Below are 57,671 nucleotides of genomic sequence, written 5' to 3' on the forward strand. Positions count from 1 at the left end.
ACGGCATGCCCCCAGTGCATAGGGCCCCAAATGGTAGCATCCGGATTGTGCTGAAAAAATAAATGATAGGTGCCATTATAATATACCATCCCATTTGGGTCGTTCATCCATCCTTTTTTAGGGGTGAAATGTATGCCCGGGCGATGCATTTCTCCATCCTGTGCCAAGGTAAAAACCGGTAATAGTATTGCAATTAAAAAATGCCTTACCCACATAATTTGAGCTTTTTTTCTGATTAATCAATCTGGTATAATTTCAGGTTTTTAACCTGCATGCTGCCATTTACAGCGTAAAATCCCCAATAGTTATTGGACAGTGAATATATCCGCGAAGTCAGCGCCACCTTATCATCTACATACACCGTGCATACAGAACCATCTATTACTGCTTTTATCTGGTACTCTTTGCCGGGGTCAAAAGCAAAATTTATAGTGGCATTCATACGCTGCATATAGATCCCGGAGATACTATTCTTTGTTCCATCAAAGTCGATATGATAATAGTTACCATTCAGGAATGACTTATCCATCCCGAACACAAGGCTGAACTGCGCGTTGATGTCGACACCTGATAGCGTGGCTGTTATCATTTTTTTACCACTTATCTGATCAAAAACTATAACGGCGGGAGTGGCTGCCGCTTTAAAAGCAATGCCTGCCTGATCCTGCCCGATAGCGGCATCTTTATATACGGTATGTGGTGTAACATAATCTGTAAGCCGGCTCTCCATTCCCCCCGGCAGCTTTACGTTTAGCGTACCATCGCTATTTTGAGACAACTGATGGGAAACCAGGTTACCTCCCCAAAGCCGGGCACCGTTATCATTGTTGTCGGTATTGCGGGGCACCCATCCGCTCAGGTAACGCTCCGTTTCATTTCCAGCTGTTTTACCTGCATAAAAATATGCGCCATCCAGCAAGTCATTGGCAGGTTTTGTCCAGGGACCATTGATAGAGCTGCTATAGCGATAGTGCACCATTGGGTGATCTCCGTTTTCGGAGAATACCAGGTACCAGTAGTCACCAAACTTAAATACGTCAGGACATTCCATCATTACATAATTATCTACGTCCGCTGTATAAAATAACCCTTTATAGGTCCAGTTGTCCGCAGCAGGATCTGTAGTGGTATATTTTGTAATGACAGCCCTGTTATTAAACCTGGAAGCTACCAGCATCAGGTACTCGTTTGCTTCTTTGTTATAAATGACCGCTGCATCTCTGAAATTATACAGGTCAGTAAACCCATCCGGCGAATAGATGGTATATCCGTAATGTTTGGTCCAGTTCTTCAGATCTGTACTGGTGGCGTACATAATACACTCCCTCGACTTTCCGAAAGCCCAGTTCCCTTCATCAGAATAAGTATAATACATGTAATATTTGTTCCCAATTTTGATGACTGAGCCGGTTCCTATTTTGGTATCCGGCTGATCGGCATTCCCAAAGGGCATTATCCTTCCATCATATTGGTAGCCCGAAAAATCAATTGTTTCAAATGCATGAATGGGGTGAAATCCGTAGGAGGTCCAATCTCCGTCATGCAGATAAAAAATATGATAAGCGCCGCTATCATAAAATGGCATGGGATCCCCGACAAACCCGGAAGAATAATATGGCTGGGTGCCTGCAGGCTGCATCCACATAGCCGGTGGTGCGGGATACAGGGGTTTGCCAGCTATGGCATCGGGAGTGAGTGTTGCCGTATCGCTTTTCTTACAGGCAAACAAAGTAAGGACCGCACACATGCACCAGAAATGCTTATAAGTGATATACATAATAGTACAGATATTTTTAAGGATGCGTTACAGTAATATTGCTGAAAGTGGCATCGCTGTGATCTACAAAAATCCCCCAGGTGGTATTGGGTGCCCGGTAAATACGATTGGTGAATGCCACCTGGTCGTTGATATATACTACCACCACGGAATGTTCCACTACAATCTGCACCTTATAATTGGTATTAGGTACAAGTGTTACCGGCACATCATTTACAGGGATGCTATCTACCAGGCTCCGGGGTTTCGTTTCAAACCTGAATTTATTAAGGGCTGGTACAAACCTCAGCTGGTACGTATTCTCATAGCCATCGCAGGCCCCGATAAAAAATCCAAAGTCCTTCGATGAGCTGGCGTAAGATACTGTTGTCGTAATCATATATTGATCCCTGTTTACAGGATTATATAATACGTTTGCCACATCAAAATCGGCATTGCTAACAAGCCGGTATGACTCCGTGCCGGGGACTGTGTTTGTTACATTTCCCCATTGGCTGTTTTTGGTAAATGCCTCAGGCGTATTTTCCAGCCAGGATTTTACGGTATGAGGGATGGAAGTAGCAAGATCACCATTGGGCAAAGTATATATCTTATGCGGGACCAGGTTTCCACCCCATTCAGGGGTTCCACTATCTGTATTACCGGATAAAGTATAGCACCAGCCAAATATATACGCATCCCCATATCCATCAGGAATAGCCTTTGCTGCATAAAAGGCGTTTCCGTCGATACGGTCAGGCCCTACCGGCATACTCCAGGGACCATTTAAGGAAGTGCTCTTCCTGTAATGTACATATCTTTTACTGGCATCATTAATGCTCTGATCCGAAAATAGCAGGTAATAATAACTGCCATATTTAAGGATAGACGGACATTCCATGTTAAAATAATTGTCATTTCCACCATCATAGAAAACATCCTGGTAAGTCCAGTTCAACAGGTCAGTGGAAGTATACTTTGCTATTACACCGCGCCATGCACCATTATGATTTTTTCGCGCAGCGATCAGCATCATCCAATTATTATTATCGTTGTCACGGATTACGAATGGATCCCGCCAGTTATCATTCTCGTCATAACCAATGCCTACCGGTGAGTAGATGGTGGTAAAGCTGGTATCTTTCACAAATCCGGCTACAGGATTGGTGGAGCTGGCCAGCATCACCCCCTCTCTTTTTACGCCATTTGTACACCCGGCAATGTCCGGATTATGGCCTGTGTAAAATGCATAATAGGTATTCCCATTTTTTACTACTCCTCCTGCACCAACAGAATTATCCTGGGCACAGGCATCACTGGCTGATGCGATAATAGTACCGGTTTCCGTATAATTATGAAAATCGGATGTCACAAAGCCAAACCAGGGGTGTTTTTGCCCTGCGGCACTCCAGATATTTTTTAAGAAATACAGTTTATAGTTACTGGCAGCAGCATCATAGTAAGGTGTAATATCCCCCACCCGCACATTGTCTGAGCACATGCGGTATATTGAGTAATTGATGTTTTCTGCTTCTGCTGTGCATTGAGGTGCAGTTGTAGTGCTTAACGTTTTGTTTTTTACAGCACTGATAGTTTCATAAGAATGTTTATTACAGGCGGTTGACGCAACTGTAATCATCAACGTGAAATGAACAAGTTGTTTATGCATGCCGGTAAGGTTTATTATTTATTCAGATACTTCAGCACATTTGCTGTCATCTTCTTAACATTGGGCAGGTAGCTGTTTACAGGCTGATTTGCTGCATTTGCAGGATCAGCTTCTGAATACCAGTCATAACAACCCGAACTAATGGTAATAGCTTTACCATGTTCTGCAGTTCTGGGAAACTCAGCCATGGTCACTACCGTATTATGATCGCCGTCCCATTCTGTACTACCCAGGTCAATACCTCCTGTTTGCGCACGCCAGTTGGCGATGGTACCATAGCCTCCCCAATCTGGTATGTACCACTGTGCAGTATGATTGAGCCGGTAGGTACCATTGGAAAGCGTATAGGCAGTGGCATAGGGTTTATCAGGTGTTAGTGTGAGGCCCGCGAATGCAGGATGGTCTTCATGCCCTTTGAAAGATATACCCCAGGCCCAGTTTGGTTCAAGCCATTGTTTGCCGGCCGGATCGCCGAATGAGTTATTGGGTGCCTTTCCTGCCGGTACTATGCCCAGCCCTTCCACATATTTTGCACCATAAGCAGTAAGGAGGAAAGAACCTCCATTGGCATAATATGTTTTTAATGCGGAAATCACAGCAGCATCAAAAGCTATTGCCGGCAGGTCCTGGGTATTATCTTCATGCCACCAGATGGCCCCGTAAGTGCTGAGATCAGCACTGTGATTTTTGATACTGGCGAAAGACATGAACTGTGCCTCCGGGTTGTCATTGATCAACCATGTCCATGCTGCTTTTTCATCGGGATCGGCAATATCATTTGCAGTAGCGGCGGTGCTTAAGAACGCAACTTTTACCGGTGAGGTAATTGTTACTGTATAGTCGATAGTCACCTGGCCTTTGGTAATCTTATAGATCACCGGGTCTGTAAAATCTACCACCTGCCCACTGTCGGGAGTTGCAGTTGCCCCGGTCACAAGTTGTATACCAGGAGTGAGCACTGTAAGATCAGTACCTGATGGCACAGTTGCTTTAATTGTGCGTGCAGTATTGTCTATCTCCGCGTTTACACCTTTTACAACGAATGCATGGATGACCGTTTCTTCTGAGGCCGTCGCTGTATAGTCCTTATAAATATTGCCGTTAATGACCCGAAACCGTACAGCATTTTTCATATTTACCGTGGCGCCGGAAGCTGGTGTTACGGTGGCCCCCGTTGGCAGATCAATTACAGGTGCAACTTTGGTGAGATCGGTACCGAAGGGTAATGTAATATCAATAGTACCTTTTGCCGTATCAATGGTACCCTTCGCTCCATTTACTGAAAAAGAAGTAATAGCAATATTGCCGGAAAGATCCAGTGCTATACCGCCGTTATTCTTCTCACAGGAAGAGAGCAATAATAGCGCTATTATATAAGACAGAATTCTTTTCATAACGTAGCAATCTTAATAGTTGATATTTTGTTTGTATACGCCCCTGCTAAAATTGAGCTGATTCTGAGGAATGGGAAGGTATTCATGCTTGTTTTTTGTGAAATTCCCGCTGTTAAGGAAAGGATGCCGGGTTCTTTCCACACTGAAATAACTGTTTAATGTTTCGGCAGCTACCCCCCAGCGTACCAGGTCGAAGAAGCGTTGATTTTCCTGGCCCAGTTCCAGGCGGCGTTCAAATCGCAGGGCCTTCCGTGCGGTGGCCTGATCCCAGGTGATATTAACTCCGGGTGTATATAGGCCCACTTTATAATTGGCCTCATAACTGCCATCAGCTTTTTTCAATCGACCCGTACTATTGGCAGCACGCTGACGTACAGCATTGATTAACGGCAGGGCATCTGCCTGGCGCCCCAGTTCAATGAGTGCTTCGGCTTTCATCAACAGCACTTCGGCAAAACGCATCAGGATCTTGTTCTTTGAATTGGGGAAGAAGGGCGGGCGGGCTAAAAAGTATTCACCGTCCGGGGATACGTTTTCTTTCATGGAAGCGTAGTCGCCATATACAGCAGGATTACGGTTCCAGGTTTCTTTATACACCCGGGTAGATTCATATTTCCAGTTGAATTCCGGAATACCAACAGTATGATTTAACCTGGGGTCTACATTATCCTGTTTGGGCGCAATGTTAACATCATTAAAATTATCCAAAAGGGGAAGCCCGTTTACATCTGTTCTGAATGCATTTACAAAGTTCTGGCTGGGTTTGTGAAAATCGCAACATCCCAATCCTTGTGGCACACTCAGTGCTTCACCAATATTAAGGTGTCCTGCATCAGTACCGTCATTTTGGGAGAACTGTATTGCAAACATACTCTCCGGGCCGTTTTCATATGTTCCCGGCAAAAAATTATTACCATAATCGTCTTCAAGATGATAAGCTGAATTCATGGCCTGGTCGCATGCATCTACTACCTGTTGCATTTTCTGCATATCTACCCCGGTTACATTATATTGTTCGTCCTGTTTAAATCCCTGGTAGAGCCTTGTTTTGGCCAGGAAGGCATAGGCAGTCGCTTTAGTGGCACGGCCCTTATCTGTTTGTACAACCGGTAAATGGTCAGCTGCGTATTGAAAATCCCCTGCAATATTTTCCCAGATACTGTCGCTGCTGAGTGCAGTATTTGATACCTTTCCATAATCATCCAGTGGCACGTTTTCATCCAGGTAAGGTATCCTGTTAAACAATTCTTTCAGCATGAAATAATAAATGCCTCTTAGCAACCGTACTTCTCCGGTACGTTGTTCTTTTAGCGGAAATGCTGTTTTATCAATTTTATTAAGATAACCCAATGCGGTATTAGCTCTGCCGACTCCCAGATAGATCCGGAACCATTGGCCGTCAAAAGGCCAGAAATCCGCACGGGTATTGGCAAATGTTTCCATAAAATGAAACTCCTGCCCGTCGCCTTCATCGCGGCCACCTTTATACGCATCGTCAGAGCGCACATCGCCATATTCCCATAAGCTATACGATACATTAATGTCCCCACTGGTTAATATAGCGTAAGCAGCGGTTACAAACTGATCTATATTTTCAGGGGTTGCTACCTGTTCGGGGCTCAATACTCCCTGTGGTTCTATATTCAACTGCTTGTTACAACTTACTGTTAAGATGCCTGCTACAATGAGAATATATATTATCCGTTTCATGGTAAAGTTGTTCGTGGTAAAGAATTAAAAGGTTACATTCACACCTCCTGTAAACACGGCAGGATTGGGATATCCGAATCCAGGATTCTCGGGATCAAGACCGGTAAATGATTTGTTCTTATGTATGAGCCAAACATTATCTCCCCCTACATACACCCTTAATTTTTGAATACTGAGACTGTTGAGTAACTGTTTTGAGAAGGTATAACCCAGCTGAATATTTCTGAGCTTCAGGTAATCGCCCTTTTCTACAAAATAGGTAGAGAACCTGGATTCAAAATTGTCGTCTGTAGCTGATAATGCGGGAATAGACGAATTCGGGTTTTGCGGTGACCATGCATTCAGCAACCGGCTTCCTTTATTGGAACCTGTTTCCCGCACACTCCAGAAGTCCGTATTGTATTTTACATCATTTATAACGTGGTTGCCCTGTACTCCCTGGAAGAAAGCCGAAAAATCAAGGTTTCGCCATTGCAGGCCCAGGTTTAGTCCGTAAATAAAATCAGGATGTGGGGTGCCTATCCAGGTACGGTCTTTGTCATTAATGACGCCGTCATTGTTCAGGTCTTTATAGCGGATACGACCCAGTCCTTTGCCCAACTGTGTGGCAGATTCCTCTACTTCATGCTGTGTTCTGAACAACCCATCTGTAACATATCCATAATAGGAATTCAGGGCCCGTCCAAGAATGTTATCATCCAATCCGTTGCCGCCGTAGTTGTTCACCACAGATTCCGGCAGTTTGGTGACTTTATTTTTATACCCTGATATATTTCCGGATACCTGGAATTCAACTTCACCAACATGCCCATGGTATGCAAGCACCAGCTCCCAGCCCCTGTTTTCCATGGAGGCACCGTTTACCCATTGATTGCCAGCTTCGCCCATCACACCGATATAAGGCGGCAATACCAATATATCATTTGTCTTCTTTATAAAGTATTCGAAACTCCCCGTCAGTTGCTGATCCCAGAATCCAAAATCAACTCCGTAATTGCTCATGGTGGTGGCTTCCCATTTGAGCTGATCATTTCCCCGCTGTGTAATATGATATCCTGATGGCAGTGTACCGGTATTGGCCCCTGCTATATCGTAAGATGTACCATTATAATCCGTTACATAAATGGAGTAAGCACCGATATTGCTGATTTCCTGGTTGCCTGTCTGGCCCCAGCCGTAACGGAGTTTCAGATCGCTGATAAAGGAAGGGACATTTTTCCTGAAGTACTCCTCCTGGCTCAAACGCCAGCCCAGTGAAAATGCAGGGAAAGTGCCAAATTTGTGGTGGCTACCGAACCGGGAAGAGCCATCCCGGCGTATGGTAAATGAAGCGAGGTACCTGGAGTCGTAAGTATAGTTTACTTTTCCGAAGTAAGACATCAGCGCATTGATGGCGCCGCCCCCGCCATTATTTTTCTCCCCCGTTCCCGCATCCAGGTAAGTATAGTCCGGATCTTCTATTGCATAATTTTTTCGGCTGGCCCAGAAGGAGAAATCATTTTGTTTATAACTTTCAGTTCCTGCTACCGCGTTTACCAAATGCTTGCCAAAGGTGCGGTTATAATTTAGAGTATTGGTCCATGTAACCCGGGAACTGTTGGAATAATTCATTGTTAACAGGTTTTCATTACCTACCAGGTAGCCTGACTGGTACTTTTTCTGAAAATTGTCAGATAGGTAATTACCATAATCAATACCCGCACTGGTACGCAGGTTCAGCCCTTTGATAATGGACAGGTCCGCGTATACATTTCCGAATATTCTAAGATACTTGTATCCATTTTGCTGATTATCCATCAACAGTCTTACGGGGTTCTGCCGATCGTTCATGCCCCCCCAGGGACCTCCCCAGCCAATACCATCTACCGTATGAACAGGTACAATAGGCAGTGCCTGCAAAGACAGATTTAATACACCCGGGTCCTGCACTTCTTTGGTACGGTTGATCGTAAAATTCTCCCCCACCTGCAGGCGTCCTTTCAGCAATTTGTTATTAGCATTCATTCGTGCAGACAGGCGATTAAACCCCGTGGTTTTTATTACACCTTTATTATCAAAATATCCGACAGAGAACAGGTAGCTGCCTTTCTCCGTCCCATTTGTAATAGACATATCATAAGACTGCACAATACCCGTCTGGGATATGGCATCAAACCAGTCCGTATTGGAAGTACGCATAGTCCTTCTGTCTCCATCGATGTATTCCGGCAAGAGGATCTTATCCAGTACTGGTGTTCCATTATCTACATGCCATAGGAAATTATACCCGATACTATTGGCGTTAGGGTCCCTGCCGGTATTGACAGCCGCCTGCCAGTAGGCCTGGCCGTAACCACCTGCATTCAGCAATTTAGGTTTTGTAGTGTAGGTTTGTACGGCCGTATAAGCATTGGCATTTACCTGCATTCTTCCGGAGCGACCTTGTTTGGTAGTAATAATAATGACACCATTGGCAGCACGCGCTCCATAAATACTGGCAGCTGATGCATCTTTCAGCACCTGCATGGTTTCTATATCACTGGAGTTTAGTTCGTGCAAGCCGGCTTTGGTAGGTACACCGTCGATGATATACAGGGGGTCGTTATCATTCAGTGTGCCTACACCTCTTATACGTACCGTTACCGGTGCACTGGGTGAGCCACTGGATGTAATAAAAACACCCGGTACCTGCCCCTGTAATGCTTTGATTGGACTTGCTACCGCCTGTTTCTTTACGTCTCCTACATTTACAACACTTACAGCCCCGGTAAGATCTGCTTTGCGCTGCGTTTGATAACCGGTTATTACCACCTGGTTCAGGTCTGAAATGTTAGCAGACAATTCCGCAGTCACTTTCCCGGTTGCGGGCACGGCTACCGTGATGGTGTTCATACCCACACATGAAATAGTGATCAGTTCTTTTACATCGGCTTTTAGTGAAAAGTGCCCGGTGCTGTCTGTAATAGCTGTTTGTTTTTGCGAGATGACCGTGGCACCAATAATAGGGGTGTGATTACTCTTGTCTGTTACAGTACCTTCGACCTTCATTTGTTGTGCAAAGCCCTGACTGGCTATACACAAAAAGATCATTGTTAGAATTTTTCTCATAGTCGTGGAACGTTTTACAATAAAATAGTTCGTTTATCAATCGTGGATATTAGCCCGGTCTACTTCACTGACATGATAATCCGGGCAGCCACCTTCCTTTGTGGCTACAAATGCCCCTACTTTGCAGGCAAACGTGAGTGCTGCATCAATATCTTTATTTTCAATAAATTTTGATAGAAATGCTGCGAGGAAACTATCGCCGCTGCCTATGGTATCGGCTACCTGTACTTTAAAGCCTTCATGCAAATAGTACTGATTGTGGTAGCTGACAGCGGCTCCCTTTGCGCCCCGGGTCACGATGAGTGTTTCTATGTTGAACCTGTCCTGCACCAACCGCATTTTTTCTTCAATACCGATATAGTTGCCATACCAACCGGCTACGAGTCCCAGTTCTTCTTCATTCATTTTCACTACCTCTGCTTTCCCAAGCTGATAGGTTATATGCTCCCTGTTAATAAAAGGGGCTCTCAGGTTAATGTCGAGTACTTTCCTGCAGGGCAGTTCCATTAAATCCAGTAAGGTATTCCTTGATGTTTTGCTACGCATGGCCAGGCTGCCAAAAACAAAATAGCGGGCCTGGGAAATGAGGACTTCGTGATCAGGTTGTCGCTCTATATAATCCCAGGCAACATCTTCTACGATATCGTATTTCATATCCCCCGCTTCGTTGGGGTTGGCAAGTACAATACCTGTTTTGCGGTTTCCCCCCATTTGCACAAAGCTGGTATCAATACCCCTGCCTTCAAAGATCTTAATCAGGGCAATACCTCTCTGATCGCCCCCCACCCTGGAAATAAGTGTAGCTTTGCGCCCGAGTTTTGACAGGTGGTAGGTAACATTCATTGGTGCTCCTCCCGGTAGTTCCCGGCCGGGCAATACGTCCCACAGGATCTCACCAAAACAGACAATCTCGTTGTGCTGATTCGTCATAATAATTGGTTCTTATAATTAAAAGGTCTTAAACTGGCTGGGTAATGGTTCCAACACTTTTAGCTTCTAATTTTTTTTCCATCTCTTCCAGCGATACACCTTTCGTTTCCGGCATTTTCAGTAATACCCAAAGCAATTGCCCTATCATCATCACGGTAAAGAACAGGAAGATCTTTGCAGGACCGATGGCAGGGTTATTGGCAAAAAATGGAAATACGCTGGTAATAATGGCCGCCATGACCCAGTGAACAGAACTTCCCAGCGACTGGCCATAAGAGCGCACCTGGTTAGGAAAAATTTCGGAGATAAATACCCATATCACGGCCCCCTGCCCTATAGCATGGGAGGCAATGAAAAGAAATACAAGTGCAGGTACTACCATGCCGCCCAGGTATTGGAAGTAAAATGCGGCGGCGATAGCGCCTAAAGAAATGATGTACCCGACAGAGCCGATCAGCATCAGGCTTCTGCGCCCCAGCTGATCTATCAGCCAGAGTCCCAGCATGGTAAAAATCATGTTTACCAGGCCAACCCCGGCGCTTTGCAGGAAGGCAGCACTTTTGCCCAGACCCGCTAATTCAAATACGCGCGGGGCGAAGTAAATAATGGCATTAATACCTGAAAGCTGGTTAAACATGGCAACGAGTACCGCCATGATAATGGGCCTGATATAGCGCTTTGAAAAGAAACCCGACAAACTGGCCTTTTCCCTGTCTGCACTTTCCTCCTGCCGGATTGCCAGGATAGCGTCATCCACTCCTTCCGGATCTGATATCGCTAATATTTTACGGGCGGCGGCGTAATCATTCCTGTGCACCATCAGCCAGCGTGGGCTTTCGGGCACAAAATAGAGTAGTACTACAAACAGGGCTGCCGGTATAGCCAGTACTCCCAACATCAGACGCCAGGCTTCCGGCCCCTGCGAGGTGAGCAGGAAGTTGGAAAAATAAGCCAATAAAATACCAAACACGATATTGAACTGGAAGGTGGCTACCAGTTTTCCCCGGCTTCGGGCAGGGGCAATTTCTGAAATAAACATAGGTGCCACTACGGAAGAAGCCCCCACACCTAACCCACCGATAAAGCGGAAGATCATAAAAGTAATAACGTCATGTGCCAGGGCGGAACCTAACGAGGATATAAAAAATGAGATCCCAATCCAGAGTAATACTTTTTTACGCCCATACTTTTCTGCAGGAATGCCTCCCAGTAATGCGCCGATAATTGTTCCATATAATGCTGCTGCCAGTGCCTGGCCGTGGACTATATCGCTTAAGTGCCAGATTTGCTGTATTTGTTGTTCGGCCCCTGAGATGACCGCTACATCCATTCCAAAAAGCAAGCCTCCCAGCGCAATTACAATGCTCCAAAATAAAAGTCTGTTTTTCATAACGTCGTGAATCAATCTTTTTTAATTGCTCCGAAAATAGAACCAGGAGGTGCAAGGCATATTTCAATTTTGTTTCAATTACTTGCAAACTTTAAAAATGATTCAAATATATGGTTATCAATATCATAAAATTATCACAACCGATCCTTTTTTAATTTTTGTTTCAGTTCGTTTCAAAATTGTATCACTTTATTATACTTTTGGTCAGGATGATTTCAAAAACAGGTTTCCTTTATCTGGCTATATTATTGCTCCCTGCCTGCCAGGAGAAGCAGGATAAGACATTTGTGATCGGCATATCCCAATTGGGTGATGCAGATACCTGGCGCAGGGAAATGAAAGAGGAGATCGACCGGGAACTGGTATTTAACCCCGATTTAAAAATATTGTACAGGCAAGCCGACTATAACAGTTCGGAACAAGTACAGCAGATCAGGGAGCTGGCTGCCAATAAAATTGACCTGCTGATCGTATCCCCCAATGAAGCAGCGCCGCTCACACCAGTTATAGACAGTTTATATAAGAAAGGAATCCCTGTGGTGGTGGTAGACAGGAACATTTCTTCAGACTCTTATAATTCATTTATAGGTGCGGATAATATTGAAGTGGGCAAACTTGCCGGTCAATATGCCGCCAGTTACCTGAACAAAGCCGGTAATATCATTGAAATTACCGGGCTCTCCTCCTCCTCCCCTGCCTTACAGCGGGAAAAAGGATTTGGCGATGAAATGGCCCGTTATCCACATATAAATCTTACGGTAATAAAAGGAGATTGGCTGGAAGGAAGTGTGCAACAGCAGCTGCCGCGAATGGGAAAAGTGCTGCAAAATACCCGGCTCATTTTTGCACATAACGACGTGATGGCCAATACTGCCGCCACCATTTGTAAACAACTGGGATTTCCCGATATCAAGGTTATTGGAGTGGATGCACAGCCGCGTACCGGCCTGGCCTTTGTGGAAAAGAAGTCACTGCTGGCTTCCGTACTCTACCCCACAGGGGGAGGTGAAGCTATAAGGGCCGCGGCTAAGATCCTTCATGGCCAGCAAGCTCCCAAACGTGACTTCCTGAGAACCATTATTGTGGACAGCACCAATGTGGTGATGTTGCAACAACAGTTCAACCGGGTTATTGCACAGCAAAAGGACATTGTACGGCAGGATGGCCTGTTAAAAGAACAAGCGAGAACTTTTAGGACGCAAAAAAACCTGATCCTGATCTTAATCGGCAACCTGGCGTTGCTATTGATGCTTTCCGGGCTGCTTATTTATTTGAGAAGAAAAAATATAAAGGCTTATAAGCTGCTTCAGTCTCAAAACAGTGAAATACGCTCCCAGAGCGAGCATATCAAAGAAATGGCGCAGCAGGTACAGTTGGCCAGCGATCAAAGGAGCAATTTTTTCACCAATATCTCGCATGAATTAAAAACGCCGCTCACCCTTATTCTTGCGCCGACAGAAGAAGGTCTGCAAAACCCTAAGACACCCTCCCATATCCGTTCGCAGTTTGCCCTGATCAGGAAAAATGCCTCCCGCCTGTCGCTGCTGGTCAATCAGTTAATGGATTTTCGCAAGCTGGAACTAAACAAAACACGGCTGAAGATACAGGAGGTAGACATGCTTCCATTTATCAACGATATTCTCGACGCATTTAAAGGGCTGGCGCAACAACATCATATAGACTGTAGACTGATTACCAGGGAAGCGTCGGTTAAACTATGGATAGATCCGGAGAAGATAGAGAAAGTATTTTTTAACTTACTTTCCAATGCATTTAAGTTCACCGCTGATGGCGGCCATATTTATGTGATGATCGAAAAAAACGACAATGTCACCATAAAAGTGGTCGATTCGGGATATGGGTTGAGTGCCCAGGATAAAGAACGGATATTTGATTTCTTTTACTACGGGGATGTTCACAATCAAAATGGCAGTGGCATTGGCCTGGCATTGTCAAAAGAGTTTATAGAGCTGCATCACGGAACAATTGTTGCGGACAGTGAAAAGGGCAAGGGTACCGAATTTACGATTACGCTCCCTATGGGTAATGCTCATTACAGCGACGAACAAATTGTACCTGTCAAAGACTGGGGCTACAGCAGCGAAACGGATACATGGATTGCTGATTACGATATCGGCACTTCACTGGCGGCTGTTCATCCTCCGCAGGCAGGATCCGGGCCAGCTACCGGCAATACCCTCCTCATTGTTGAAGATAATGATGACCTGAGAACATTCCTCGCCAATCGCCTGAGTGCACAGTTTTCTATAGTGACCGCAAAAAATGGTACGGAAGGTATTCGCATGACTTTTGAAGAAATGCCGGACCTGATTATATCAGATATTATGATGCCGCAAACTGATGGATTGCAGATGGCCAAAATACTGAAAGCAGATATCCGGACATCACATATTCCCATCATCCTGTTAACAGCAAAAATTACCGACGAGCAAAAGGTTGTAGGATTAAAAACTCATGTAGATGCCTATATCACCAAGCCATTCAACAATGAAGTATTAGAAGAAACGATCAAAAACCTGTTGGAAAACCGGCAGCGCCTGAAAACGCATATTGTTGCCGATATTCCCAGAGAGGCGCTGCCGCAGGCCAATAAAAGTGAAAAAGCGTTTCTGGCAAATTTCAATGCGATTATAGAAAAGAATTTATCGAATGAGAATTTTTCCATCCAGGAACTGTGCGATGAAATGGGCTTGTCGAAGATCCAGTTGTACCGGAAAACAAAGCCGCTGCTTGATGTAAGCATTACAGAATACATTCTTATACAACGGGTGCAGAAAGCGAAATATTTAATACAGCATCACGATCTTTCTTTTGCTGAAATAGCGTATGAAACGGGTTTTGCTACGCCTTCTTATTTTTCGACTTCGTTTAAAAAAATAACAGGGGTAACGCCTAAGGCGTATAAGGAGAAGTATGGGGCGAAATCATAGTCGTCTTACCGCATCATCCCCTGGTGATGGCTCCACAATTTCGCATACGCCCTATCCTTCTTCATCAGCTGGTAATGTGTGCCTTCTTCTGCCAGCAGACCATTTTCCAATACAATTATCTTATCTGCATTCACCACAGTGCTCAACCGGTGTGCAATCACAATTACGGTTTTCCCAGCTTCACGCAACTGCTGCATTACCTCCTGTACCATATGATCAGAGATAGGATCCAGCGACGAGGTGGCCTCATCCATGATCAGTACCTGGGGATCGCGGTAAAGCGCCCTTGCAATTGCCAGCCGCTGACGTTGCCCTCCGGACAGATTGGCGCCATGCTCCCCGAGCAGGGTATTGAAACCATCCGGCAGCTGCTCAATAAAGCCGGTAATATCCAGCCACTGTGCCACCTGGATCACGCGTTGCATATCCGGTTCAAATTCACCGACAGCAATATTGGAGGCTACGCTTCCGTGAAAGAGATCGATGTGTTGGGGCACCACGCCTATCCAGCGGCGTAGACTTTCAGGGTGGATGTACCGGATATCCGTTTTCCCAATGGAGATATTTCCTTCCTTCAATGGATAGATATTCTGTAACAACGCCATCAGCGTGGATTTACCCGAACCACTCTCCCCTACTACCGCCGTTATGCTTCCTTTCCTGATGTGCATACTGAACTGCCTGAATACTTCTTTCCGGGTACCATAACTGAAAGAAACATTATTGAAAGTAATATCCCCGCTATGCTGTGGGGAGAGGTCCATTTTATTGGCAGTATCTTCCTGCTGCAGGTCCATGATCTCAAAAAGGCGGTCAGCAGCAATCAGCGCATCCTGCACGCTTTTGTTGGCGCCAATAAGACTGGCGGCAGGCCCGGTAAAGTAATTGATCAGCGCATAAAATGATAACAGGGCGCCAACACTCAGCTGCTGATCCAGTACATAAGTGGAGCCCGTCCACAGGATGATGATCACAAAAAAGTTAGTGATAATACCTGCAAAGCTGCCGATATACATGTTGGCCATAGAAGAATGGTAAGTGGTTTGCAATACCTGAACGAAGCGGCTTTCCGTTTTCATATTGGCGAATTCCTCCAGTGCAAAACGCTTGATTGTGGCCACACTGTTCAGCGATTCTACAAGCTGGCTGCCCAGTTCCGCGTTTTCTTCCATCAGCCTGCGCTGGTATTTCCTGTTAACCCTGTTACTGACCGCATAAATAATGAGGAAGAGGGGAATGATAAGTAGCATGATCAGCGACAATTTCCAATTATAACTGAACATGAGCCCAAAGGAAAATACTACGATGAAGCTGTTCACCACCAACGATATGGATACGTCGTTGATGAAAGCACGGATCTTGATAGCATCGTTAATGCGGGAAGTAATTTCCCCTACCCGCATGGTATCGAAAAACTGCTGGGGCAACAGGAGGAGGTGCTTATAATAGCCTAGTATGAGCCGGGCATCCAGTTGCTGGCCGGTTTTGAAGATGAAGATACTTTTCAGGTTACCGATGAACAGTTGCAATACGAGGATGATCAGCATAGCAACGCTGAGCAGATGGAGTAGGTTTCTGTTCCCATCTACCAATACATTATCTACAATTTTTTGTACATAGATAGATGTAGACAACCCCAGTACAGTATAGATCATGGCGCCAAAGATAGCCTGTATCACCACAGAGCGGTGCGGGCGCATTAGATACCAGAAACGCTGCAGGTGCGATACTTTCCTGTTGCCCGCCTGGAATTCATCTCCGGGCAGCAGCAGTACCAATACGTTCGTCCACATTGCTTTAAATACCTCGTGGGTAAGCCTGTGGTACTGGCCATCGCCGGGGTCCATTACTACCACATGTTTGGCTGTTACCTGGTAGATGACCACAAAATGCTGTAACAACCCGTTCACCACTACATGGGCTATAGCGGGCCTGGGAATGCCGGCCAGGGCTTCGAACGGCCCTTTCACGCCTTTTGCCTGGAAACCCAGCTGCTGGGCAGCGGTAATCACCCCCATCACACTGGTACCCTTTCTATCGGTACCTGCATATTGCCGGATCACCGCCAGGGGGATTTGCAGTTTATACCAGGCTGCCACAGAAGCCAGGCAGGCAGCACCGCAGTCAGTAATATCGTGTTGTTTGATCTTCGCCCCGCGTTTCAGCCGGGCAGAATGATTAGCGTTCATGTGTCAGTAATAAAAGATCAGGTTTTGTTTTCAGCTACAGCCGCAGGACCCTTTCGGGTATTCGGATTGATCCAGTCGTCGGTTTTATCGTATAATAGCTGGAAAAGGCTACGCTGGGTAAGAATGAACCTGGCCTGCAAGGTCATTCCCTTTCTTAACGAGGCGCTCACTCCATTGGTGGTGGTAAGCGTGGTGCCGGCAAACTGGCATCGTACCTTGAATGCAGGCTGGTTGTTGATCAGGACAAAGTCATTATCGATTGACATTATTTCGCCCTTTGCCATTCCCCATTCGTTATAATTGAAGGCATCCACCTGGAACCTGGCTGTCATTCCTTTTTTAAGGTAGCCGATATCGCGGGGGGAAACATAGCATTCTGCGATGATATTGGAGTCCGGGGAAATGATTCCAAGCAGGTCACCAGCCTGGAGATAGCCTCCCGCATACTTTCCTGTAAATTGTTGCAGGGTGCCGCTCACCGGTGCTTTGATGAGGTTCCATTCTTTTTCTTTGGAGAGCTGCTGGTTATCGGCGCGCAGGCGATTATCTTCCAGCCGCAGCTGGTTCAGGTCATTGGCCCAGGTGCTGCGCTGTTGTTGTACAACTGATTCGAAGGCTGCTTTGCTTTTTTCATATTCATATTTCCGGTCCAGGTATTCTTTTCTGGCAATTACCTTTTCCCTGAAGAGCTTTTCATACATTTCCAGGTCGAGCCGCAGTTTTTCCACGGTAGCGGCCTGTTCCTGCAGGGAGGCGCGAAAACGGGCATATTGCTGCTGGTATAGCGGGGATTGAAGCCTGTTGCCGCCTGCTACCAGTGTTTGAAGATCCTTTATCTGGGCTTCCCGCTGGGATAATTCGAAATTATTCTGTGCCAGTTTGCTGTTGTTGATATCTTCCTGTAAGCGCAGAAGTACCTGTCCTTTCTCTACCCTGGCGCCATCGGTTACAAGTACCTGTTCTATCGTACCTGCCACCAGGCTCCGTAACTCCGTTTTTTCGGTAACCGGCCGCACGATCCCGTTGGCGGCGATGGATACATCTACCTTAATTAACGGCAAAGCTGCCAATATACACAGGATGCCTACCAATACGGTTACATAAATTACCTGGGTATGCGCACGTACCCGGGGCAACCAGTTAAATACGGAATGCTGCATGATAGCGGCAGGAAAAAGGGTGGGTTTCATGAATGGGATCAGAATGGTTATGTCTAATATAACCATTTAGCACTCACGGGTACTGGAATGGCAAAACAAAAAACAAACTGAACAATGATCTTCAAAATGAATAAAAATGAACAACCAATCTGAGCGTAAATTCAATCCTGAAGTATTAAATTCGGTAACTGTAGTCATGTTCAGAGAAGCCAGTCTTCAGCAACGTTAGCCATCAATCATACCTTCCCCAACATATTAGAGGTTAATTACGATAAACCCAGTATGACCTTTTTATAATATGCTAAATTTTACAACATGAAAAACATCTATCAACTAGAACCCTTGTCTGAGCAGGAACTGATCAGCACAAACGGAGGTGGTTTACTCGATGGCCTCGGTGGCCTGGGCCTTGGCAGTACCGGTAGCTCAGTAGATTATACTGGCTATACGTATGCAATGGGCACCTCCTACATAGCCACCAACAGTGGCTTTGCCAGTTATATGGCAGCTCTTGGTCTGGGAACAACCTATTTTCTAAGCCAATTGAAGTTTCCGACTTCCTGAGGTAACCCGAACTCAATTATTTACATTTTCTCAAAAAAAACCACATGAAAAATTTCGAACAATTCGAACAGTTTACCGCATTGAATTTGGATGAAGCTACAGAGATTAACGGGGGCAGCCTGTTAGGTCTGGGCGAACTGGGACAAGGTTTAGGCGTTGGTCTGGCTGGTCTGGGCGGTGGTCTTGGCGGCGGACTTCTTAACCTGGGTACTGGCCTGGGTAGCGGCTTTGCTGGTCTTGGTTCCGGCCTACTCCTTACCGGTGCTGGTTTGGGCATCGGTCTCGCCAATATTGGCATCGGCATCAAAAACGTAGGAAGCATTTTAACACCCGGAGCATAGGTATAACAGACTTCAGAGGTTGTTCCGGATTTCGGGACAACCTCTGAAGGTTTTACAAATCGAAACTTCTGGCGGATAGGATGGACGGGGAACTGCGGATATAGGAAGCAGGGCAGCCTATTTGCAATTCACTTTGAATTATTACTTAACTTCAGACAAAGTTAATTTAACCATATATGAGTAAATTCGTTATCACCCAAAGCTCCAACGGAGAATTTCGTTTTAAACTCAATGCCGGCAACGGTGAGCCTATCCTGGCCAGTGAAGGCTATAACGCCAAAGCAGGTTGCACAAACGGTATAGAATCTGTGCGCACCAACTCCCAACATGATGAACGATTCGAGAAGAAAACTGCTGCAAATGGGAAACACTATTTTAACCTGAAGGCTACAAACGGCCAGGTAATTGGCACCAGCGAGATGTATGAAAGCACCTCCGGCCGTGATAATGGCATTGCTTCTGTTAAGAATAATGCCCCTACGGCTACTGTCGATGACCGTACTGTTTAAGACTTTTTATTACATGGCCGGATTATGGGTCCGGTCATGTATGGTATTTAGAAACTACTTTCCTTCCAGCCAAACATAGCAAAGCTTCGCCGCAGTTACAAATACATCTATCTTTTTCGGATCTTTCTGGCTGTACGCTCATTACATCTCTTGCATAAATCAGGTAGGATTTGAAGCTTTTAAGTGACTATTAACAACTCAAAACCAAATACACAAGATGATAAGTAATCATACTTCTTTCTTTTCTACCCCATCAAATGGAATCTGGAAGATTTTTGCGTAAACCTCCATTTGCTCCGGCACAGACTCATTATTATCCAGCCAATCCAGTTGGATCTCTAATGGCTTTCTCCCATCAATAAAGGACAATATCAGGTAAATAAATAAACTGCTTTCACCGACTTCCTTCCTTATAGCATAACTGCGTAAAGACTTCCAGCCATAAGTCTCTTTTTTGTACATGATACCTTCCTGGTTCAGTTCCAGTACCAGGGAATTTCGAATAGCAGTCCAGCTACAGCCGCAGCATGCAATCAGGCCGACAATCAGAAATAACCAACCAAAAAATGAACCAACACTTCCACTTACCAACCAGTAACAGCCCTGGCATGCGGCAAGGAAACCAAAGAGTGCCGCTACTGAATAGGCGAGGCGGTGCCTTCTATATTGTACTGTGGGTAATTCCATATGCGTGCAATTCAGCAATATTACACAATTTCCAGCGGATGGCACCCTGTATGAAGAAGGGGTAAACCGGGTAATCGATTGTTGAATTTAAATAAATTGAAGCCGCTGCACCCCTTGATCAGTATTGTTGACGGCATCAATAATCATATTGAGGTAATGTTCAGTTGTGAATCCCATATCACAGGATTTTACAAGATTAGTTATACCGACAAAATCAAAGGCAAAGTTAAGTACGGGCAAGGTTATTATGATTTTGATGAAGGTGGATTGTTATTCGCTGCCCCCAATCAATTAATGGGTGGCAGCGAACACAATGGCCCTTATTCCGGCTATAGTCTCTTCATACATCCCGACTTCTTATTGGGTTACCCGCTAGCAAAAAAAATAAAACAATATGGTTTCTTTTCTTATGCTACTAATGAAGCATTGCATCTTTCGGATGCAGAGAGGAATACGATCATTGCTATTTTAAAAAGTATCGAAACCGAACTGGCACTACCAATTGATGACTTCACCCAGGAAGTATTGATAACGCAAATAGAGCTGCTACTCAATTACAGCAACCGCTATTACAAGCGCCAGTTCATTACCCGTAAGGCCGTCAATGCAGGTGTGCTGCAAAAAATGGAAGCCATTCTGGATGACTACATCAATAGCGAAAAAGGCATCCCAACCGTTCAATATCTGGCAGAGCAGTTAACGATTTCTCCCAGTTATTTGAGCGATATGCTCCGCATCCTTACCGGCCAAAATGCACAGTATTATATCCATGAAAAGCTGATTGAAAAAGCAAAAGAACAGCTGACAACAACGAACCTGTCGGTTGCAGAAATTGCTTATAAATTGGGCTTTGAGCACTCCCAATCCCTAAGCAGACTATTCAAGATCAAAACTAACATGAGTCCTGTAGCATTCAGGGCCTCATTTCATTAAACCGCAACGCACGCTACGTCAATACTAACCATTTAACAGCAACAAAGCGGTTTGCCACCTATCCCTCGTGGAAATACAGAAAGACAATAGATATCAAACAAAATAATGGATAACGTTAAGATCCGGGGTCGATGATCAGATATCGAACCAAAAAAGGCTTCAAAACAAATAAGTTCTGAAGCCTTTTTATTTCGTGATCCCGTTGGGACTCGAACCCAAGACCCATACATTAAAAGTGTATTGCTCTACCAACTGAGCTACGGAATCTGACCTCGTTTTCTTTCAAACGGAGCGCGAAGATATGGAAATATTTATTCCTGCCAAATAATTTCCATATTTTTGTTTTCATGAGACGTTAGCCAATCTGATAACCCAATGAGTAACTGGAATACCGCTATCTGCAAAACAAACAATATCACCATTCACTATACCAGAACCGGTGGAAATAAACCTCCTCTCATTCTCCTGCACGGATTAATGACGAATGGCCTGTGCTGGACAGACCTGGCACGTACACTGGAAAAGGATTACGATGTGATCATGCCGGACGCAAGAGGACATGGACTATCAAGTGTGCCTGATTATGGTTATCAATATGATGACCTGGCAAATGATGTAGCAGGCCTGATACAGGCGTTAAAACTACCGCCGCCTTTCCTGGTTGGGCATTCAATGGGTGGCATGACGGCTGCAGTGGTAGCAGGTAGTAAACCCAATATACTAAAAGGCGTGATATTGGCCGATCCGCCCTTTATCAGCCCTGAAGTGCAACGCGAAGTGTGGGATAGCGACGTAGCCGAGCAGCATAGAAAGGTGTTGCAGCTATCATTGGAAGAGGTAATAGCAGATGGACGGGCCAGACATCCTCACCGCTCATTGGAAACAATAGAACTGTTTGCAAAGGCCAGATTGCAAACCAGTATGGCCGCTTTTAACGTATTGACACCGCCATATCCTGATTATAAGACATTGGTGAGTAGCATCGATATTCCGGCATTGCTCGTATTTGGCGACAGAGGTGTTGTGACTGCTGAAATTGCAAAGGAGCTGCAGGGACTACAGGTAGAACAAATTGCCAACGCCGGGCATAGTTTGCATATGGACCAGCCGGAACGCTTTGCTGCTATTGTTAAAGCATTTCTGTCATGATAAATGTCTTTGACAGCCAATACTCACTCCCGCAGCCTTTCAATCATTAAAGATGAAAAGCTCCTCACTCCTACCCTTATACTCTCTTCATCCACCTTAAAACCAGGTGCATGGTTCACCACATTAGATCCACCGAGAAAGAAATAAACGCCCGGTACTTTCTGCTGGAAATAAGCGAAATCGTCGTTAAAATATGGAACCTGTCCATAGTCAGGCACGATAATATTATTCCCATAGATCTTTCTTAAAGTATTTACTGCGTTTTTAGTCAGTTCTTCATCATTAACGACTGTTGGATTTTCCTGTATGAAAGAAACGTCTCCCCCCACTAGTTGTTTAATGCCGGGGATGATTTTTTGAAGATTCGCAGCATTGGTTTCGTATAAATAAGTCTCTAAAAAAAGCGAGTCGTTTTGGGTATAGCTATTAAAAGGCTGATCCATGATCAGGTAGTCTTTAAATATCGTATTGGGGTTTATTAATCCCAGATCACGATCACCGATATGTTGTATTTCCCAGGGCTTGCTATTTGCTGGCACACGTGACAATGAACTGTAAATCTTCGCAGATAATTCCTCCGCATCTCCCTCCTTTAATTTAATCCTTACACGTTTCTGGTAGGCAAACATCTCATTTGGCTTTACCATCATTACACCTACGGGTAATACGGTTACATGCAAAGCATATATTTCATCAGGGTGTATTACTGAAAATAATTGATGGTCAATCATACCTCTCGCCCCCTGAAACGTTTCTTCTTCTGATTGAAAAATGAAATACACGGTCCCGGCCAATGAAGCTCTATGTTTTGCAAGTACTTCCGCTATTCCCAGTGCAACGGCCATATGTACATCATGCCCACAACTATGTTGTACACCTTTTATGATAGATTTAAAGGGTACCTCATCAGGAAAGTTATTAGGTAAGGCATCCATCTCTGCCCGCCAGGCGATTTGCTTACCGGGTTTACTGCCTTTTAAAATGCCTACCAGGCTATAACCGTAAATGTCTGTCTGTACTTCAAGTCCCAGGTTGAGTAAATATTGTTTTATGAATGCCTGGGTGTGAATTTCATTTCCTGCCAATTCGGGATTTGCATGAAAGTCTCTTCTGATCCTGATAAGCTTATCATAAATGCTGTCGGTTTCTGACCTGATCTGTTCATGGATGCCCGTTTGCCGCCAGCAGGCAAGGGCTGTTAATAATATAAAACACAGCGTTTTCATGATTCAATTTAGGTCATAATAATGCCGTATAGCTGTAAATGTGATAAAATGTAGCGATCGTGGGATAAAAATTCTTACCTGAGATCAGTGATCCTGCAAGGTATTTCCAAATCTTCTGACAAGTAGTAAATAGAACAAACACGATGATAGCCGTCTGCAACAATCAGCCGGGGAGAACGAACCAGCAATACCGGTGACAGCTTTTTCCCGGACTTGACCTTTTGGATATTCTCCTGCACATGAATGTTATCAGCTGGTAATAAAGGCAGCCTGCTGGCACGTAATATATCTTTCGCTTTCTTTTTTACGGTTTTTTCTTTCCTGAGGGCGGCTACAATCGCCCGGACCTTGTTTCGGGGTAGTAAGAGATCAAGATAATCGGCAGCAGCCGGATAGTTGCTCTCTCTTGGGTTTTTAAGCCATACTTTTGTATCAATGTTCATTTGTTTCATGGGGAGTTATTTTTATTTGTGCAGTTTATTAAGTGCTACTCTCACCGGGTTGCAATAAATCCCATAGATTACCATACAAATCTTCAAATACAGCGACCCAACCATAAGGCTCTTCTTTAGGTGGGCGAACAAACTTCACACCTTTGGCAAGCATGGTATCATAATCCCTCCAAAAGTCATCTGTAAATAAGAACAACGCTACCCTACCTCCGGTTTGATTGCCTACACTTGCCAGCTGTTGATCATTTACTGCCTTAGCAAGCAAAAGGCCACACTCCTTTGCACCTTTTGGTGCAACTAATACCCATCGCTTGTCCTCAGACAACCGCGTGTCTTCCAGCAATTGAAAATCCAACTTTTCTGTATAAAATCGAATTGCATCGTCGTAATCCTTTACGACCAGGGTGATATGGGCGATTCTCCGGTTCATATTGTATAAATATCGACAATGGCAGGGAAATTTCAGAAAATAATCTTATCATTGCTTCCACTTGAGGCATTAATACCCAATGCCCGCCAATTCAACGTTTCGTGAAAATAAACTACCAATTCCACTCATTATGATAAAGGGAATAATCACCTTATCACTTTTACTAGGAGTGATATATGCACGTGGACAGGACCACAGCAACTACCAAACGATTGCCAACGTCAAAGGCCCCACACTGGGTTACTCCACCGCTTCAGGAGTAAAAGTCCTGACCATTGGCAAACTTCATTTCAAAGACCTGAATAAAAATGGGAAACTGGATAAATACGAAGACTGGCGATTGCCTATAGAAGAAAGAGCCAAAGACCTGGTAGCAAAAATGACAGTGGAACAGATGGCAGGGCTAATGTTATACAGCCTTCACCAGGCACTCCCCGCCCATGAAACTGGTTTTGCCAGTGGTACCTATAATGGCCTCCCTTTTAGTAAAAGCGGTGCAGCCCCCTCTGACATCAGCGATCAGCAAAAACAATTCCTGAAAGCGGATAACCTCCGCCATATACTGATAACCACTGTCGCCAATCCGGGTGTTGCGGCGGAATGGAATAATAAGGTTCAGGCTTATGTGGAAGGATTGAGTTTAGGTATCCCGGTCAACAACAGCTCAGATCCCCGGCATGTGACCCAGTCGAATGCTGAATTCAATGCCGGTGCCGGCGGCGCCATTTCTCAATGGCCGGATGGACTGGGTCTTGCAGCCACATTCGATCCCAATATCGTACTACAATTTGGCAGCATTGCAGCCAAAGAATATAGAGCTTTGGGCCTCACCACTGCCCTTTCCCCACAGGTAGACCTGGCGACAGAGCCAAGATGGTACAGGCTCATTTCCACCTTTGGTGAAAGCCCTGCATTGTCTACAGATATGGCCCGGGCTTATATCGATGGATTTCAGACGGCCACAGGTGCCGATGAAATAAAAGACGGCTGGGGATGGACCAGTGTCAATGCGATGGTCAAACACTGGCCCGGCGGTGGCCCGGAAGAAGGCGGCAGAGACGCTCACTTTGCCTATGGGAAGTTTGCAGTTTACCCCGGCAAAAACTTCTCCGCTCACATTGCGCCATTTGTAAACGGCGCCTTACAACTGAATGGTAAAACCAAAGAGGTAGCCGCTGTGATGCCTTATTATACCATCTCTTATGGCATTGACCCCAGTGGTAACAATGTCGGGAATGGCTATAGCAAATACCTGCTCACGGACCTGCTCAGGCAGCAATACCACTTCGATGGTGTAATATGTACTGACTGGATCATCACTGCCAATGAAGGAGCTGCCCCGGAAATTTTTGAAGGAAAGCCCTGGGGGCTGGAAGCCAAAACAGTGGATGAAAGACACTACCAGGCAATAATAGCAGGAGTTGACCAGTTTGGGGGGAATAATGATGTAAAGCCTGTTATAGCAGCTTACCAGATGGGTGTAAAAGAACATGGTGAAGCATTTATGAAAGAAAGGTTCCAGCGCTCTGCAGTACGCCTGCTGAAAAATATCTTTCGTGTAGGATTGTTTGAAAACCCTTACCTGGATATTGAGAAAAGCAAAGCAATTGTGGGCAATCCGGCATTTATGAAAGCGGGTTTTGAAGCACAACTGAAGTCTGTCGTGATGCTGAAAAATCACGCAAATGTGCTGCCGGTAGCCGGCAGAAAAACAGTATATATTCCAAAGATTTATTACCCCATGGTAAAGAACTGGTGGGGCATAGCCACCTTACCACACTTCGACTACCCTGTGGATACGAATACAATAAAGAAATATTATAACATTACTGATGTTCCGGCTCTGGCAGATTTTGCACTGGTATTTGTAACCAGCCCCGTTAGTGCAGACAATGGTTATAGTGCAGAAGACAGAAAGACCGGGGGGAACGGATACCTGCCTATCAGTCTGCAATATGGTATGTACAAGGCCGTGGATGCAAGGGAACAAAGCATTGCTGCTGGTGATCCGGTAGTAGCACCTGCAGTAAAAAACAGATCTTACAAAGGCAAAACTATTACCGCGAATAACTACATGGACTTACAAACCATCCTGGATACCAGGTCTGTAATGAATGGCAAACCTGTTATTGTAGCGGTGAATGCCGGCAAACCGATGGTGTTTAGTGAGTTTGAGAAAAGTGTGGATGGATTGCTCATACATTTTGGTGTGTCTACCAGTGCATTGATGGAAATCATTTCAGGAAAAACGGAGCCTTCCGGTTTGCTGCCATTGCAGATGCCGAAAGATATGGCAACTGTGGAGAAACAAAGTGAAGATGTGCCTTATGATATGGATTGCTACCAGGATAGTGATGGGAATAGTTATGATTTTGGATATGGGTTGGATTGGAAAGGGGTGATACATGATGGCAGGAATGCGAAGTATCATAAAGAATAATCTACTTCTTAAAAATCCCAAATCCGCTTCTATCGCATGATAGAAGCGGATTTTTTTCATACATGCTGCCCCGAAATAATAAATGATTGAACCGCCTTTCCTGAAGGCCATCTAAAAATAATAGCCCACCTTTATGGAAGCTTCCGGATTTATAACCGGCAATGTAAAACTCTTATTATCGACCGGTACGTTTTTATCACCGGCTATCCGAAGGCTTAAGCTCCCCCACGGTGACAGGTAAAAATGCTTATACAGTGTAAAATTATACCCTAAACTTCCGTTGACCAGAAAATTGTTAAATTCTGCCGTTTGCATCCTTGCATCTGTTTGAATCGTACTATTCCAGTAAACGACTCCAGCCCCGATCCACCAGCCCTTCCAGTCCTTTTTCAGGAACCGGTCTAACAGCAACGCATAGGCATGCACCTGATGATTGGAAAAATCCTTAGCAGTGGACCAGTCAGGCTTTTTTACGAAAGCTGTCAGCGCTCTTATTCTCCAAACATCTTTTCCAACCCATCCCGCTCCAAAATAACCACCCGTAGCATAGGGAAGGGCATCCAATTCCAGTCCAAACTGTGTTTTACCAGGTTTATCCTGTGCCTGTATATTCAGGCAAACACAAAGTGAGAGTACCAGAAAGAAAAACTTCAGCATTTTGTTATTGGTTAATCCGTTCCAAAAGTAATGCATTTGAATAACGGGGAGAATGTCCTACCGCAGCCAAATACCTGGAAACCAGCTGATCTTCGTCATGTTACCAGTAGAAAAAATCGCTACTAGCCAGAATTATCAAACAGAATGACCACAATCAGCCACGATGCAAATTTTCTTACCCATCTTCGGACGTTGCTATTCTGGCAAATCAAATGAAAATTTAAAATTTCAAACAGCTATGTTACAATTTGACTGGATTATAGTGCTTCTGTACTTTGTACTGGTATCGCTGTACGGCTATTGGATCTATAAGCGCAAGAAAAAGGCGGAGACCAGCTCAGCCGACTTTTTCCTGGCGGAGGGCTCATTGACCTGGTGGGCGATTGGCGCTTCTCTCATCGCTTCCAATATCTCTGCCGAGCAGATGACCGGCATGAGCGGTTCAGGTTTCCAACTGGGCTTAGCCATTTCATCCTATGAATGGATGGCGGCGCTGACCCTTATCATCGTGGCGGTGTTCTTTATGCCGGTGTACCTAAAGAACAAGATCTTTACGATGCCACAATTTCTGAACCAGCGATATAATGGCAAAGTGGCCATCATCATGGCGGTGTTCTGGCTATTGCTATATATAGTAGTAAACCTGTTATCGATATTGTACCTGGGTGCAGTAGCCATTTCCGGCATCACGGGCTGGGACTTTACCCTGTGTGTTTTCCTGCTGGCAATATTTTCGGTATTCATTGCGTTGGGCGGTATGAAGGTAGTCGGGTATACTTCGGCCATACAGGTATTTTTCCTGGTGGTGAGCGGTTTTATTGCCCTCTATATTTCGCTGAACATGATCGGTAGCGGCGGTGGTATGGTAAAAGGCTTTACCATCCTGCATGCGGAGGCAAAGGACCACTTTCAAATGATATTCGATAAAAAAAGCCCATTTTACTCCGACCTGCCGGGTATCAGCGTACTGATCGGCGGCATGTGGATCGCCAACCTGAACTACTGGGGCTGCAACCAGTATATTACACAACGTGCGCTGGGCGCTAGTTTACCAGTGGCGAGAAGAGGGCTCCTGTTTGCAGCCTTTTTAAAAATGCTGATGCCCGTTATCATCGTTGTTCCCGGTATAGCTATTTATTACCTGTACCAACATAATATGATAGACAACTCACTGATCAATATTACCAAAAACGGACAGGTGATCGCCGACAGCAATAAAGCCTATCCGGCCCTGCTGAAACTGTTGCCTGAAGGTGTAAAAGGTGTAACAGTAGCAGCCTTTGCGGCTACGGTGATCGCTTCGCTGGCTGCCAAGGTAAATAGTATCAGCACCATCTTTACACTGGATATTTATAAAAAAGTATACAACGCAGAAGCCAGCGAGCAAAAGCTGGTGTTCATCGGTAAAGCAGCGATCATTGTGTCTACCATCATCGGCATATTGCTTACCCTGGAATTGGGCGACGCGCTGATGGGTGAAGGTAAACAGGGATTCCAGTACATACAGGAATATACAGGTTTTGTTTCACCGGGTATCTTCGCTATGTTCCTGCTGGGATTTTTCTGGAAGAAAAGCACCTCCAATGCAGCATTGTTTGCGACCATTGGTGGTTTTATATTCTCTGTCATCCTCAAGTTCCTGCCCGGTCTGGTCAATCTCGAAGCATTGTATGCTATCGGCTTTGCGGTGCCCGATGCGCAGGGAGTATACCAAATACCTTTCCTGGATAGGATGGCTATCGTATTCGTGCTGTGCGTTATCGGTATGTTTATCATTAGCATCATCGAAAACAGAAAAGGTGTTCAACCAAACGGCCTGGTCATCGATACTAAAATGTTCAGAACATCCACAGGTTTTGCAGTGGGTTCACTGATCATTATTGGTCTGCTGGTGGCGTTATATATGGCTTTCTGGTAACAGGTTTTTCAGAATTTATAAAAGAAGCTCCCAAACCGTTATGGTTTAGGAGCTTCTTTTATGTTGATAAAGTATACATTTATAATTTGTCGTAAATTGCTCAATTCAATAACATTGATAAAAAGTTAAATTCAATGGGAAGGATAGTATTATTCATGCATACATCGCTCGATGGTTTTGCTGCCGGTAAAAACGGTGAAATGGATTGGATCCATGTAGATCAGGAGATTTTTGATTTTGTAGCGGAAAGGATCAACAAAACCAATACCGCATTATATGGGAGGGTCACCTTCCAGATGATGGAAAGCTATTGGCCAACGGCTGCGGATCAACCGGGGGCAAGCAAGCATGACAGGGAACATGCTGCCTGGTACAAGAGCGTGCACAAAGTAGTATTGTCAAATACGTTGAACCAGGCAACACTCATGAACACGACGGTGATTGGCAAGGACTATGCTGCTGCCCTTCGTAAATTAAAGGAGGAAACAACGGGAGAAATTCTGTTATTTGGAAGTCCGACCACAACGCACACCCTTCTGGCAGAAAATCTGATAGATGAATGCTGGCTTTTCGTCAATCCGACATTGCTGGGTGAAGGAATTCCGGTGTTTAAAGGTATTAAAGAAAAACAGTTATTGAAGCTCCTGAAAACACATGTTTTTAGCTCAGGTGTAGTTTGTCTTTATTACGAAGTGCAGCGTGAAAACTAATTGGTGATGATTGGGATGCAATTTTTGAAATGCTCAAATGCTGGTGGCCGATGCCTTAAAATATTGCTGTAATCATTTGCAAAACTTTCACATTAAATATCAATTTTGTGTGAAATAAAATAAGTTATATTAAATAATTTTTTTGTAGTTTAGTATAACTAGATTAAGACGTAAACGTAAACCCCTCAAAATTACAACCAATGAAAACGCTGTTCTGCTCCGGAATCGGAAAGTGATACCGCTTTAATTCCAACTCAATAAAATTAAAAGACTGAGCTGCTTTGGTAGAGATATATTCTCTATTGAAGAATGTGTACATCTTTTATAAGCCATATCTGGCCTTGCTTCACTGTGTCCGGCCTGGACTAAATTTTACAGATTAATATTACGCTTATGTGAAATTAAAAAACCAAACCCCATGAACACACTTGAACTACTTAATACCCAATTTAAGTACCCCTTCCCAACATTAAAGAATCCCAATGCAGATCAACTGCAGGAAATTACAGAAAATCAATGGATCGACGGAGAATACCTATGGCTTTATGAAAACAACCCTGATCTGCGAAAAAAGTACAAAAAAACCAAAACTGCACATATTGCTGCCCAATGGTTTCCCACAGCACCAGTTGAACGTTTCAAACCCATCTGCAGACTAATGCTCTGGACATTATATAATGATGATCTTTATGAAGAAAGTGACCCCAATGACATTGAAAATGTACGTGCCCAATCTATTGCCATACTGAATGGGGAAATCAGCAGTGCAGGGGCAACAATTCCTTTGGGTGCTATGCTCACATCATTAAGGCAGGAATTGTTACAGTTCATTCCAGAGGAATCGATTTCCCGTTTCACCCAGATGATCAACAAATACTTTCTCGGGCTGCAAACCGAACTAAGGTATAAACAAAATAAAAAGTTCCCAACAATAACGGAATGTATTGCCTTAAGGGAAGATTCCATCTGCCTGTACCCTTTCCTTCAGCTCACAGAAATAGAAACCGGGATCATTCTGCCTCCTGAAATCCATGAGCATCCGGTAATCCGCCGTCTGCAGGCATTAGCATGTCATCTGGTAACTTTTTTCAATGAAGTGCAATCAGTAATGAAAGACGAAGCTACAGGAAGTATCTATTATAATATCGTAAAAGTAATCCAGAACGAACGTCAGATCTCACTGGAAGAAGCCTGCCTGGAAGACCTGCGGCTTCATAATGAAGACCTCCGGGAATTTGTAGCACTACAGGCTTCACTCCCTGATTTCGGAATCTGGCACGAAGCTGTGGTCAACTGGGTACATTATATGAGCATGGTACTGAGCGGCTGGAAAAATATATCCACTAAACTCGACCGTTACAATGCAGTGGAATTTCCAGCAGCAAAAGAATTAAAAGAAACACTAAACCAAATATAATATTATCAGTTAACAGGCTTTTCCAGTTTACTTATTGCAGTGGCCTGGTAAACGACCTTTCATTCATTTTAAATTAAAAACCACATATTATGAGCAAGCAATTTAATGTGCCCAAGCCAGTATATCCCTGGGAAACCCTTCAAAGCCCCTTTGCAGGAGCCTTCTATGAAGAAGAAACCAATTGGTATGATCAGGACTATCAATTCTTATCAAAAGAGGCGATGGCAAGGTACAGAAAGATGCGATTAATCGATGTAGGCCCCTTTATGATACCTGCTGCTACAGAAAAGGACAAAGTTCTCCATGCAACGCGTTTTGCTATTTATATGACGGTCACTGATGATTATGCAGAACTTTTACCAATAAAGGAAATAGCAGCTTTCAGAGACCGGATTTTTGAGGTAATGATGGGAGACGATCCCCGGCAGGAGGAAATAGGAATATTTCGTCAAATGCAAACAAACAGAAAGGAGTGGATTGACCTTGGTATGCCGGACTTCTGGCTTGAGCGGATAGCTAAGAATTATAAATATCGTTTTGTTACTGACGGAATTATGGAAGAATCACCATATAAAATCAGTAAGGACATTCCTCCTATTCCGCTCTTTCATTTAATCCGTGCCAATTCCATAGGAATGATTCCATTTGTTGATTTGATTTGTCCTTCAACTGGTTTTGCTTTACCTGATTATATCTATAATCATACCGTTATCCAACGTATTATTATGCTGCAAGCAATCATTGTTGCGCTTCAGAACGATTTTGCAACTATCGGCAAAGAGCTCGCAATAGAATCAGAAATTTTCAATATCATCAAATTACTACAGCATCATCATAAAATATCTTTTGATGAAGCCTGCGAGGAAGGAATGAAGATTCATGACGAGCTTGTAAACGAACTTGTAACATTATCAAATCATCTGCCTGATTTCAGTCCATACCAAAAGGAAACAGATGAATTTATTTATTACATAAAACAAATGATCAGTGGTTTAAACAATTGGTATTATCAAAGCGGAACAAAACGGTATGAACCTGGTGGATTTGCTGTGCCACCCAACGGAAAGGGTGAGACGATAGAAAGAGTAGAAATTAAGTACTTCTAGCGCTGGCAAACGCCAAATGACGCCCAGGTAAGTCATTTGGCGTTTGCCGCTGTATGGTGGTCCCGTCGAACCAGTTCCCTGCAAATTTAATGCTATTGTGGCTGACCTGCTATCATGCTATTTCAACCTTTCAAACCGATTTTTTCCCGATCGCGTAAATCTTTTTCCGGATACGATCAGGTAAATTTATCATGACACCTGACCTTTGCGGCATATCTGTACATATGAGCAAATTACTGTTCGGGCTGCCTTTCTTTTTACTGCCCGTTATCGCCAGGGGACAGCGATCAACTGATTCAACCAGGATCCATTATCTGAAAAATGTTACAATTAGTGGTATCCGTACCATCCGGGGTACCGGCCATCTCCCGGAAGAAAGAGAAGGAATTATCTATTCCGGAAAGAAAAACGAAGTAATTATTGTAGACAGCCTGGATGCCAATAAGGCCATTAACAATACCCGTCAGATACTGGGTCGGGTTCCAGGCCTGAACATAGCCGAAACCGAAACCGGCGGTTTTACAGCCAATGGTATTGCTACCCGTGGGTTGAATCCCTCCCAGAGCATTGAAATGAATACCCGGCAAAACGGGTATAACATCAGCTCAGATATTTACGGCTATAATGAAGCATATTACCTGCCTCCTATGGAGGCTGTAAGCCGTATCGAAATGGTGAGGGGCGCTGCTGCTCTCCAGTTCGGACCGCAGTTCGGTGGTTTGGTGAATTATGTACTGAACGACCCACCCAAAAATAAACCTTTTGAGTTCACTACCTCTCAGACTGCCGGAAGCTTTGGCTTATTCAATTCTTTCAATTCCTTTGCCGGTACTATCAAAAAATGGAGCTATTACAGTTTTATCCAGTACCGTACCCTGCAAGGTTACCGCCCCAATAGCCATCAACAGCAGCTATCAGGTTTTGGGAGAGTGCAATACAACGCCTCGGACAAACTCACTGTTGGCGTGGAATATACCCTTTTACGTAATCGTATTAAAATGCCAGGAGGCTTAACAGATAGTATGTTCAATGCTGACCCTAAAGCTTCATTCCGTGCGCGAAACTGGCTCAAAAGTCCATGGAATATAGTAACCGGGTATCTGAACTATACTTTTTCTCCTGCTACTTCTTTAAATATAAAATCGTCTTACCTGTTCAGCAGCAGATCACTGGTATGGCGTAATGAAGATGGTGGCCCCGGTGTTTTAGATACTATAGATCCATCAACCGGCGAGTATATTCCGAGGGAGGTAGAAAAAGAAGCCATGCATAATATCACTACCGAAATACGCCTGCTGCATCACTATAAACTGGGTAACACCAGTAATACCCTGGCCGGCGGCCTGCGGCACAGTTACGCCTGGTTTAAAAGGCAAGGCGGCGGCGAAGGAACCACTGGTTCAGACTTTGACCTGAGTATTCAGGGGGAATATGAGTACGACCTGGATTTTACCACTACCAATATTGCTCCCTTTATAGAAAATATTTTCCGGGTCAATAAATATTTTTCTGTCACCCCCGGAGTTCGGTTTGAGCACCTGAGAAGCACTGCAAAGGGATACATCACTGATGACGGAAAGGTTACTACAGATAACAAAAGGAACAGAACCATCTTATTATTTGGTATAGGTACAGAATATAAAACCAGCAGGTATACCAATCTTTACGCCAATATCAGTCAGGCTTACCGGCCTATTGATTATGCCCAGCTAACTCCTATTGGTACGACTTCCAAAATTGATCCTAATCTGAAAGATGCAGATGGATTCAATGCAGACCTGGGCTATAGAGGCACCGTAAGCAATTTCCTGAACTTTGATATAGGATTATTCTACCTGGCTTATAATCGCAGAATAGGTACTGTTTTATTAACAAATCCGGATGGCGAGCCTTATACTTACAGAACTAATGTGGCTAACAGCGTACATAAAGGGCTGGAAAGTTATATAGAATTTAATATTTTAAAATACCTGCATCCTGCTACCAAAAGAGGAATAAGCATATTTGATTCGTTTGGCTACACAGATGCAAAATATACATCCGGTGAATTTAAAAACAATCGGGTAGAAACAGCTGTAAAATACATTAACCGGGTTGGGATCATTTATAACGATCAGCACTTCTCTGCAACCTTCCAGGTGAATAATGTAGGAGATTCCTATGGGGATGCAACCAATGCAAAGTTTAGTACTGACCCGGTAGCTGGATATATACCTGCTTATACTGTATTTGATCTAAGTGCAACTTATAAATTGGGCAGATATGCGTGCAAAGCAGGAATCAATAATATCGGTAATAAAGCATATTTCACCCGTAGAACAGATGAATACCCCGGACCTGGAATCATTCCTTCTGATGGCAGAAGTTTTTATATTGGGATATCTGGCAGGTTTTAAAAAAGGAATATCATAATGTATTAAGGCCGGCTCTGAGGGAAAGCGCTTTCCCTCAGAGCCTGTCCCGGTTATATTGCAACGCCTTGTTAGGATAAGCCGGATAAATTTAGTAAATATGTATATGTATTATTCCTTTTCTCCTTCAACCGACATCAATAAAACAGGTATCTATCCACAAGCCATCAGCGATACCAAACCATTTGAATGGTTATTGCCACCTATGAATGAACAAGTACGGCTCGACAGGTTTTTGACCTTTGAACCTGATTTTGAGATCATCTTAAACCATAACGCTTATTTAACCGATGTGGTGGACAGGGCTTCCTTGTCTTTCGGATTAGTCGTGAACCAAAAAGTAAAAGACATACTTACATCATTCAAACTACCAGATTGCAGGTTTTATCAAATAAAAGTAAAACAGGAAGATTGCTTGTTTGATTACTATTGGTTTCATTTTTATACAGATTTATTCAACTATCTCGATTACAGCGAAACGACATTCGAGATATACCGGATTTCGGACTTTAAAGTAATGGAAACATTTAGCATATCGTCCAGGGAAGAATTACAGGCGAAACGAAAATCTTTGGATTTTCAAAGACATATCCGGTTAAAAAAAATGATTTTGACGGCCGAATTTCCTTCCTATGATGTAATGGTAGATAACGTTTTCAGCTTTAGCACTTTTATATCCAAAAAACTGAAAGACGCGTTTATTGAAAGCGGGGTTACAGGGTATGATATAAAACAATATGATTTGATCCATTGGCGCAGGTTCTAATAAAAAACGCCCGGATAAAACGGTTTTTAACACTTATATACTCCTCTATTATCAAATTACAGCAACCACTTAAGTCATCAATGCAGATAACTATATTATCAGGATCTTTTAATAGCAACTTAATTAAATCCATACCTATAAAGCCGTATTCCCCGGTTACCAGAATTACATCCCCTTACCATTTGACAGATCGTTGTTTCGAATGGTCGTTTTACTCTTTTTAATATTACCCGTCATCTTACCAAAATTGTAATTTACGGTCAACATAATAAGCCGGTAATAAACCCTGTTGTTGGATGTCTGATAAAAATTAGTACCGGTAGTATATGTACGACTGTCTCTGTATTTATTAAATGGATTATTGATACCAGTATCAACAGTTAGCTTACCATTCAATAAATCCTTGCTCAATCCAAATGAAGTAGCCAGCAATCCATTAGATGTGCCCTGGAACCCGGTAGGATTTTTACTGAGCAGATTCCCATCAGCCCTTGCACGCCATCCATGCATGAAACTATAAGATATCGTAAGGTTAACTGCATAAGTTAGCAGTTCATTCTTTATGATAGTACCATTCTCCAGCCCATCAATCCAAAAATAAATAACATTCCCATTTACATCCGTACTAAAATGCCCGGTAACGTTGTAAACCGCATATACAAATGCACTCAACCCTTTTATATTACCAGTATTTGCAAAAGTACTGGTGGTAATATTTGTCAATGAATCGTAGGTAGTGATTGGAAGATCAACTTTACGCAGCCAGGTGTAATCTGCCCCGCCGGTAAAGTTAATCTTCCCGGGGATGTTGTAACCTGCAGACACAGAATTGACTATAACTGGTTTTAATTCGGGATTGCCGGTGAAAACAAAACCAGGGTCCTGACGATCCACAAATGGATTTAGTCGGTTTATACCCGGACGTTTCATTCGCTGGCTAAAGCCCACATTCAAACTATGGTTATTTTTAAATCCTTTATTAATACTTACATTCGGAAAGAAATTGACATAATCCTGTTTTACCTTTTTTGTATCCCCAAGAAAATCAGCATCAATGTTCGTTTTCTCCACTCTAAGTCCTCCCTGAAAGTTCCAGCTCTTCACATTATAAGTGTAAGAATTGTAAGCTGCAAGTACCGTCTGATTGTAATTGAACAGGTCTGACAGATCTGATTGCAACTCAAATCCTTTGCTGGATTCATCATACTCATAGTATTTATATTCGCTTTTATTATCCCTGAAGATCCCTTTCACACCCGCTTCTATTGTCAGGTTGCTCATTGGATATACATAATCGACCTGTGCTGTATGCTCTTTTGTCTGCTGATCATTCTCCTGCATATAATCAGCCATATTGAAGTTGAGCGTGTCACTTATATCTCCCCTATTTTCAGGATAACCATTGGAGGTACTGTACTTGTAAGAGAAGGTCAATCTACGGTCTTTGTTCTTTTTACCACTGATCTGATAGTCGACACCAGCATCCATCCCATTACTGGAATTATTTATTGAATTGGCCAGGTTATATTCCTGTGAAGGAGCACCACCAGTCGTTTGTCTTGATTCAAAATACTTGTTATTCTCCTGTTGATTACCATTGATATTAAATTTACCAGTCACCAGTTGCACACTATCAATCCCGTAGCTTAATTCAACACCTGCGTAACCAGTTCGGCCCTTCCCTTTTTCCTTGCTGCCTTGTGTGAGAACCTTAGGCGTTTCTACCAACGTGTTTCTCTCTGTTACATTATCTGTTGTAGGGGTATTGGAAAAGTTGCCCCCCATAAAAATTGAAAAGCCCCAATTATCCTTCTTCAGGGTAAACGATCCACCAGCGCCGGGGCCTCCTACAGGTCCTTTTTCTGAAATACTGATATTTCCCTTGTATTCATCTTTTACTTTAGGTACAGTGACAATATTAATTACACCACCAGCACCTTCTGCATCAAAACGTGCAGGAGGAATGGTATATACATCGATACGTGCAATGGAGGAAGCAGGCATCGTTCTCAATATATTCTTCAGATCACGCTCAAACATACCTGATGACTTTCCATTGATCAATACCCTAAAATCAGAATTCCCCTTCAATGTGATATTTTCATTCGCATCCAGCGAGAGATAAGGGATCTTCCTTACCATCATTAGCACGTTGCTGGATTTACTGTCAGGATCCGCCTGCATATCGTAGGAGATCATGCCTGCTTTTTGTTTCACAATAGGTTTGTTTGCTACGATGCCTACTTCTTTTAACTGCACATGCTGCAGTTCCAAATAAACGGTATCCATCACCACCTCTACCACACTGCTATCCTCAAACCGGAAGTCAACTGACTTTGCCTGGTAGTTCATGGCAGAGAATGTAACCGCATATTTACCTGTTTTATCTACACCATTGATCAGGAATTTTCCATCAGGCCCGGATACACCTACTTTTGCCACGGTGCCATCTGCCTGCTTTAATCTTATCGCAACAAATGCAGCACCGGCGTGATTATTTGCATCCACGACTATCCCCTTTACAATACCCTGCCCTGGCGCTTGCTGCGCGAACATCATATTACATGGTAGTAATAAAAAAATCAATAAAACAATCTGATTAACTAATTTTTGATTCATATGGGCTAAATTTAAGGGGCTGGGCAAGGCAATGGCTCGCATACCTGTTTTTTTAAAAAAACAAGTAATCCAAACCAGGTCACTACAATAAAATTATTATGGACAGGCTAAAAACCTGGAAAGAGTCAACGTCTTCGCAAAAGGTTTAATGTAAAAAATATTAAGGTTACTTTTTTATCCTGGTAATTAGATGGTAAGTCACTAAACTGATACCGCTAAATAAAAATATCATTGAAATATAACTGGTGTTTTTCTCCACACCATTCTTCCCTAAAATTGCACCGGCCACTGTACCTATTGCTATTCCAATTGCCATCATTCCGTATTTCAGGGATTGTTCCTCCTTTTGAAAAGATTTCGGATCTACGCCCCTTTCCAACATAGTAATACGTTCCCGGTGGCGGGAAATAAAGTATATGTAAGCTATTCCAAATATTGCGGCAAAGGCGGCTATAGAAACGAGGCAATCTCTTGTAATTTCGTCCATATTTTACTAGTTTTACTTCATAAGTAAGAGTCGATTAAGAGAACACTGGTTACAAAATTTAAAGGTTTTTTAAATTTTTTCATCTTACCAAACCGCACAACTATCATAATTAATTGAATTTCTACTATTTACACCAAAAATGAGCTTAAAATAATTTTATCGACAATTTTTGTAACCACTGACGAAAAACTACCCTCTTATAAGAAAACTGCTATATCTGCATGACTCATATAGAAGAGCAGGAATATATCCAAAGAATAATAGATGGCGATTCTAGTGCTTATGCTTTTCTCGTAGATAAGTATAAAAATATGGCTTATACCATCTCTCTAAAAATGATCCGTGACCCTGCCGGGGCAGAAGATGCTGCCCAGGAAAGCTTCATAAAAGCTTATGAAGCCATCAGATCGTTCAGGGGAGGTGCCAAATTTTCTACCTGGCTTTATACAATTGTATATAGAACCTGCCTGGCCCACATCAAGCAAAGAAAAGCACTACCGGTTAGCAAACAGTCTCCTGATGAATATTACAACCGGTTTGACGATCAGCCGCATAAACTGGAAAAAATGCAACAGGAGGAAAAATCAAAATACATTTACAGGGCAATTAATGAACTCCCAGCCAATGAAGCTATACTGGTCACACTGTACTATATGAACGAAAACTCCATCAAAGAGATTAACGAAATTACCGGACAATCAACAGCCAATATCAAAGTACAGTTATTCCGTGCGAGGAAAAAACTTGAACAAAAATTATCAGGTTTAATTTAATCCAGGCTTTATGAACAAGGAAGAACAATTGAAACGACTCATACAATCTATCGGGGCTGATCAGACCCGATCTGATTTTACAATAAAGGTGATGGAAGGTATTGAGGAGCAGGCCGCAGATACGGATACTCTCCTCCATCTGCTGCATAACCTTCCAACCGAGAAAGTTACCCTGCGTTTTACAGAAAAAACAATGGATAGTCTTATTCCAAAGAAAATACAACCTATTATCAGCAAAAAAACCTGGTGGGCCATTGCCGTATGCCTCACTGGTGTAATCTTTTTCGCAGTCATTCAGGATAAATCCAATCACTACCCGCTTAAAAAATCCAGCCACATCAGCCAAACATATGTCACTTTGTTCAATAACATACAAAGTGAATACTTTATTCTTTTACCCATACTTTTCGCCATCTATATGTTCCTGGTGATCGACTTCCTGATAGGCCGTTCCAGGAATGGATTATTTCACCCCGGCCGCTAATTAGTGAAACCTGGTTTAACGCAGCAGAAGTCGTTCTTGATGGAAGAAGGCGGGTTGTAAAGCCCAAAGTAGTTTCTACAGAAGGCTTGCCATTGAGAGTCTTTTTGAAGTGTCCAAACTGTAACCGGAAATAAAAGACCTTCTCAAGGTAGATTTAAAAAAGATATCAAATATTGATCTACTCTATGAAAATGGAGATATAGAAGTAAAGAGAACAATTATAAGTTCGATGTTCCCCGAATTTCTGGAATTTGACGGAACATGACATCGAACCCAAAGATTAAATTCTGCTATAACGCACTATTATCAGAATGCCAAGGGGCTGGAAGGGAAAAAAAAATGGGACAAGCCTTTCTTTTTTAGACTTGCCCCAGAAGGTGATCCCGTTGGGACTCGAACCCAAGACCCATACATTAAAAGTGTATTGCTCTACCAACTGAGCTACGGAATCATTCCCCATTTTCTCTCAAACGGGACGCGAAGATAATAGTTTCTATTTACTATCCAAATATTTTTTTGAATTCTTTGCTACCGACGACCCTCTCACCTTCATCTTCGTCTTCAGCACCACCTCCCTCGGCTCTGCCGAAACCTTCTCTGCATCCAGCCTATCCAACAATAACCCAATCACCTTATGCGCTATCTTTTCTATCGGCTGTGCGATAGCCGTTACCGGTGTTGCAAACAATTCAAAGATGTCGTGATCATCAAAAGAGATCACCGCCAGATCTTCCGGCACCTTCATCTTTAACTGTGTCATGGCTTTGAGTCCACAGGCGCCCGCCTGTATCGCACCAAATAAAATCGCATCCAGCTTAGGATTAGCCACCAAAAAATCACGTACGGTCTGTACCATTACTTTTTCTTCTGGCGTGAAATCAATTTCCAGCACACAGGATTTTAACCCTGCCTCTCGGATCGCATTCTTATATCCCTTCAACCGTCCCTTCATCTGCGTCAGCGAAGATGAAAAGGTAATGAGGCCAATATTGCTATACCCCTGCTTAATCAGGTAATTGGTGGCATTCTCCGCACTCGGCTCATTGTCGATGACTACGTAATCCGTCTTTACCTTAGGTAAATACCGGTCGAACATCACCACCGGCATCCCTGCCTTAATCAGTTCATTAACTTCCTTCTCCACTCCCGGAGGCGGAGAAATAATATAACCATCTACGTTTCTATCCTTCAATACATTGATTAGCTCCTTCGTCTTCTCCGTATCATTGTCCGTACTGCAATAGATAATCCTGTACCCTTCCTTATACGCCTCATTCTCAATCAAACGGGCAATAGTAGCAAAGAATGGGTCAGAGATACTCTCTACCATCAAACCAATAATATGAGACTTCCCCGTTCTCAAACCACGGGCAATAGGACTTGGCCTGTACCCCACCTCCTGTATATATTTCTCTACCCGCTCTACCAGTTCCCCGCTGATCCGCTTTTCCTCTGCTTTTCCATTCAGGATAAAAGAGACCGCTGTCTTGGATATATTCAGACCATCCGCAATATCCTTGATTCTTAATTTCTTCACAAGTGGTTATTTAAGATCAAAAATAGATTAATTTTTACCCAGCCGTGGGTAATTATACCCAAATAATAATATCACGATATAACAAATGACAGGCAGATAGTACGCCGCAGCTACATTGTGGTTAGCGATCAGCCCCATCAAAGGCGGAAAAATTCCACCTCCTACCACTCCCATCACGATGAATGAAGAAGCCTGCTGCGTGCGTTTTCCCAGGTTCTTCAACCCCAGGCTAAAAATGGTCGGGAACATAATGCTGAAAAAGAAATTGATCATTAACAAAGCCACAAACGAGACCCAGCCCCACTGCTGCGCAACAATAATACACATCATTATATTCATACCCGCAAAGAGGGTCAATAATTTATAAGGGGTAATAATACGCATCAAACCCGTACCCACAAAGCGACCTATCATCAGCAGTATCATACTCAGAGAGAAAAAATATCCGGCCTTTTCATCGCTCAACCCCATCACATCATGCCCATAATTGATAAAATATGCCCAGGTCCCCCCCTGTGCCGCTGTATTAAAAAACTGCGCCACCGCCGCAAATACAAAGTGCTTTTGCCGGATCAGGGGCTTTGCTCCCTCCAGGTGTTCATGCGTAGCATACTGCACCGGGGGTACCTTTATAAACAAAAACACGACTGCCAGCACAGCAATCACCCCGCCTATCACCATATACAGATCCCGCACAGCCAGTAAATCATTCGATTCTTTCAGGATCACATAACTCCCCAGCGCAGGGCCGATCACGCCTCCCAGTCCATTGAATGACTGGGCAAAATTGATACGCTGATCACTGGTACGCTGATCTCCCAAGGCCGCTATCAACGGGTGCGCAACCGTTTCCAGAGTGGCCAGCCCACAAGCCAACACAAACAACGCCAGCCGGAAAAAATTAAAAGAAACCGCTTCTGCCGCCGGGATAAACAAAAATGCGCCCGAGGCATACAACAACAAACCCAGTAAAATTCCACGCTTATAACCAAACCGCTTCATGAATATACCCGCCGGTATCCCCATTACCGCATACGCCCCAAAAAGGGATAACTGTACCAACCCGGATCTTGACTTTGAAATGTGCAACACATGCTGAAAATGTCGATTCAATACATCCCCAAGGGTCAGTGCCACTCCCCAGCATAAAAACAGGGAGGTCACAAATAAAAAGATAGTCAGGTATTTTCTTTCCGTGAAATTTGGTCGAGCGCTCATTATTATTCCTTTTTACCGGCAACCGCGACAGCTACTCTCGAATCCGCACAGCCGTAATAAAGGAACCATTTATTCCTGAATAACACAAGTCCTTCTATAAAAACAGTACCCGCCGGGTATTGTCCGCTTTTCTCAAAAGCCTCCTGCGGTACCAGGAAAGGCTGATCCAGCCGGTCTAACAACACATCCGGGGCATTTAGATCAAATAATGCCTGCCCTGCCGCATAGGTGTTTGCTGTATAGCGTTTGTCTCCATTTGTCGCATTGTTCTTTCCATTGTACAACAATACAATTCCCTGGGAAGTCTTTACCGCCGGAGGGCCACATTCTGTGAGGTCACTATCGAAATACCCTTTTCGGGGAGACATCAGCTCTTTCAGTTTACCATCCGGGGTCGTAAGCGGGGTCCATTCATACAGGTTATCGGAAGTTGCAGCATAGACATGATGCTCGCCCCAATACATCCAGTATTTGCCATTTACTTTAGCAATCACCAGCTGGCCATTATCCACTTCTGTAAGGATAGAGGCAGATTTGGAAGCAATATCCCGGAAGGCGCCTTTGAACACAGGGCCTTTCTTCTCCCAATGAACCAGATCTCTGGACAGCGCAGCCCCCAAACGGGGTACTTTATTATTCCATTCTGTATATAATACGAGGTAAGTACCATCTTTTGTCACCGCTACACGGGGATCTTCGCAGCCCCCTTTCCATTCAAATTCCTTTGCATTGTCATTGTCAGGGAATAAAACAGGTGCTTTCAAACGGCTCTGAATATGCAGCCCGTCTTCACTCGTAGCCAGTCCCAAACGGGAGGTACGCATCCCGATCCCTTTGCCGGAACGGTCTTCTGCCCGGTAAAGAATACAGATTTTACCGTCTTTTAAAACAGCTGCAGGATTAAATGTATCATTGGATTCCCAGCCTACCTGCTCCCCCGTCATAGGATCGCGAAAGGCGGTGGTCGTATCAGGGCTTATTAATGGATTTACGCCCGCAGGGCGGGTAAATGGACCAAGTACCCAGGAACCGGAAGAAGTGAGCGAAAATGGCCTGTCTGCCGGTTTTATTCCTCTTTTAAAGTTAGGCTCAGGCCCCATTACAAGGTGCAACACCCCTCCATTCATAATAGCCGTATGGGTGATATAGTTATGCTCATAAGGCACCCCATTCAATGTCGCTGACTGGATGTATACATTTTGCGGACTGTTATTCTCCGCCTCTACAATAAATTCCCGTCCATTTTCGAGTGTGATCGTCATTTTTGGAAACAAAGGACTACCTATCACATACTGATCTGTTCCCGGGCATACACTATAGAATCCCGCAGCACTCAACACATACCAACTTGACATCTGCCCCTGATCTTCATCGCCGGGGTAACCATTCTCAGTTGCATTGTACATGTTCTGCATAATCTGCCTTACATGCCACTGGGTTTTCCATGGCTGCCCCGCATAATTATACAGGTACACCAAGTGGTGAATCGGCTCATTCCCCTGTGCATACTGCCCCATTTTGAAAGCCGCCATCTCTGTCATTTCATGAATCACCTGACCATAACCACCTACTTTGATAGTGCCCGGTATGCTGAATACGGAATCGATTTTATTGGTAAACTGCTGCTCCCCGCCCATCAGGTTGATCAATCCCTGCACATCGTGAAATACGGACCACGTCCAGTGCCACGCATTCCCCTCTGTATAAGGACCACCCCAATCCAACGGATCGAACGGTGTAACCCAATTCCCTTCTGCATCTTTTGCACGCATAAAACCAGTGGCAGGGTCATACAGGTTTTTGTAATTATACATCTGGCGACTAAACACGTTTTCATAGAATGGCTGATTCGTCATCTTTGCCAGCTGGTAGCCACAAAAGTCATCGTAAGCAAATTCCAGTGTCCAGGACGAAGCGCCTAATGTCTTTTCTGAATACGGACAATACCCCATTTCATAATATTCCTTCCACCCCGGCCGGCCATTGGCACTACCCCATGGACCTTTGTTCGTCGCTTCATGAAAGTAAGCCTTCAATGCTTGCTGCGGATCAAAAGTACGGATCCCTTTTACCCAGGCATCTGCCAATAAAGAAATGGCATGATTACCCAGCATCCCCCCTGTCTCTCCCGGAAATGACCAGGCAGGAAACCAGCCACATTGCTCCTGCGCATCCAGCAATGCCTGTGTATAACGACCTTCCATAGTTGGATGCATAATAGTGTTCAAAGGAAACTGCCCCCTGAAAGTATCCCAGAAACCATTGTCGGTATACATATACCCGGAATGGATTTTGCCATCGTAAGGACTGAAGTAATAAGGATGTCCCTCCTTGTCATACTCGAAGAACTGATGCGAAAAGAGATTGGCGTGGTAGAGGCAGGAATAAAATGTAGCCTTTTGTTCTGCCGTACCACCTTCTACTTTCATCCTTGAAAGCAGGGTATTCCAAACCTTATCAGCACCTGTATGCGTCTCTTCAAAACTATGATTCAATTCACGCTGTAATGTGAGTGTAGCCTGCTCCGGACTGATATAGGAAGAAGCCACTTTTGCTTCTACCTGTTTTGCATTGCCAAAGTCTATATAAGCACCTACACCCTCCCCTTCTGCCTCAGCATTATCAGCATTTATTTTATCTTTCTCCCATGTACCATATGCCTTAAATGGCTTATCAAATATTATCTCAAAATAGTTGCGGAAGTTCTGTGGCGCCCATCGGGCGTTATTGACATAACCAGTAATTTTGCGGCCAACGGCATCTATTTTCACCTGGCTCATTTTGGTATACCCGTCTAATACAATGATAGCTTTCTTAGCAGGAAATGAAAACCGAAAATGTACCCCTCTTTCTGTTGGAGAAAATTCTGTCTTAATCCCATTATCAAAAGTCACTTTATAATAACCCGGTTGTGCGGTTTCATTTTCATGTTTAAAAGCAGCCGCACGTTTATCTTCATCCACCACCAACGCTGCTTCAGGAAAAAGAGAAAACACCGCATAGTCATTCACCCACGAACTGCACTGGTGCGATTGCTGAAAACCCCTGATCGTATGTACAAAATACTGGTACTTCCATCCATCTCCATTCTTCCCCGTTTGCGGCGTCCAGGTATGCATACCAAAAGGCAATGCCGTAGCCGGATAGGTATTTCCATAAGAAAATTCATATTTGCTGTTGGTTCCCTGTCTTGTATTCACATAGCTAACCTGGCTCATGCCACGCATCACTACAGCACACAGGAACAAGGCTAATAATAATTGCTTCATCAATGAGTTAATTTAAGTCTGAGAAAACGTGGACGATATAAATGCGGATGTTTTTGCAGGTCGTTAAAAAATTCTACTGAATTCACATTATAACTGATCAACAGTTCGCCAGGCGCAGAAATGCCCGGATGCGCCTTGGCATTGTACATTACATAGGTTTTCTCTTCCGCATCCTTACTGCAATCCCATAATCTGATCACAGGTCCAAAAGGGCCAACAGGCGAAGTACCTACACGCATACCGATGGTGGTACCTAAACCACCTTCCTGGAAAATGAGTGCGTATTTACCATCAGGCAATGGCGACACGCTGAGTTCATTCGACACTTTATTTGTTACATCAACAGCCTTATTCATCTCCTTCACCCATGCCCTGCCATCATAAAAACGCCATTGATCAAAATGATCAAATTCAGCAGGTTTTACCCTGGCCACTACCATGCCCTTTTCCATGCCATGTACCCCGTAGACATACACATAGCCATCAGGTGCAGGCGCGCCTGCCTTCTTTGTATTCACATAAATACCCGCACCATATGAACCAATCTGCCCGGATTTATCTGTAAAAAAGAAAGGCGTATCCATCTGCTCATACTTTGTAAATGGGGGCTTTGTGCCTTTCGAAATTTTTATCAGTGTATTCCCCACCTCCCTGAATCCAAAAGCCTCCTGCGATACATTGTGGATGCGATAGCCAAATATATAAAGCGTATTATCCTGCTCCTGGTTCACAAAACCATCTCCCAGCCAATAGTAGTCATTCTTCTCCGTGAGTGGCGTAGATGGTTCAAATACGGATACTGCTTCATGTTGCTCATTTTCCGGCCAGTAGAATTTCATCTCATGCCCGTTCCAGATCGCCACACTATTGTGAATCATGCGGGAGCCGGGTTGTAATGAATCATTTTCTATTGTGCCAATCATGGAATCACTAAAAATAAAAAGCAGGCTGTCTGACCGACGGTTCTCCACCCCATTAAAAGGAATAGAATAAATACCATCACCACCAAACCAACCATTATTCCTGATGAACAATGCGGACCACTCAGGCACCTCTTCTACCCTGTATTGTGCCTGTATATTTAAAAACGGTAACAGACCTGAGAATATAAAAAGCAGTCTCTTCATAACTACGGAATTTGTTTTGTAGATGAAAAATAAGATCTACCCGTTAACCAAACAAATCCTGCCACCCCTCCGGCCATAAAAAGTAAGGCAATCATCTGCGCCTGGCTCAACTGAAAGAGGGTATATTTTGGCGTTACTCTCAATATTTCAATATAATACCGTTCCACCCCATTTAATACCAGGTATAAAAAAAACATTGCCCCCGGCACCCGCAATCTTTTCCTGACCATCCACATCCCCAGGAATAATAAAATACACAACACTGCTTCGTACAAAGGTGTAGGATATACACCTGCAGGCAGTTCATAATACCCCTGTTTAAACACACCCGCATTAATTGCATTGTGCGGATAGGTATATGCCCATGCCCATTGCGGTATCCAGCCCGGCTTTATATGCCTGTTTACAATTCCCCAGTCTCCGTCACCTGACAACTGGCAACCAATCCGCCCTATGCCATATGCCAACATCATGCCCGGAGAACCGATATCTGCCATATGGATCAGTTTGATTTTATGCCGGTATCCTATGTACAGATAAGTCAATGCCCCGAATATAAGCCCCCCGTAATAAGTAAACCCACTGCGTGAAAACAGTACTGTTACAGGGTTATATAAAAGCTCCTGAAAATGCTCTACCGCATCAAATAGTTTGGCGCCAATAAAACCCCATACCGCCACCATGAATACAATGTAGGGCATGAGTTGGTAGGGATGTATAAATTGTGACGCCATTGCTTTATGAGTGCTATATGCCCATATGCCCCATACGAATGCCAGCCCCCCCCCTGCTATCCAATTTCCACGCAGGGAAAACAACAACGCAACCGGATCCTGCCCCTGCCAGAGCGCCAGTAATATCGCCACCACCTTATACCCTATCAGGAAACCTATACATGCATTCACTATCACTTCCATGGTTTTACTGGCGGTTTTGACCTTCACAATACTTATCGTTCCATCATTCTCCTTTCGCTTAAACTCAGCTACAAACACTACATAGGCCCCGGCAAAAGCCAGGGCCATGCATGAACCAAAAGTCTGAAGGTTTACCTTCGCGTTAACGTGGAATATGTAACTGATAAGATCTCCGATAGTAGGAAACATATGCTTATAGACTTAATTGTACACCTAAGTTAACCACCCGCTGGTTAATATACGCATCCCCCGCAGTATTCGTACTGATCTCAGGATCCTGCTGATATTTACGGTAGTTATCCCAGGTAAACAGGTTGTAAGCACTCATATACACCCGCGCACTGTTCAGGTGAAAAGGCAGCATCTTCGTAGGGAACTGATAACCCAGGTCCACTGTCTTCAAACGAATATAATGCGCATTCACCAACCAGTAATCGGATGGATAATAGGTCGGACTATTCACTGATGACTTATTCGTTGTCAGTCGTGGATACTTTGCACTGCCTGCTGTCTCAGGTGTCCAGGCTTCCAGGTGGATTGGCTGGAACTGACCAATGAATGGTTCTATGCCTGTACCTGTAATGATAAAACTGTAGTTGAAAGATCCCTGCAGCAGCACACTCAGACTAAGCCCTTTATAAGATGCCTGCAGGTTCAGACCCAGGTTCGTATTAGGCAGGTTGGGATGCCCGATGGCACGCTGATCGAATACATTGATAAAACCATCTCCGTTCAGGTCCTGATACTTCAGGTCACCTGCATGCAATGGCAATCCATTATCCGGCACTGCCACCGTCTTGTTCCCGGCATTGCTGCCACCATTCGTTGACATATATGCATTCACATTATCAATGTCCTCCTGTGTATAGTACCCTAATGAATGATAACCGAATGGCTGGTTCAACGGCTTGCCGGTATGTGCTAACCAGGGATAAGCCGGTGATGCCTCACTCTGGTACAGGATCTTATTCTTTGCATAAGAGAAGACAAAATTTGCTCCCCACTGTACATTTCCAATACTGCTGTGATAACCGATCTGACCGTCAAAGCCCTGGTTCTGTGTACGGCCTATGTTCACAGCCGGCAATCCTACCCCAATGATATCAGGTACATTGTTAGGTACGATCAGCTGATCATAACGAACATTCCTGAACACCTCGATAGTAGCTGAAAGTTTGTTATTCTTCAGCATATTGATATCAATGGCCAGGTTGGTTTCCCTTTGTTTCTCCCATACCACATTACTGTTTGCCAGGTTACCTTCGTAGAACATGGTATAGTTGGAAGGAGATTCTCCAAACGGATAAGTATTCCCATTCTGAATATAGTTCTGCGCATAGATATACCGGTTATTAGGCGCCACATCAGACCCCACTATACCATAAGAACCACGGATCTTGAACAAACCAAATACCGGAAATGCTTCTTTGAAGAATTTCTCGCCAGACAGGTTATACCCCAGACCAATTGCAGGGAACAAACCAAAGCGATGGCTGGCCGCAAACCGGTCCGTACCATTGTAAGCAGCTTTCAGATCCACCAGGTACTTACCGGCATATTCATAATTTGCAGAGGCGCTAACCCCCTGAAATTTTGCAGGCACCCCTACTGACGCTGCATCCAGGTTATCATAGGCATCAAATGTCTGGGATTGCTGATTCAATAATAACAGACCCGTCACATGATGCTTCTGATTAAAGGTGCGGTCATAGTTGGAAAAGAATTGCAAGTTCACATTGTTTGTATAAATATTCGTATTCCCTGAATAGTAAATATTGGAGAATACATAAGAACCTGCAGGATTCAATGTATAAGATTGATCAGTAGGATCGTAATGATAAGAAGGGATAGAACCAAAATTGCCCGTACCCCTGGTATATTGTTCCTGGCTGGAATAAGCGATACGCGCGCTGATAGACAAGCCATCCGTTATCTTATTCAGTTGCTGAGTAGCATTGAATACGATGTTGTAATCCGTTCTCTTTGCGTTTTGATAACCACCTGTAGCCAGTCTTGCATTTAAGGTCGGTAAATGTCCGGTATTGAAACGGGAATATGCGTATGCATAAGAACCATTTGGATTTAAAAATGGCGCTGTAAACGGCGTCAGCTTACTAAAATCAAATACCTCTGACAGCGCACTGTTTGCTGATAAATTCGGTGAATTTGTCGTTGAAAAACGAGTGGTCACATCCAGTCGCATCGTCAATGTCTTATTCGCTCTCAAATCCAGGTTAGACCTGAAATTGTACCTTTTAAAATTGTAATTGGTATTCACCGTACCACGTGGATCAGGAAATGAACGCACCAGCCCATTCTGGTTCATAGCCCCACCTGAGATGAAGTACTTCACAGTTTCATTACCACCTGAGATATCGAGATTTGTATTCTGCTGATAACTGAACTGTTTGAAAATTGCATCATACCAGTTTACATCAGGATGACCATAAGGGTCGGTATGATTCTTAAATGCATCCAGGTCTGCCTGTGTGAACTCAGCTGTCAGACCATCATTTGCATCTGCCTGGTTGATGAGGCGTGCAGACTCATATGCATCCAGGAACTTAGGTATCTTGGTCGGTGTTTGTGCACCACCTTCCACACGTACATTGATCTGCGGTTTACCCAGCTTACCACGGCGGGTAGTTACTACCAGTACACCATTCGCCCCTTTGATACCATAGATGGCAGTGGTACTGGCATCTTTCAATACAGAGATAGAAGCGATTTCATTCACATTGATCTGTTGCAGCTGATCATAAGTATACTCCACGTCATCCACGATGATCAAAGGCTTATTCCCGGCAGGGTTCAGTGAGCTTACACCACGAATATAAAAGTCAGACGCATCTTTACCAGGCTGACCGGATGACTGTTGAGAAAAGAAACCCGGCAATCTGCCAGACAGTGCATTCTGTACATTAGCTGTAGGCACGTTCCTGATTTCAGCAGCATTGATAGTGTTGACAGAACCGGTGCTGGTGATACGGGTGGTTTTACCATATCCCACTACCACTACCTCATCCAATGCCTGGTTATCTGAAGCCAATGTTACATCTATCCCATCACTCTTCCCGGCCACATTCAGTTCCCGGGTCACATAACCAAGGTAACGGAACACGAGCACATTGGAAGCACCTTTTAATGTCAGTTTAAATTTACCCGCTGCATCAGTGATCATACCATTCGTAGGTACCCCTTTTTCCGCCACTGTCACCCCAGGCAGTGGCCCCTGAATGTCACGCACAGCGCCGGTGATAACCCGGTGCTGCGCCAGCAGCACGCCGGGGAGTAAATTTATTATTATACAAATCAGCAGTATTATTTTCCGCATATCTGATTGTTTGTAATTTTTAAGAATTGAGTAGCTTACCATCCCGGATTTTGCTTCATAACCGGGTTCTTCGCCACTTCATTGTAAGGGATCGGATACAGGTATTGGTTGTCTTTGAACACAGTAGTCAGAATGTTAGCGACATTATAGGTATAGGAAGAACCGTTCTTTACAATGGTTATACCCCTACGTGGCTGATTCATGACAGTACCTGCTATCTTCCAGCGACGGATGTCGAAGTAACGGTGCTCTTCAAAGGCGAACTCAATTCTCCATTCATTTTGTATTACGGCCCTCATCTCTGCCTGTGTCATATTAGGTGTCAGACCATAGTTGCCATCATCTCCTGCTGCAATACCTGCTCTTGCCCTGATGGCATACAATTGCTCATATACATCTGACTGTGGTGCAGACTCTGCTTCATTACGGGCTTCTGCATATCCCAGCAAAATTTCTGCATAGCGCAGTACAATCCAGTCGGCAGAATGATTGCTGTAGGTAGTGGCAGCTTCAAAGTCACCCATAAATTTGCGCATGTAATAACCACTCTCCGTTTGTTGCTGAGAAGAATTTGGCTTACTCTTACCACCTTCATAAGTATCTACTGTGCTGCTTAACCAGGTAGCACCATTGTAAAAGATAGTCGCATTAAACCGGGGATCACGTTTTACATCATTCAGTAAACTATACGGATCAGCTGCGAGATAACCAGAAGCAGGATTCGTAATGGGCAGCCCATTCTGCATGGGGAAGGCATCTACCAATTCCTGTGTAGGACTGGTATTGCCCGTGCCTCCAGCCTGAAAACCTACAGGACCGTTCCTGGTTTCGATTCCGGTAGAATTATTGCCGGGGCGAATAAAGATCCGCTCACTGTTATTCTGGTCCAGGAAGATATGTGTGAATGAAGGCAACAGGGCATACACCCCCAGGTCCATCACATCTTTTGCAGCCTGTGCCGCCTGTGTCCAGCGGTTTACATCATAATCGGTATAGCCGGTGAGGGCATTGCCACTCTCAATATTGCCACCATTAAATAGCGGGCTTGCTGCGAGCAACAAGGTTTTTGCCTTCAGTGCCAGCGCGGCTCCTTTTGTAGCCCTGTAGTTATCACCATCTGATGCAGGTGCAGAAATCAGGCTGTCTTTGATTGCATCACATTCACTTACGATATAGGTGATACAGTCTGCAAAAGTATTCCGTGGAATTTCCAGGTTATCTTCGATATTATATACTTTATCACCCAGCAATGGCACGCCGCCATAGCGCCTTACCAGTTCGAAGTAAAAGTAGGCCCGGAGAAAACGTGCTTCACTTCTCCATACCTGTGCTGTAGTCGTACCATTGGGTAAACTACCTTTTACAGGCACCACGCCTATGCCATTGATAAAGATGTTTGCATTACGAATCCCCGCCCAGAAAGCATCCGGCACGCCAGAGCTGGTAGGCGCCTGTGAGAGGTTCGTACCTTCCCAGTAATTCTCCGCACCCGGAAAATTGAACGATGTCACCGCATTTGTAGCCAATAGCGTCACAGCGATATTGCTACCCGTCTGTGAAGACACCGCATCATCACCCGCCGCATCCAGGTAATCACCATCTGCACGGTTGTGTCCATTCTTTACGATGGCATAGATACCATACAGGAAAGATTGTGCATTCACACCCGCAGAATCAAGCGGATCGAAGACATAATTGCCTGTCACTTTATCTACCGGAAACTGCTCGTACTTTTTGCAACCACTGATAAGGGCAGCGAGCAGCAGTATTTTATGAATATGTTTTTTCATGGCTCAATCTCTTTTATAACTTAATACTAACACCTGTACTGACTACCCGCTGAATGGGATAATTGTATGGTTGTACCTCCGGGTCCATGCCTTTAAAACCCGCGATGGTAAAGAGGTTCTCGCCATCCACGAATATTTTCAAGCCGGAAATGCGTATTCTCTTCAGCAGACTATAAGGCAATGAATACCCGATCTCTGCATTGCGGAGTCTTACATAATTGCCGCTCTTCAGGTAGAAAGTAGAGAACATCGTATTGTTGTTCGTAGCAGATACTGCCAGTCTTGACAGTGTGGCCTGACCTGCCGTCTCCGGCGTCCAGCGGCCAGTAGCATTTTCGTACACCTGTCCGTTGGTGGTATTATAGTCCATACCAAAATGGTCAACAGCATTATTCAATGCACTGATCTGCCTGTTACCTACCCCCTGTATGACGAAACTGAAGTTGAACCCTTTGTAATTTCCACCCAGTGTGACACCGAAGAAAGCCAATGGTTTGGTGCCGCCAATGGTAGACTGATCAAAGGCATCTATCACACCGTCTCCATTCAGGTCTTTGTATTTGATATCGCCGGGTTGCGGGCTGTAACCAGCGATGTGCGCACTGCTTGCTGCATCTTCTGCATCCTGGTATAGCCCTAAAGATGTATAGCCATAAAAAGTTCCTGATACCGGTAAACCGGTTCTTCTGTTCCAGGCATAAGGCGTAGCCAGTTCATCGTTGAAAATGATTTTGGAATAGGCCAGGTTGCCATTGGTAGTTACGAAGTAGTTGAAATTGCCCAGGTGGTTATTGTAAGTCAGTGACAACTCTATACCATGGTAAAGGTTCTTACCAATGTTTTCCAGCGGATAACCGGTACCCAGCAAAGCAATAGAATTGCCACGATAACCCAGGATGTCTGAATACACATCATGATAGTAATCTGCTGTGAGTTGTAAATGACTCCGGAAGAAAGAAATGTCAGTACCCACATCAAACTTGTTCCCTTTTTCCCAGGTGATATAAGGATTGGCCAGTGAACCTTCGTACTGGTAATAGACGGTAGTGTAGCCGGTACCTACCTGGTAATTCTTACCATTGTTATTCGAAGAATAGGTTTGAGAATAAGCGTAATATAAGGATGCGTTCAGATCAATATTGGCATTGCCTGTTTTGGCATAAGTGGCTCTCCATTTCCAACCGCTGATCCATGGCAGGTTTTCTTTGATGAAGTCTTCATTACCCATCTCCCATCCAAGGCCGCCACCGTAGAAGAGCCCCCAGCGTTTGCCATCTGGATAACGGTTATTGCCGCTACCTATCAATGTGGCATTTACAAAGTATTTCTTATTGTAGTCATAACCGATCCTGCCACCTGCATTGGTAGTAGTAGAAGCCAGGTCATAGTTTGCCACAATAGACTTGCGGTCGTACATCAGCTGCGCGTTCACATTACTCTTTTCGAAGCTCCTGTCATAATTCAGGCTACCCTGTGCGTATGACTGACGGGAAGTAAACACCGTGCGGAATGCATTGTGCTGTGAAGTAGTTGTACCATAGATCACATAGACGCTGTCTACATATCCATAGGAAGGGTTCTGTAAGCTCCTGTCCAGTGCAGTGATAGACTGGTATGCCAGGTTGCCTTTTATTTTGAAAGTTAAACCCTTCAATACACTATTCAGGTTATAATTCAAATCTAAATTCGCCAGAATGTCATTGGTGTTGTTTTGTGTGTAGCCGGAATACTGTGCTCTTGACAACAGGTTATTGCTGTAAGGGCCACCATTACCGCCAATATTGTTACCCCCAAAAGTACCATTGCGGTTATAGATAGGATATGCATTGTTAGGTGTGGAAAACAGTGCATTCAGCAAACCATTGTAATCACTGCCCGGCTCGCGGGTATTTTGTACACGGCCGAATAACTGCAGGTCCACATTCAGGTTCTGGTTCACCTGCACACCGATATCGGAATTGATGACATAGCGCTTCAGGCTATTGTTCGTGCTGTAAGATACATCCGGGCTGGTTTTGAAAATACCCTCCTGATCAAAATAGCTGAGCGACACAGAATAGCGGGCTACATTTGTACCACCATTCACATTCAGCTTGTAGTTAGAGATAGGTGTATAGTCCTTTAACAGGGTCTTGAACCAGTTAATATCCGGATGACCATAAGGATCGGTATGATTCTTATAGGCATTGAAGTCTTCTGCACTGTACAGGGCAGGCTTACCATCGTTCATCAGTGTTTCATTCAGCAGGTAAGCATATTGATAAGCAGGTAATGGCTTAGGTAAACCTAGAGACTGCTGCACGCCTGTCTGCGCGGTAAATGTGATATGCGGGCGGCCCATTTCTCCTCTCCTCGTAGTCACCAGCAGCACCGGTCGGGAACTATTATTACCTAATAATAAGGTAGACAACCCATCTTTCAGCACAGAAATAGATTCAATGGATTCCGGGTCGATAGAAGAGATTTCTCTTTGCACGCCATCAATGACGGTGATAGGTGTCTGTCCACGTACACTCAGACTGATTTCGGAGTTATCGGTAGAGCGGTTATTATTGGAGGAGGCGTTCACCAGTGTTTGTCCGATTACGGCGGAAGAAGAAATCTCACTCACATTAAAAGAAGTGAAGCCGCTGTTTTGCTTGGTATACACGCCTGCCAGCTGACCGGGAAATGCGTATACATATAAAGAAGCAGGAGTCGTGGTAAGTTGTTTGGTATAGATGGTAGACACCGCACCCAGTACTTTAGACCGGTCTACTCTTTCATACAGCATATCGACCTGCTGTGGAGATTTCAGGAATGCATCTGTGAGCTGTACAGACATTTCGGAAGCAGCTTTCAGCTCGCGGGTATAGTAATCTTTCCACAGGAATACTAACACGGTACCGGGAGGTGTATCTATATGAAACTCCCCGTTTGCATCTGTGAATATTTCCTTTTTTGTATCCTTCACCATGACCTTTACACCGGCCATAGGTTCGCTGAATTCATTGACAACAGTGCCATTGATGCCGGACTTCTTTGTGTCCTGGGCAAAGATCTTTTGTTGCGTGATGGCAAACAGGCAGATCAGGCAAAATATGTAGCGCATAATCATCCACATTTAAATTTGTAAGTGAAAGGAGCAGTGGTGTTACCATATCCCACCTGTTTGGTGCCGGTTTTATCTGTGATGAAGTAAGTCATGTTGGTAACGGTCTGGCTATCGCTCACACCGAAGAATGACCGGGGCCAGAGGGTAATCTCATAGCGGCCGCCACCTACAGCTTTCATCAGTGTTTTAGTAGTCTGTTCACAGATGGTGATGGTTTGTCCATCACTGGTGGTACCGGTGGCACAGAGGTATACTTCATCACTGCCGGAGAGTTCCGTCTCAATTACATTGGAGTCGAATGAGATGGTGACCAGGTCATTGTCCAGCGACTTAGGTGGGGAAACGGTTGTGAGTTGCGGATTACAAAAGTCAACCAGGTCGCCGCTACCGCCGGTTACAGTAAAGCAATCGCCCACATACTGGTTGTAATATTCAGCGGTAGGGCCATAGCCTTCATCGAAATAGGTATCGGAGGTAAAGCCGTTGGATGTATTTGCGACTACATAAGCCAGTTTTACAACAGTAGGATTATCATCAGCACCTACCTTCAGGTTGATATAAATGGAGCCGGTGATCTTATCGCCATTGGCATAGGTGAATGGATTATCACTCTGCATCACGACCCATTCCATATCATCAATGAGGTTACCGGCAATGCCGAAGGTAGCTCTCATATAGTCCGGCCAGTTCTTGCCATCTCCGTGAGCAGCAGGGGTAGTGAGTGGCACCATGGTGAAGGAGCCGTCGCCCTTGCTGCTCCGGTAGGTAGCTGTCATATTCTGCGTACCTTTCCAGCCCTTGGGCATCAGTACACCGAGAATGAGGCGATCGCTACCGCTGGAGTTGCAGGATTCATCAATGTCCAGTTGAATGGGTACCACATCACCTACCTTGGCGGACGCAGGGATGGTAACTTTAGTAATTTTTATATGACAGAAGCTGAACACTATGCCGATAAGGAGCAATGCGGACAGCATCCAGATCTTACGCCCTTTAATATTTAAACGTGGAAGCATAAAATTATCAGTTATCTTTTTCCAGTGTATAGATATATGCATTCAGGTTACAGC

Annotated in this window: 41 protein-coding genes, 2 tRNA genes and 1 pseudogene (1 of these 44 running past the window's edge); 15 read left to right on the forward strand and 29 right to left on the reverse strand. The window is 44.2% G+C overall.

The features are described from left to right. From ABDW16_RS15950 to ABDW16_RS15985, 8 genes and pseudogenes are all read right to left on the reverse strand, one after another. Window positions 1-215: pseudogene (locus tag ABDW16_RS15950) on the reverse strand (glycoside hydrolase family 32 protein); the annotation flags it as partial. 20 nt (window positions 216-235) lie between these two features. Then, window positions 236-1,777 carry a glycoside hydrolase family 32 protein gene (locus ABDW16_RS15955; RefSeq protein ID WP_343671016.1) on the reverse strand — a complete coding sequence of 514 codons (1,542 nt, stop codon included), beginning with the start codon at window positions 1,775-1,777 and terminating at the stop codon, window positions 236-238. Between the two features lie 16 nt (window positions 1,778-1,793). Beyond that, window positions 1,794-3,425 (reverse strand): glycoside hydrolase family 32 protein, encoded by a 1,632-nt coding sequence (locus tag ABDW16_RS15960; RefSeq protein WP_343671017.1) that lies wholly within the window; start codon window positions 3,423-3,425, stop codon window positions 1,794-1,796. A gap of 14 nt (window positions 3,426-3,439) precedes the next feature. Then, the gene (locus tag ABDW16_RS15965) at window positions 3,440-4,819 is read right to left on the reverse strand and encodes a DUF4960 domain-containing protein (protein ID WP_343671019.1); all 1,380 of its coding nucleotides are present in this window, start codon (window positions 4,817-4,819) and stop codon (window positions 3,440-3,442) included. Between the two features lie 12 nt (window positions 4,820-4,831). Next, the gene (locus ABDW16_RS15970) at window positions 4,832-6,529 is read right to left on the reverse strand and encodes a RagB/SusD family nutrient uptake outer membrane protein (RefSeq protein WP_343671020.1); all 1,698 of its coding nucleotides are present in this window, start codon (window positions 6,527-6,529) and stop codon (window positions 4,832-4,834) included. Window positions 6,530-6,553: 24 nt separating this feature from the next. Beyond that, on the reverse strand, window positions 6,554-9,616 hold the full coding sequence (locus ABDW16_RS15975) for a TonB-dependent receptor (RefSeq protein WP_343671022.1): 3,063 nt from the start codon (window positions 9,614-9,616) through the stop codon (window positions 6,554-6,556). Window positions 9,617-9,652: 36 nt separating this feature from the next. After that, window positions 9,653-10,546 (reverse strand): carbohydrate kinase, encoded by an 894-nt coding sequence (locus ABDW16_RS15980; RefSeq protein ID WP_343671023.1) that lies wholly within the window; start codon window positions 10,544-10,546, stop codon window positions 9,653-9,655. Between the two features lie 28 nt (window positions 10,547-10,574). Next, window positions 10,575-11,936, reverse strand: a complete 1,362-nt coding sequence (locus tag ABDW16_RS15985) for a sugar porter family MFS transporter (RefSeq protein ID WP_343671024.1) — start codon at window positions 11,934-11,936, stop codon at window positions 10,575-10,577. 209 nt (window positions 11,937-12,145) lie between these two features. Here ABDW16_RS15985 and ABDW16_RS15990 point away from each other — a divergent pair, with 209 nt between their 5' ends. Then, a complete protein-coding gene (locus tag ABDW16_RS15990) occupies window positions 12,146-14,887 on the forward strand; it encodes a substrate-binding domain-containing protein (protein ID WP_343671025.1) in 2,742 nt (913 codons plus the stop codon). A 5-nt stretch (window positions 14,888-14,892) separates the two neighbouring features. Here ABDW16_RS15990 and ABDW16_RS15995 read toward each other — a convergent pair whose 3' ends face one another. Together ABDW16_RS15995 and ABDW16_RS16000 are read right to left on the reverse strand one after the other, a co-directional pair. Continuing rightward, window positions 14,893-17,076, reverse strand: coding sequence for a peptidase domain-containing ABC transporter (locus ABDW16_RS15995; protein WP_343671027.1), 2,184 nt, complete (start codon window positions 17,074-17,076; stop codon window positions 14,893-14,895). A gap of 17 nt (window positions 17,077-17,093) precedes the next feature. Further along, the gene (locus ABDW16_RS16000; protein ID WP_343671028.1) at window positions 17,094-18,266 is read right to left on the reverse strand and encodes an HlyD family efflux transporter periplasmic adaptor subunit; all 1,173 of its coding nucleotides are present in this window, start codon (window positions 18,264-18,266) and stop codon (window positions 17,094-17,096) included. A gap of 285 nt (window positions 18,267-18,551) precedes the next feature. On the opposite strand from ABDW16_RS16000, the gene ABDW16_RS16005 reads away from it, so the two are divergent. The 3 genes from ABDW16_RS16005 to ABDW16_RS16015 all read left to right on the forward strand — a co-directional run bounded on the left by ABDW16_RS16005 (window position 18,552) and on the right by ABDW16_RS16015 (window position 19,650). After that, on the forward strand, window positions 18,552-18,800 hold the full coding sequence (locus ABDW16_RS16005) for a hypothetical protein (protein ID WP_343671029.1): 249 nt from the start codon (window positions 18,552-18,554) through the stop codon (window positions 18,798-18,800). Window positions 18,801-18,844: 44 nt separating this feature from the next. Further along, window positions 18,845-19,141, forward strand: a complete 297-nt coding sequence (locus ABDW16_RS16010) for a hypothetical protein (protein ID WP_343671030.1) — start codon at window positions 18,845-18,847, stop codon at window positions 19,139-19,141. A gap of 176 nt (window positions 19,142-19,317) precedes the next feature. Continuing rightward, window positions 19,318-19,650: a YegP family protein gene (locus tag ABDW16_RS16015; RefSeq protein WP_343671032.1), complete on the forward strand. Its 333-nt coding sequence runs from the start codon at window positions 19,318-19,320 to the stop codon at window positions 19,648-19,650. Between the two features lie 228 nt (window positions 19,651-19,878). Here the strand turns inward: ABDW16_RS16015 and ABDW16_RS16020 are convergent, their stop codons facing one another. After that, entirely contained in the window at window positions 19,879-20,337 is a 459-nt protein-coding gene (locus ABDW16_RS16020; RefSeq protein ID WP_343671033.1) for a hypothetical protein, read from the reverse strand. Between the two features lie 114 nt (window positions 20,338-20,451). Here ABDW16_RS16020 and ABDW16_RS16025 point away from each other — a divergent pair, with 114 nt between their 5' ends. After that, window positions 20,452-21,270, forward strand: coding sequence for an AraC family transcriptional regulator (locus ABDW16_RS16025; protein WP_343671034.1), 819 nt, complete (start codon window positions 20,452-20,454; stop codon window positions 21,268-21,270). A gap of 194 nt (window positions 21,271-21,464) precedes the next feature. On the opposite strand, the gene ABDW16_RS16030 is transcribed toward ABDW16_RS16025, so the two are convergent. Continuing rightward, a tRNA-Lys gene (locus tag ABDW16_RS16030) sits at window positions 21,465-21,537 on the reverse strand. Between the two features lie 108 nt (window positions 21,538-21,645). Here ABDW16_RS16030 and ABDW16_RS16035 point away from each other — a divergent pair. Then, complete coding sequence (locus tag ABDW16_RS16035; RefSeq protein WP_343671036.1) at window positions 21,646-22,419, forward strand: alpha/beta hydrolase; 774 nt, start codon at window positions 21,646-21,648, stop codon at window positions 22,417-22,419. 23 nt (window positions 22,420-22,442) lie between these two features. On the opposite strand, the gene ABDW16_RS16040 is transcribed toward ABDW16_RS16035, so the two are convergent. The 3 genes from ABDW16_RS16040 to ABDW16_RS16050 all read right to left on the reverse strand — a co-directional run bounded on the left by ABDW16_RS16040 (window position 22,443) and on the right by ABDW16_RS16050 (window position 24,527). Next, window positions 22,443-23,645 carry a M20/M25/M40 family metallo-hydrolase gene (locus ABDW16_RS16040; RefSeq protein ID WP_343671037.1) on the reverse strand — a complete coding sequence of 401 codons (1,203 nt, stop codon included), beginning with the start codon at window positions 23,643-23,645 and terminating at the stop codon, window positions 22,443-22,445. 74 nt (window positions 23,646-23,719) lie between these two features. Continuing rightward, window positions 23,720-24,097, reverse strand: a complete 378-nt coding sequence (locus tag ABDW16_RS16045; RefSeq protein ID WP_343671038.1) for a hypothetical protein — start codon at window positions 24,095-24,097, stop codon at window positions 23,720-23,722. Between the two features lie 28 nt (window positions 24,098-24,125). Further along, window positions 24,126-24,527, reverse strand: coding sequence for a VOC family protein (locus ABDW16_RS16050; protein WP_343671039.1), 402 nt, complete (start codon window positions 24,525-24,527; stop codon window positions 24,126-24,128). Between the two features lie 130 nt (window positions 24,528-24,657). On the opposite strand from ABDW16_RS16050, the gene ABDW16_RS16055 reads away from it, so the two are divergent. Beyond that, complete coding sequence (locus ABDW16_RS16055; RefSeq protein ID WP_343671041.1) at window positions 24,658-26,967, forward strand: glycoside hydrolase family 3 N-terminal domain-containing protein; 2,310 nt, start codon at window positions 24,658-24,660, stop codon at window positions 26,965-26,967. A gap of 111 nt (window positions 26,968-27,078) precedes the next feature. On the opposite strand, the gene ABDW16_RS16060 is transcribed toward ABDW16_RS16055, so the two are convergent. Then, on the reverse strand, window positions 27,079-27,624 hold the full coding sequence (locus ABDW16_RS16060; RefSeq protein WP_343671042.1) for a hypothetical protein: 546 nt from the start codon (window positions 27,622-27,624) through the stop codon (window positions 27,079-27,081). A gap of 238 nt (window positions 27,625-27,862) precedes the next feature. On the opposite strand from ABDW16_RS16060, the gene ABDW16_RS16065 reads away from it, so the two are divergent. The 6 genes from ABDW16_RS16065 (at window position 27,863) to ABDW16_RS16090 (ending at window position 35,952) form a co-directional block, all read left to right on the forward strand. Further along, window positions 27,863-29,542 carry a sodium/solute symporter gene (locus ABDW16_RS16065; RefSeq protein WP_343671043.1) on the forward strand — a complete coding sequence of 560 codons (1,680 nt, stop codon included), beginning with the start codon at window positions 27,863-27,865 and terminating at the stop codon, window positions 29,540-29,542. Window positions 29,543-29,676: 134 nt separating this feature from the next. Beyond that, on the forward strand, window positions 29,677-30,252 hold the full coding sequence (locus tag ABDW16_RS16070) for a dihydrofolate reductase family protein (protein WP_343671044.1): 576 nt from the start codon (window positions 29,677-29,679) through the stop codon (window positions 30,250-30,252). 418 nt (window positions 30,253-30,670) lie between these two features. After that, window positions 30,671-31,669, forward strand: a complete 999-nt coding sequence (locus ABDW16_RS16075) for a hypothetical protein (RefSeq protein ID WP_343671045.1) — start codon at window positions 30,671-30,673, stop codon at window positions 31,667-31,669. A gap of 89 nt (window positions 31,670-31,758) precedes the next feature. Continuing rightward, a complete protein-coding gene (locus ABDW16_RS16080) occupies window positions 31,759-32,775 on the forward strand; it encodes a hypothetical protein (protein WP_343671046.1) in 1,017 nt (338 codons plus the stop codon). 224 nt (window positions 32,776-32,999) lie between these two features. Next, window positions 33,000-35,171, forward strand: a complete 2,172-nt coding sequence (locus ABDW16_RS16085; RefSeq protein ID WP_343671047.1) for a TonB-dependent receptor — start codon at window positions 33,000-33,002, stop codon at window positions 35,169-35,171. A 115-nt stretch (window positions 35,172-35,286) separates the two neighbouring features. Next, the gene (locus tag ABDW16_RS16090) at window positions 35,287-35,952 is read left to right on the forward strand and encodes a hypothetical protein (RefSeq protein WP_343671048.1); all 666 of its coding nucleotides are present in this window, start codon (window positions 35,287-35,289) and stop codon (window positions 35,950-35,952) included. A gap of 165 nt (window positions 35,953-36,117) precedes the next feature. Here the strand turns inward: ABDW16_RS16090 and ABDW16_RS16095 are convergent, their stop codons facing one another. After that, entirely contained in the window at window positions 36,118-38,511 is a 2,394-nt protein-coding gene (locus ABDW16_RS16095) for an outer membrane beta-barrel protein (protein WP_343671049.1), read from the reverse strand. Window positions 38,512-38,737: 226 nt separating this feature from the next. Next, a complete protein-coding gene (locus ABDW16_RS16100) occupies window positions 38,738-39,058 on the reverse strand; it encodes a DUF6249 domain-containing protein (protein WP_343671050.1) in 321 nt (106 codons plus the stop codon). Window positions 39,059-39,279: 221 nt separating this feature from the next. Between ABDW16_RS16100 and ABDW16_RS16105 the strand changes: the two genes are divergently transcribed. Together ABDW16_RS16105 and ABDW16_RS16110 are read left to right on the forward strand one after the other, a co-directional pair. Continuing rightward, window positions 39,280-39,831 carry a sigma-70 family RNA polymerase sigma factor gene (locus tag ABDW16_RS16105; RefSeq protein WP_343671051.1) on the forward strand — a complete coding sequence of 184 codons (552 nt, stop codon included), beginning with the start codon at window positions 39,280-39,282 and terminating at the stop codon, window positions 39,829-39,831. A 10-nt stretch (window positions 39,832-39,841) separates the two neighbouring features. Further along, window positions 39,842-40,315: a hypothetical protein gene (locus tag ABDW16_RS16110; protein WP_343671052.1), complete on the forward strand. Its 474-nt coding sequence runs from the start codon at window positions 39,842-39,844 to the stop codon at window positions 40,313-40,315. A 378-nt stretch (window positions 40,316-40,693) separates the two neighbouring features. On the opposite strand, the gene ABDW16_RS16115 is transcribed toward ABDW16_RS16110, so the two are convergent. From ABDW16_RS16115 to ABDW16_RS16165, 11 genes are all read right to left on the reverse strand, one after another. After that, a tRNA-Lys gene (locus ABDW16_RS16115) sits at window positions 40,694-40,766 on the reverse strand. Window positions 40,767-40,808: 42 nt separating this feature from the next. Next, entirely contained in the window at window positions 40,809-41,852 is a 1,044-nt protein-coding gene (locus ABDW16_RS16120) for a substrate-binding domain-containing protein (protein ID WP_343671053.1), read from the reverse strand. A gap of 27 nt (window positions 41,853-41,879) precedes the next feature. Beyond that, the gene (locus tag ABDW16_RS16125) at window positions 41,880-43,070 is read right to left on the reverse strand and encodes a sugar MFS transporter (RefSeq protein ID WP_343671055.1); all 1,191 of its coding nucleotides are present in this window, start codon (window positions 43,068-43,070) and stop codon (window positions 41,880-41,882) included. A gap of 2 nt (window positions 43,071-43,072) precedes the next feature. Further along, complete coding sequence (locus ABDW16_RS16130; RefSeq protein ID WP_343671057.1) at window positions 43,073-46,339, reverse strand: GH92 family glycosyl hydrolase; 3,267 nt, start codon at window positions 46,337-46,339, stop codon at window positions 43,073-43,075. Then, complete coding sequence (locus tag ABDW16_RS16135; RefSeq protein ID WP_343671058.1) at window positions 46,339-47,466, reverse strand: DUF4185 domain-containing protein; 1,128 nt, start codon at window positions 47,464-47,466, stop codon at window positions 46,339-46,341. Before ABDW16_RS16135 ends, ABDW16_RS16130 begins: the two co-directional genes overlap by 1 nt. Window positions 47,467-47,468: 2 nt before the next feature. Next, window positions 47,469-48,572, reverse strand: a complete 1,104-nt coding sequence (locus ABDW16_RS16140) for a prolipoprotein diacylglyceryl transferase family protein (protein ID WP_343671060.1) — start codon at window positions 48,570-48,572, stop codon at window positions 47,469-47,471. A gap of 4 nt (window positions 48,573-48,576) precedes the next feature. Next, complete coding sequence (locus tag ABDW16_RS16145; protein WP_343671062.1) at window positions 48,577-51,717, reverse strand: TonB-dependent receptor; 3,141 nt, start codon at window positions 51,715-51,717, stop codon at window positions 48,577-48,579. Window positions 51,718-51,752: 35 nt separating this feature from the next. After that, the gene (locus ABDW16_RS16150; RefSeq protein WP_343671063.1) at window positions 51,753-53,507 is read right to left on the reverse strand and encodes a RagB/SusD family nutrient uptake outer membrane protein; all 1,755 of its coding nucleotides are present in this window, start codon (window positions 53,505-53,507) and stop codon (window positions 51,753-51,755) included. Between the two features lie 13 nt (window positions 53,508-53,520). Continuing rightward, window positions 53,521-56,598 (reverse strand): SusC/RagA family TonB-linked outer membrane protein, encoded by a 3,078-nt coding sequence (locus ABDW16_RS16155; protein WP_343671065.1) that lies wholly within the window; start codon window positions 56,596-56,598, stop codon window positions 53,521-53,523. Window positions 56,599-56,600: 2 nt separating this feature from the next. Then, entirely contained in the window at window positions 56,601-57,617 is a 1,017-nt protein-coding gene (locus ABDW16_RS16160) for a DUF4961 domain-containing protein (RefSeq protein WP_343671066.1), read from the reverse strand. A 7-nt stretch (window positions 57,618-57,624) separates the two neighbouring features. Beyond that, on the reverse strand, window positions 57,625-57,671 hold the 3' end of the coding sequence (locus tag ABDW16_RS16165) for a DUF5004 domain-containing protein (RefSeq protein WP_343671067.1). It continues 376 nt past the right edge of the window; 47 of the gene's 423 nt are visible here — the last part of the coding sequence; its start codon lies off the right edge, out of view — the gene reads right to left on this strand; it ends in the stop codon at window positions 57,625-57,627.

It is taken from the genome of Chitinophaga sp. (assembly GCF_039596135.1).
GTDB lineage: Bacteria > Bacteroidota > Bacteroidia > Chitinophagales > Chitinophagaceae > Chitinophaga.

Bases quoted from the DNA above. Each gene is read 5' to 3' on its own strand.
- ABDW16_RS15955 (WP_343671016.1), bottom strand. From the start codon at position 1,777: ATGTATATCACTTATAAGCATTTCTGGTGCATGTGTGCGGTCCTTACT.
- ABDW16_RS15960 (WP_343671017.1), bottom strand. From the start codon at position 3,425: ATGCATAAACAACTTGTTCATTTCACGTTGATGATTACAGTTGCGTCA.
- ABDW16_RS15965 (WP_343671019.1), bottom strand. From the start codon at position 4,819: ATGAAAAGAATTCTGTCTTATATAATAGCGCTATTATTGCTCTCTTCC.
- ABDW16_RS15970 (WP_343671020.1), bottom strand. From the start codon at position 6,529: ATGAAACGGATAATATATATTCTCATTGTAGCAGGCATCTTAACAGTA.
- ABDW16_RS15975 (WP_343671022.1), bottom strand. From the start codon at position 9,616: ATGAGAAAAATTCTAACAATGATCTTTTTGTGTATAGCCAGTCAGGGC.
- ABDW16_RS15980 (WP_343671023.1), bottom strand. From the start codon at position 10,546: ATGACGAATCAGCACAACGAGATTGTCTGTTTTGGTGAGATCCTGTGG.
- ABDW16_RS15985 (WP_343671024.1), bottom strand. From the start codon at position 11,936: ATGAAAAACAGACTTTTATTTTGGAGCATTGTAATTGCGCTGGGAGGC.
- ABDW16_RS15990 (WP_343671025.1), top strand. From the start codon at position 12,146: ATGATTTCAAAAACAGGTTTCCTTTATCTGGCTATATTATTGCTCCCT.
- ABDW16_RS15995 (WP_343671027.1), bottom strand. From the start codon at position 17,076: ATGAACGCTAATCATTCTGCCCGGCTGAAACGCGGGGCGAAGATCAAA.
- ABDW16_RS16000 (WP_343671028.1), bottom strand. From the start codon at position 18,266: ATGAAACCCACCCTTTTTCCTGCCGCTATCATGCAGCATTCCGTATTT.
- ABDW16_RS16005 (WP_343671029.1), top strand. From the start codon at position 18,552: ATGAAAAACATCTATCAACTAGAACCCTTGTCTGAGCAGGAACTGATC.
- ABDW16_RS16010 (WP_343671030.1), top strand. From the start codon at position 18,845: ATGAAAAATTTCGAACAATTCGAACAGTTTACCGCATTGAATTTGGAT.
- ABDW16_RS16015 (WP_343671032.1), top strand. From the start codon at position 19,318: ATGAGTAAATTCGTTATCACCCAAAGCTCCAACGGAGAATTTCGTTTT.
- ABDW16_RS16020 (WP_343671033.1), bottom strand. From the start codon at position 20,337: ATGGAATTACCCACAGTACAATATAGAAGGCACCGCCTCGCCTATTCA.
- ABDW16_RS16035 (WP_343671036.1), top strand. From the start codon at position 21,646: ATGAGTAACTGGAATACCGCTATCTGCAAAACAAACAATATCACCATT.
- ABDW16_RS16040 (WP_343671037.1), bottom strand. From the start codon at position 23,645: ATGAAAACGCTGTGTTTTATATTATTAACAGCCCTTGCCTGCTGGCGG.
- ABDW16_RS16045 (WP_343671038.1), bottom strand. From the start codon at position 24,097: ATGAAACAAATGAACATTGATACAAAAGTATGGCTTAAAAACCCAAGA.
- ABDW16_RS16050 (WP_343671039.1), bottom strand. From the start codon at position 24,527: ATGAACCGGAGAATCGCCCATATCACCCTGGTCGTAAAGGATTACGAC.
- ABDW16_RS16055 (WP_343671041.1), top strand. From the start codon at position 24,658: ATGATAAAGGGAATAATCACCTTATCACTTTTACTAGGAGTGATATAT.
- ABDW16_RS16060 (WP_343671042.1), bottom strand. From the start codon at position 27,624: ATGCTGAAGTTTTTCTTTCTGGTACTCTCACTTTGTGTTTGCCTGAAT.
- ABDW16_RS16065 (WP_343671043.1), top strand. From the start codon at position 27,863: ATGTTACAATTTGACTGGATTATAGTGCTTCTGTACTTTGTACTGGTA.
- ABDW16_RS16070 (WP_343671044.1), top strand. From the start codon at position 29,677: ATGGGAAGGATAGTATTATTCATGCATACATCGCTCGATGGTTTTGCT.
- ABDW16_RS16075 (WP_343671045.1), top strand. From the start codon at position 30,671: ATGAACACACTTGAACTACTTAATACCCAATTTAAGTACCCCTTCCCA.
- ABDW16_RS16080 (WP_343671046.1), top strand. From the start codon at position 31,759: ATGAGCAAGCAATTTAATGTGCCCAAGCCAGTATATCCCTGGGAAACC.
- ABDW16_RS16085 (WP_343671047.1), top strand. From the start codon at position 33,000: ATGAGCAAATTACTGTTCGGGCTGCCTTTCTTTTTACTGCCCGTTATC.
- ABDW16_RS16090 (WP_343671048.1), top strand. From the start codon at position 35,287: ATGTATATGTATTATTCCTTTTCTCCTTCAACCGACATCAATAAAACA.
- ABDW16_RS16095 (WP_343671049.1), bottom strand. From the start codon at position 38,511: ATGATGTTCGCGCAGCAAGCGCCAGGGCAGGGTATTGTAAAGGGGATA.
- ABDW16_RS16100 (WP_343671050.1), bottom strand. From the start codon at position 39,058: ATGGACGAAATTACAAGAGATTGCCTCGTTTCTATAGCCGCCTTTGCC.
- ABDW16_RS16105 (WP_343671051.1), top strand. From the start codon at position 39,280: ATGACTCATATAGAAGAGCAGGAATATATCCAAAGAATAATAGATGGC.
- ABDW16_RS16110 (WP_343671052.1), top strand. From the start codon at position 39,842: ATGAACAAGGAAGAACAATTGAAACGACTCATACAATCTATCGGGGCT.
- ABDW16_RS16125 (WP_343671055.1), bottom strand. From the start codon at position 43,070: ATGAGCGCTCGACCAAATTTCACGGAAAGAAAATACCTGACTATCTTT.
- ABDW16_RS16130 (WP_343671057.1), bottom strand. From the start codon at position 46,339: ATGAAGCAATTATTATTAGCCTTGTTCCTGTGTGCTGTAGTGATGCGT.
- ABDW16_RS16135 (WP_343671058.1), bottom strand. From the start codon at position 47,466: ATGAAGAGACTGCTTTTTATATTCTCAGGTCTGTTACCGTTTTTAAAT.
- ABDW16_RS16140 (WP_343671060.1), bottom strand. From the start codon at position 48,572: ATGTTTCCTACTATCGGAGATCTTATCAGTTACATATTCCACGTTAAC.
- ABDW16_RS16145 (WP_343671062.1), bottom strand. From the start codon at position 51,717: ATGCGGAAAATAATACTGCTGATTTGTATAATAATAAATTTACTCCCC.
- ABDW16_RS16150 (WP_343671063.1), bottom strand. From the start codon at position 53,507: ATGAAAAAACATATTCATAAAATACTGCTGCTCGCTGCCCTTATCAGT.
- ABDW16_RS16155 (WP_343671065.1), bottom strand. From the start codon at position 56,598: ATGCGCTACATATTTTGCCTGATCTGCCTGTTTGCCATCACGCAACAA.
- ABDW16_RS16160 (WP_343671066.1), bottom strand. From the start codon at position 57,617: ATGCTTCCACGTTTAAATATTAAAGGGCGTAAGATCTGGATGCTGTCC.